Below are 41851 nucleotides of genomic sequence, written 5' to 3' on the forward strand. Positions count from 1 at the left end.
CGATCACGTCCATATGTTCGTTGAAATCCCACCGCATATCTCGGTCAGCGACTTCGTGCGCCGGGTCAAGGGGCGGTCCTCGCGCAAGATCCAGCAGGAGTTCGAGCATATCCGCAAGCGCTACTGGGGCCAGCGCTTCTGCAGCGTGGCTACTTCTCAACCACGTCCGGAAACATCACCGACGATATCATCATGCGCTATCTCGACCGCCATACCCACAAGCAAGGCTTCAGCCCTTCGCCATGAACCTACCGGCGTCAGCCGGTCAGTCATTCAGAGGTGGCGTCTGTCCAGCCATTTCGCCAGCGCTACTCCGCCCGTGATGAGGAAGGGCACGAGCACTATGCTGAGGGCGACCTTGGCGATTACCTGCCCGATGAGAAGCGGGGCGATGTCGAATTCGCCATAAAAGGCCAGTGTTACGAAAATCACCGAATCGATTGCCTGGCTCAGCGCGCTGGCAATCGCGCCGCGGGCCATGAGTCCGACAGTGTTACCGTCTCCAGATCCCCTCAGGCGGGAAAATATCCAGACGTTCAATAGTAGCGAGACAATATAGGCTGCAGGACCGGCCGCCATGATGCGGGGAGTTTGCGCAAGGACTGTCTCGAAGGCATTGAGGTCAGAGCCACGGTATTCAAGCATCTCGGAAGAAGCAGGTAACCACAAGACCAGGAATATGAGCGCGGCGGAAAAGGCGAGTGGGAGAAAGCCCCACCAGACCAGCCTCTGTGCGAGCTTTTCTCCGTAAAGCTGTGCGATCGTGCTGGAAATTACCACCAGGCCGAGAAAGGCGAAAATGCCGGACTCCACGGCAAGCCGGGTAGGCCACAGCTGCACCTGTTTGAATGCCAGCACGCCCGCGATCACGGTCAGGCCGCCATAAAGGACCAGGAATACGAACAGGCCCAGCGGCACGGTGGCTGCGGCGATGCGGGTTTGATTGGCCGGTTGCTCGATCATGGTTCTGGAAGCGCTGTCTCGTGACTGGTGATAGCCGAAGCTGGAAGTGCGACCGTAAATTGACTAAGCGGAGCCGCCGCGCAAGGTAGCGGCCGATTTCATCCGCAACTAGTCTTTGTTGCTCCAGTGCAATGCGAAGGGGTCCGCATGCCACCTGTCGTTATCAATATTCTCGGGATCGTCGCGATCCTGGCCATCGCCTTCCTTCTTTCCACGGGTAAAAGGCGGATCAAGCTGCGCGTGGTAGGCGCTGCGTTTGCGCTTCAGGCGATCATGGCGTTGCTCGTATTACGGACACCGTGGGGAGTAGAGGCGATCCAGGCGATGTCGAACGGCGTTATCGCATTGCTGGATTACTCCAAGGTGGGGATCGAATCCGTTTTTGGCCCGATGGATGCCAACCCCTTCGCCAATACCTTCGTCATCGCGGCACTGCCGGTGATCATCTTCTTTGCCGCTCTGGTTTCCATATTGTATCACTGGGGCATAATGCAGCGGCTGGTCCGTTGGGTCGGCGGGGCGATCGGCTGGATCACCGGGATCAGCAAGGTCGAGGCGCTCGGCAGTGCGGCGAACATTTTTGTGGGCCAGTCCGAAAGCCCGCTGGTGGTGCGCCCCTATCTGGCTGCGCTGACGCCGAGCCGTCTTTTCACCCTGATGGCAGTGGGGATGGCTGGCGTGGCCGGAACGATCCTTGCCGCCTATGCCAGCTTTATCGGCGAGGATGCCGTTCCTTTCCTGCTTGCGGCGGCCTTTATGTCGGCGCCCGGTGGCATATTGATGGCAAAGATCATTATGCCCGACGACGATAGCCCGCTGGCCCGCGATGCGGCGGAACTTTCCGGCGTCGAGCCCGAAGACGAGATCGTTCTGCCGAAGACCCGCATCAGCGCCGAGGGGCCGGCTGCCATTACCGAGAGCGGTAAGCCGCACGAGGTCACGGTTGCCGAAACTTTCGAGGAAGGTCACACGCCCGCCAACGTGATCGAAGCAGCCGCGCAGGGCACGCAGACCGGTGTTAAGCTGGCCGTGGCAGTTGGCGCGATGGTGCTGACCTTTGTTGCGCTGGTTGCACTCGCCAACGGCGTTCTCGGCGGGATCGGCGGATTGTTCGGCTATCCCGATCTGACTTTCCAGTTGATCCTTGGCTGGATCTTCGCACCTGTGATGTTCCTGATAGGCATCCCCTGGGATCAGGCTGGCGCCGCGGGCGGTTTGTTCGGCACCAAGATCGTGCTCAACGAATTCGTTGCTTTCATCCAGCTGGGCGGCATGGATGCCGGTATCCTGAGCGATCGCAGCCGCGCCATCGTCACTTTCGCGCTGTGCGGTTTTGCCAATTTCAGTTCGATCGCGATCCAGATGGCGGTGACGGGCGGCCTCGCGCCTAACCAGAGGCCGGTTATTGCTAAGCTGGGTATCAGAGCGCTGGCTGCCGGCAGTCTCGCCAACTTAATGAGCGCGGCGCTGGCGGGGCTCTTCCTTCCGTATTAAAGGGCGCAGACATTATGACCGATTCTAACACCGATATCGCGGTTGTGTCGCTGGTGCAGCCGTTGGACAGCATTGCCGAAGAACTCGGTCGGAGCTTCGAGGAATATGGATTTGCGGTAATCCGCGACCATGGCATTCCGCAGGGGCTGATCGACAGGGCCGAGGCTATGTCGAAGGAATTTTTCGCTCTGCCCGAACATGTGAAAAAGGCTTACCACATTGTCGGTGGGGGCGGGGCACGCGGTTATACGCCCTTCGGTACCGAGAAGGCGAAAGACGCGAACGTTCACGACTTGAAGGAATTCTGGCATGTCGGTCGCGAACTGCCCGAAGGTCATCCGCTGTCCGAATATATGGCGGACAATGTCTGGCCCGACGAGGTCGAAGGATTTCGCGAGACCTTCACGAAACTATACGCCGCTTTCGAAGAGGCCGGGGGTCGCGTGCTCGAGGCGATCGCCATCCACCTCGGCCTGCCGCGTGAATTCTTCGCGCCGACGGTAGAAGACGGCAATTCGGTCATGCGTCTTCTGCGCTATCCTCCGCTGGAGGGGGAGGAGGCCGAAGGGGCAATCCGGGCCGCCGCCCATGGCGACATCAACACCATCACTCTGCTCCTAGGCGCAGAAGAGGCGGGCCTCGAGCTGCTGACCCGGCAGGGACAGTGGAAAGCCGTCGAGGTGCCGGAAGGTGCGCTGGTCATCAACGTGGGCGACATGCTCGACCGTTTGACCAACGGAAAACTGCGCTCGACCACGCATCGCGTCGTGAACCCGCGCGGCGAAGCGGCATACCGGGCACGCTACTCGATGCCGTTTTTCCTGCACTTCCGGCCGGATTACGTGATCGAAACCTTACCCTCGTGCATCGACCCGGAAAACCCGTCGGATCATCCAGCTCCGATTTCGAGTCACGACTACCTGATGCAACGCTTGCGCGAGATCAATCTCGCCTGATGCACGGTCTGTCGACAGGCGCAGGCAAACTTTTCTAAAGCTGTGTGCTTTTTGCAACAGCAGTAAACCTCTGAAATACAAGGGGAGTTTTGTGGTCCGCGAGGTATTGTCCACATTACTGTCACGGTTGTCTTGACTCTGTCATAAAACGATAGCTTTGCCGAAACATCGTCAGCCTAGCGGGGCGGCGCATCTCCAGTGCTACCATGTTTTCAATCCGAAGAGACGAAGGGGTCTTCTCCGATGAAGTTCAAGTATCTTTTGGCCACCTCTGTGGTTGGTCTATCTGCAGTGGCAGCGACGCCTGCTTTCGCCCAGTCGACGGGTTCCGTCGATTTCGAAGAAGACGATGAAGTCATCGTTGTCACCGGCGCACGCTTCGACGGCGTGGGCGGGGTCGAGGTTCCCGACACGTCGAAGGCAAAGCAAGTTCTGAATGAAGAGGTCATCCGTCGCCAGCGCCCTGGGCAAACCGTAAATGACATCGTCAACTTGGTGCCTGGCGTCAGTTTCCAGAACAACGATCCTTGGGGTTCTTCTGGCGGTGGCTTCACCATTCGCGGCTTTGGCTCCGACCGCGTTTCGCAGACACTTGACGGTCTTCCGCTGAACGATTCGGGCAACTACGCACTTTACACTAACCAGCAGGTGGACCCGGAAGTACTCGAAGAGGTTAACGTCAACCTCGGTACCACCGACGTCGACAGCCCGACCGCTTCGGCGACCGGGGGCACGATCAACATTCGCACACGTGAGCCGGGCGACGCACCGGGCATCACTGCTACGATGACCTATGGCGACGTTCTTGCCGAAGGCGCAGAAGACACCCTCTACGTTCGCGGTTTCGGCATGATCGACACCGGCGACTTCACCGGAATGGGCACTAAGGCTTTCGTTTCGGCCAGCTACACCACCTATGGCGTTCCGTACAATCCGTATGGTCGTGTCAACAAGACGCAGGTAAACGGCCGTATCTGGCAGGATATCGGTACGAATGGCGACTTCATCTCTATTTCTGGCCACTTCAACCAAAACCGCAATAATTTCGCTGGTTCGGAATTCATTGGCGATCTGCTCGGCTACTACGAGGGCGATTTCAGCAAAGAAGACCGTTTCAGCGCTTATGAAGGCGCTGGCGAATATCCTTGCTCGGTCGACCCACGGGTTCTGGCTGTCGAGGCTGGCGGCGTGGGTAGCCCTGGTGAAGGCCTCGACTACAGCGATCGCGAGCCGAGCTGTGGCGCAGCCTTTTATCGCCGCTACAACCCCTCGGACACCGGCAACATCCGCGGTTCGTCGCTCTTCTCGATCACTGACAATCTGACCTTCACGTTTGATCCGAGCTATCAGTACGTCAAGGCAAATGGCGGCGGTCCCGACGACCTGCGTGAATCGTTCTTCAATGTGGGCGACACGGACTACACCGGAGCCTTCAATGGCGGCTACTTCTTCGGCCGTGATCTCAATGGCGACGGTGATCTGGACGACGAGATTGCCGGAAACGACCCAAGTCAGACGCGAACCAATCGTTACGGCGTGGTCGCGAACCTTATCTATGATATCAACCCGGATCACCGCGTTCGTCTCGCTTACACCTGGGACCGCGCGCGTCACCGTCAGACGGGTCAGATCACTTACATGCTCGGCAATGGCGAAATCAGCGATCCGTTCGCCATCGACAATCCGTTGCTTGATGTGAACGGCAACGAAGTAAACAAGCGTGACCGCTTGTCTTTCGCGATCCTGCATCAGGTTTCGGGTGAGTACCGCGGCGAGTTTGGCGATCTCACCGCCATTCTCGGTCTTCGAGCACCGTTCTTCACGCGCGAACTGAACCAGAATTGCTACACGACGTCGGAGAATGGCTTCGTCGATTGCCCCAATCCGGGCTTCGACGTGACTGCCTACGAAGAAGCGAACCCAGATCACGTTGCGCCTCTGTCGCGCGAATACAAGTATGACGAACTGCTTCCGAACATCGGACTGATCTACGATTTCGGTGGCAGCGGTTTCTCGGTATTCGGCAATTATGCCAAGGGCCTTTCGGTCCCCGGTACCGACCCGCTTTACGACTCGCTGTACATCCCAGACGACGAGCGTGCACGCCCGGTTCCGGAAACGACCGACAGCTTCGACCTCGGCCTGCGTTACACCATGGGCCGCATCGAAGCTCAGATCGGCACGTACTTCACTCGTTATAACAACCGTCTGGCTTCGGCGTTCGACCCGACGGCGAACAATGGTGAAGGCGCAACTGTTTTCCGTAACCTCGGCGAGGTCGATAAATACGGCATTGACGGCTCGATCGCATGGCGTCCGACGAACAACACACTGTTGTATGTTTTCGGTTCCTACAACGACTCCGAAATCAAGGACGACGTACAGACTGAAGATGGCTTCCTCGCCACAGCAGGAAATGCCGAATCTGGCACTCCCCGTTTCTCCTTCGGTGGTCGTGGCCAGGTCTCGTTCGGAAACTTCGATCTGGGCGCGCAAGTCAAGCGTACCGGTCCGCGGTTTATCAACGACCTGAACACCGATGAAGCTCCTGGATATACGATCGTCGATCTCGACGCTCGCGTACTGCTCGGGGAATTCCCGACTGGTGGCGACGTTGCACTCCAGTTGAACCTGACCAACGTGTTCGATGAATACTATATCGGCTACTTCGGCGGTTCGCTCGACGGCTTCGGCTTCGCGCAGATCGGCGCTCCGCGCGCCGGCAGCATCTCGCTGGTAATCGGCTACTAAGCCGACTTTCAGATCATTACGCAGGAAAGGGCGGTCCTTCGGGGCCGCCCTTTTCGTTTGCAGGAACGCCTAAGGTTATTACCCTGTTCTTATACCATGGCGAAACCGGCGACCAATTTCAGTTCGAGTAAGAAACGGCCCAATCCTTGGACGATCCTCGTGATCGTCCTCTTCCACTTGCTTGTGCTCTACGGCCTTGCACGGGCATTGGCGCCCGAATCGGTCGCTAGCGTGGAGCGATCGGTCGTGTCGGCTTTTACCGTCACGGTCACCACACCGGAGGAAGAAATGCCGGTAGTTGAACCTCAGCCGGATGAGGGCGCACAAGGCGATCCGGGTGAGGAGGCAGTGCCGCAGCCCGTCACCGCCCCTACTCCCCGGCGGCAGGTGCGCGAAGACCGTCCCGTTCCCCGTGCCTCTTCGACCGGTGCTGCAAGCACCTCGGGGGCTACACAGTCGGGCGAGGGCACCGGGGCCGCAGGAAGCGGCCAGGGAACCGGTGCAGGACGGGGTGGCGGTGGCCAAGGCGGCGTCGCGGCGACCAAGCCGGTCCTGACCCGTACGATCACCGATGTTCGTGCCTTTCCGATTCCACCTGGTGGCCGGCAGGCGCGCATTGGGGAGTCGGTTATCGTCAGGCTGGCGGTTTCGGCTGAAGGACGGGTGACTGCCTGTTCGGTTCATCGTCCGAGCCCCTTTCCCGAGACGGATGCCGTTGTCTGCCGACTATCCTACGATCAGATCCGCTTCGAACCTGCGCGCGATACGCAAGGAAATCCGGTGCCCGCGATCTTCTATTACCAGCAACGCTTCTTCAACTGACAGCGCGCCTCTGCACAGCTATCTAGCCCGTAACGCCAATCATGGGGACACGTCGCAAGTGATACAGCCGGTTATCCTGTGCGGCGGTTATGGAACGCGGCTGTGGCCGCTTAGTCGGCCGAACCGGCCCAAGGCGTTCCTCAAACTCCTTGGGGAGCGTACCCTGTTCCAGCAGGCGCTGGATCGTGTCGCCGATCCTGCACATTTCGCGCAACCGATTGTGGTTGCGGGTAGGGATCACGCGAATCTCGTTGCAGAACAGGCCGTTCTCCATTCGCTGATCCTGGAACCCGAGGCGCGTGATACGGCACCCGCAATAGCATTGGCCGCCGCGCGTCTTTCGCCCGAAAGTGTCATGCTCGTCTGCCCCAGCGATCATTATATCGCCGATAGGGAGGCCTTCCTGCGGGGGGTTGCGAGCGCGGAAACTCTGGTGGCCGAGGGGTGGCTGGTTTGTTTTGGCGTCAACCCCGACCGGGCCGAAACCGGTTATGGCTATATCGAATTGGGTGACAGCTTAGGGCATGGAAACCGGATTGCGCGGTTCGTCGAGAAACCCGATGCCAATACTGCACGCAGCTATGTCGCGCGGGGCGACTTTGTCTGGAACGCGGGGATCTTCGTGCTGCGGGCCGGAGATTATTTAAGCGAACTGGAGAAGCAGCGTCCGGAGATGGCGCGCTGGGTCAGGCTGGCGGTGGACGGTGGGCATGAAGACCGCGGTGCATTTCATCCAGCAGTGCAGGAATTTTGCGCCATCGAAGGAGAAAGCGTTGATTACGCAGTGATGGAGAATACGCAGCGTGCCGCCGTTGTTTCTGCCGATATGGGCTGGACCGACGTGGGCAACTGGGACGCCCTGCGGACTGCACGAACGGCCGACGGGAAGCGCAATGTGGTTTCGGTCGGCAATGCCGAGCTGATCGATTGCCGCGGCGTCATGATCGAAAGTGATGGGCCCAGGGTTTCGGCAGTCGGTCTGAGGGATGTCACAATCGTGGTCGATGGAGACGAGGTGTTGGTTGTCGCACACGGATCGGCCTCGAACGTCGCGAAGCTCAGAGGAATCAAGGGGGAGTGACCCGATGCGGAATTCTCTCGACGACCCGACTGGCCAAGCCTTGGGGGCGCTGCAATCTACCTGCCGTGTTCGCGGACCCAGGCAACGAACCGGTTGGCGAAATCTGGTTCGAAAGCCCCCCGCCACTCGCAACAATTCTGGCCAAATACCTCTTCACAGAGGAGCGTCTATCGGTTCAGGTCCATCCTTTTGCCGCGAACTCTCAGACAGGCTCAGGCAAGGACGAATGCTGGCTCGTGACCGACGCGCGGCCGGATGCGAGACTGGCGGTCGGGTTTCGTGAAACTGCTGACGCGGATGCCGTCCGCGATGGTGCTATTGATGGGTCGATCCTGTCCATGCTCAACTGGATCGACGTGAAAAAGAACGATTTCATTTATGTCCCTGCAGGAACGGTACATTCGATGGGGGCGGGGCTCACGCTGATCGAAATCCAGCAGAACACCGACATTACATACCGGCTGTACGATTACGGGCGCGATCGTACTTTGCATCTAGACCAAGCCATGGCCTCGATCTGCCTTGATCCGCATCCGCCCGAATTGCGGAGACGTATAGACGCAAGCGCCGAACAGCTCCTCGTCGAAGGGCCTTACTTTGCTGTCGCACAAAGTATCGGCAAACCATCGCAAGGTTTGCTGGCGCGTCTTCCGGGGCCGGTGCAGATATTGCCCGTGGATGGCAACTGCAGCATCGATGGAGTTGCTATCGAGCCGGGCGCATCGGGTTGGAGTGAACGACTCGACCGCATCGACTTCTTGGATCACGGACGCTGCCTCATCGTCGCTAATCCGTTGCCGACCTAGCCGACTGGTTTACGCATGATCGTGAAAATTTGGCAGCATCCGATCGGTTCGCCGCGGGTTGCAATCTATTCTGCTGCCAACAGCTTCTGACCCTTCTTGCGGATTGCCCCGGCAATGATTGGCTCGACGAACGAGAGGGCAGGTGGCAGGTTGACCTCGAAAACCACTTGCGTCTCCTCGATCAATACCTGTGCCCGCGTTACATTTCCCATGGCATCGATATCCAGCGCCATGCGGTCCTCGTCGGGCCAGCTGGTAGTCACATTCGCCATCCCGCCCGGAATAGCATCGCCGATTTCATGGCTGCGTGCATGGAGGCGGCGACGTACCTCTTCCTTGCCGAGAGTATGCTGCAACGGAACTCGCATCAGTCCTTGTTCTCCAGCTGCGGCGAGGTTTGCACGCCTTCCCCGAATTTGTAGTCGAGATAGCGGTGCTTGATCGCCAGATCGTCAAGCGAGCCTTCTGCCAGCTGACGGGTGATACTGTCGATTTCTCCGCTGATCTTGCCAAGGCTGTCAGCCAGTTGTTGGTCGGGGGTGGTTCCCGCACGCTTTTCGGCGCGTAAATGAGCGGGAATCTTCCGATAGCTGTCGATCATTTCCGGCAACTGCTCGCCTATCAGGCTGCGTACTTCACGCGCCTTGGGATGGTTTTGATCGACGCCCTGGAGTTGCAGGCCGAGCGCATCGAGCTGGACGCCCATATCACTGACGATTTTGGCAGCCGGGGCAGGCAGCGCGGGGCGCTGATTTTCCAGCCAGAGCTCGGTCCGCGCGACCATATCCTTCACATTCCCCTTGTTGAGGCTCTCTCTCTTAGGGGTGCGTAGTTTTGGATAATTGCCCAATACCGCAATGGCGATGACGCTGGCGACGAGCACGGCCATCACTCCGGCGAAACCTATCCCGTCGATCACCATGCCCGCTACACCGGCAGCTACCCAAATCCCGAACAGGGCAATCAGGACGTTGCGAATTCGGCGGGTCCACAGGTCCCGCTTGATCTTCGCAGAGCCCGCGCCGATCGAAGGTACGCGGCGGTGCCGCCCGCCCGAGCGGTTGTCGTCGCGCACAGTGCGTGCGTCCTGAATGATCCGTTCGCTGTCACGGGTAAGATCGCCCATAGTCAGCCTTCGATGCTCAAGAGGCCGCTTTCGGCCACTTGCTTCTGCGCCTGGGATTGCCCCTCGGCACGCGCAATATAACCCTTCGACTTCTCGACCTCGTCGGACAGGACGGTGACCGTCTGCTTCATGCTTTCGAGTGCACGGATCTTGAACTCGTCCACTTCGTCCATCGTGTCGTAGATGTTCTGGAAGGCACGCTGCAGGGTCTCCAGCGGAATGGTGCTGGCAGCAGCCTGCTCGTGAATCTTGCCGGTCTGATCGCGGAGCATGGTCGACGTACTGTCGATGATGCCCGCAGTCGTATCGTTGAGCGCGGTGATCTGGTTGAGGACGAGGCGCTGGTTGGTCATTGCCTCGGCTACAGTCACTGCCGTGCGCAATGCTCCGACGGTCGTAGTGCTGGCGCGGTCGACCCCCTTTACCAGCTCGATATTGTTTTTCTTGACCAGGTCCAGCGCGAGATAGCCCTGCACGCTGACCGCCATCTGCGTAAGCAAATCCTGAGTGCGCTGGCGGACATAGAAGAGCGCGGTTTCCCGTATCGCCTTGGCCTTGGCCGGATCGGTCGCGTCGAGCTCGGCTGCCTTATCCTCCAGCTTTGCATCGAGCGTGTTGGAGATATGGATCATCTGTTCCAGATTGCCCATGGCTTCCCACAGCTTCTGCCGTTCGACGTCGATCGCGGCATTGTCCATGATCAGCTCGTCTTTCCCGCTGGCGAGATTGGAGAGGATCGACTGGATGTGCGTTTGCGCGCTCTGGTAGCTTCGAAAGTAATTGGTCAGTTTGTTACCGAAAGGGATAATGCCCAGGATCTTGCGCGTACCCGAAAGCTTCCCGCGCTTGCCCGGATCGAGATCTTCTACGACGCGGCGCAATTCGGCGAGATTGGCGCCGACGCCCTCGTCCTTGTCCATCGCGCGTACCGGGCGGTCCAGAAAGCGGTTGGACATACCCGCCGCAGCCATGATTTCCTTGCGGCCCATATTGGTGAGCTGATCGACCTTCTTTCCGAATTCGGGAGAATTGGCATCCTGCGCTATCAGATCTTCGATGAAACCGTCGACCTTGGTTTCGAGCTTGCTCTTCACATCTTCCGATACGGGCACCAGGCCGGCCGCTTTTTCCGCGGAGACTGCCGGCACGGGATCTGGCGGTGTCAGGTCGAACTCGGGCGGAGCCGCCGTCGTAGCGGGGGCGGACTTGGTCGCGCGGGCGGTTTCTGCCTGCGATTTTGCGTCACTCATGACTGGCGATAACCTCCGTATGAATCCTTTGCCTGTATTAGGTGCGTAAGACGCATTCTTCAAGGCGAACCGAGCCTAGAGGTCAAATGCCTCGGTACAAAGAACAATCCATAATATCGATGAATCGCCGATCTTCGGCGGATTGCAGCTAAATTACTCGATGCGAATCCCCCAAGGCATCCGCGCAGGGTTCGCCACCGGCCCGGCAGCTGCACTCTGTCGGCACACTGCAATGTAGGCGCGAAATCTCCGCCAGGATATTTCCGGCAGCGCGGGGATCCATCGCCTGCCGGGTCAGGCGGCGAGGTCGAGCGGTTGAATCTCACCCGCAAGATAGAGGCGTTTGGCTTTTGCGCGGCTCAGCTTACCCGAACTCGTGCGCGGCAGCGTGCGGGGTGGGACGAGTTCCACGACGCAGCTCATTCCAGTAACCCCGCGGACCTTATCGGCGATCTGGTCACGCAGCCTGATCCGTTCCTCGGGCTCGGACACACGGCAGTGGACCAGTACTGCCGGGGCTTCCTCGCCATTTTCGGTATCGATGCTGAAGGCAGCGATATCGCCATGGTTGAAGCCGGGCAATTGTTCGACCGCCCATTCGATATCCTGCGGCCAGAGGTTCTTGCCGTTGATGATGATCATATCCTTCGCGCGGCCGACGACGAACAGATAGCCATCCCCAAGATAGCCCATGTCGCCGGTGTCGAGCCAGCCGCCGACGAGACAGTCCCGGGTCGCCTCCTCGTTGCGGAAATATGAGTGCATCACGCTTTTGCCGCGGCACCATATCTTGCCGATCTGGTGATCGCCCTTGACCATGCCCTGCTCGTCGCGGATCTCGACCTCCATGCCCGGAAGCGCCTTGCCGCAATTGACGATGGCACGATAGCGCGCCGGTTTGGACAGGTCGCGGGGACGACCGGACAATCGCTCCTCCTCGACCAGTTCCACACGGATACCCTCGCCAGGCGGCATGACGGTCACCGCCAGGGTTGCTTCGGCAAGGCCGTAGCTCGGAGTGAAGGCACTTGCTTTGAAGCCTGCTTCCGCGAAGGCATTGACGAAATTCTGCATCACGTCGGGGCGGATCATATCTGCACCATTGCCTGCAGTTCGCCAGCGTGAGAGATCGAAACGCTCTGACACGCTGCTCTGACTGGAGATGCGGCGAGCGCAGATGTCGTAACCGAAAGTCGGCGAATAACTCAGCGTGTTACCTTTGTTGCGGCTGATGAGATCGAGCCAGGCCAGGGGGCGGCGGGCGAAATGTTCGGTACGAATATAGTCTACCGACGCCTGGTTCGCGATCGGCGACAAAAAGCAACCGACCAACCCCATGTCGTGGTACCAGGGCAGCCAGCTGACTACCCGATCGTTCTCGCCGAGATCTACGCCGGTTGCGTGGCCGAAAAGATTGTGAAGCAGTGCCTCGTGGGTCACTGCAACCCCGGTCGGGAAACGGGTCGATCCGCTGGAATATTGCAGATAGCTGATGTCGTCCGGGCTTGCCTTGGGCAAATCGCATTTCGGCCCTTCGCGCTGGGCGAACACATCCCAGCTTTCGCCGTCGCAGCCCTGCTTGTCAGCGGCTGCCTTGGCCATTTCCGCGATTTCGGGAGGATAAAGGAGAATCTTCGGATCGCTGCTTTCAAGTTGCACCGAGAGCTGGTCTATATAGCTATCCTTGCCGCCGAATGTCGTCGGCAAGGGTAGCGGCACCGGCCACGCGCCGGCATAGATGCAGGCGCAGAACAGTGCGGCAAATTCGGCGCTGGTTTCGGCGACAAGCGCCACGCGATCTTCCTTGCCGATCCCCGCGGCGACCATCTTGTAGGCGAGCGAGAGGGCGTCCTCGCGCATTTCGGAATAGGGGTACACCTTTTCGAGAGCGCCCCGCATATCGTGAAAATTAAGGCCCTTTGCGCTGCGCGCAGCGTAATCGATAGCGTCGTTGAACGTAGCGAAATCGCTCCGGCGACGGGGCAGATCGCAATCGTTCGGCGTCGGCGTCAAAACGGCGTCGGTCATATTTTCTCTTGTATACCTTTTGAAAACAATGCCTTGCGGCGACCCTCACGCAGTTGGCTGCCGAACTCCCACACACGGCAGCCAATCGAACTTTCCCATTCGATAAGGTTTATGGCACGAATATGGCCGATGCCCGACCGTCATGCAACTCCAAGGCGCACCCGTCGCACTCCAAAACCGCTCGACCGCACCCGGTTGAACGACCTCGCGCTACATTATGTCGCCCGCTTCGCCACCTCTTCGGGCAAGCTCGAGAACTACCTAAAGCGTAAGCTGCGTGAGCGTGGTTGGGAAGGTGAGGGTGAGCCCGATATCAAGGGGCTCGTGACCCGATTTGCCGAAAAGAACTACGTCGATGACGAAGCCTATGCACGCATGAAGGCGGGTGGTTTGCTTTCCCGAGGCTATGGCGCGCGGAGGGTGGAGGAAAGACTGCGCGTCGACGGGCTGGACGATGACGTTCGGCAAGCGAATGCTCCGGACGAGAAGGAGGCACGCGAGGCCTTGGTCGCGTATCTACGCCGACGGCGTTTCGGCCCCTTTGCTGTCCCGGCGCAGGATCAAGGCCCGGAAACCGCACGCAAAGCACGCGAAAAGCAGCTTGCTGCAATCTTGCGGGCAGGCCATTCGTTCGAACATGCCCGGCGCGCAGTCGAGGCGAAGACACAGGTGGAGCTAGAGGAATGGGTCGCGGAAGCACTGGATTAATAGCCGGGTTATGCGCTGCTCTCGCAATTGCCTGCTCACCGCAGCCCGGTGCAGATAATGCTATAGCAGAGCAGGCGCGACCAGCCGTACACCCGGTTTCCGGACTTGAGATCATTCCCGTGACGGTTTCGTCCGACGAGGCTTCGCACGAATTCCACGCAGAGCTGGCAGACACACCCGAGCTTCAGAAAAAGGGGCTGATGTTCCGCACGGAGTTGGGGCCGGACGAAGCCATGCTTTTCCCTAACGAGGAGCCCACTGCACGCAGCTTCTGGATGAAGAATACGCCGATCCCGCTCGATATCATTTTTGTCGGGCTGGATGGGCGGATTGCCAATATCGCCGTAATGGCTGAACCTTATTCGGAGGAGCCGGTCTATTCGATCGGCTCGACAAGTGCTGTGCTGGAGATTTCCGGCGGCCGGGCCGAAGAACTCGGGATTGAGCCGGGCGATCGGGTATCGTGGTAAGCGCTTGGCGCGCGCGCACGAATCGGCTAGGCGCGGCCTCATGAATTTCCTCGGCAAGATCTTCACCTGGTGGGAAGGTGCGACCCTCGGCACGCTTCTCTGGAGCTGGCGCAATGGCGAACATGTCGGCACCGATGCACAGGGCAACAGCTACTATCGCTCGAAGCCCAAGAAGGGACAGCGCGAGCGCCGTTGGGTAATCTACGAAGGGTCGAACGATGCCAGCCGGGTGCCGAGCGAATGGCATGGCTGGTTGCACGGCGCTTTCGACGACGTACCCGAAAGCAACCTGCCGCCACCACATATCTGGGAAGCCGATTATTCGCCCAACGCGACTGGTACCGCGACGGCATATCGGCCTCAGGGCGCACTCGAACGGGGTGGCAAGCGCGCCCGTGCAGTGGGCGATTACGAAGCCTGGTCGCCGGACGCCTGAGGATGGTCCGCGCAGTCGCGCTTCTCGCTCCGCTGGCCATGCTTGCGGCCTGTACGGAAGATTCTCCGGAACCCGAAGCGGTCGAAACCGAAATTCCGGAGAGCCTGCAGGACGTCGAACTGCCGGAGGACGTTTCCGAAGAGGCCGCTATCGGGACGCCCATGGAAGAACGGGTCGCTACTATCGGCCTGCTCAACAAGCGCAACAATCTAAGCCAGGAATTGGAACTGAGCCCCGGCGATCAGCAACGCGTCGGAGACGTCATCATCCGCCTGCGCGCCTGTGAGCGGACCGCCCCCTGGGAATTCGACAAGGACGAAGGCGCATTCGTTCAGGTGCTGGTGCGTGAGCGCGGTTCGCAAAGCGATTTCCGTCGGATATTTTCCGGCTGGCTGTTCAAGAACAAGCCCTCGATCAACGTCGTCGAGCATCCGATTTACGATGTCTGGGTCAAATCCTGCGCAATGGAATTTCCCGGCGAAGAGTGAGCGTTGGCTGCCGCAATTGCAGCCGGGATAGTGGATGATGGCTGCCCTCGCGCAGTGAACAACCGTTCCACATACGCGGCCTGCGGCATTTCCACCGCACCGAGTGTGCCCAGGTGCTCCGTCATGAACTGGCAGTCCAGCAGCACATAGCCTGCGTTCCGCATGGCCGCGACAAGCCAGGCGAGCGCAACCTTGCTGGCATTGTCTGCGCGGCTGAACATGCTCTCACCGCAGAACACCCTGTCGAAGGCGACCCCATAGAGGCCGCCTATGAGAGCTTCGCCTCGCCAGACTTCCACCGAGTGGGCATGACCTGCTCGCTGAAGAGCGATGTAACTCGCTTCGATCTGGTGGCTGATCCAGCTCTCGGCATGTTCCTCCCGCGGTTCGGCGCAGGCGGCAATGACAGCGGGGAAATCCTCGTCGCAGCTGACGCGGTATCGATCCTGGCGGATGACCTTGCGAAGACTTTTCGACAAGTGGAAGCCGTCGAGCGGAATGACAGCCCGTTCGCGCGGTTCGACCCAATAGACTTCGCGGTCGCTGCGATGGTCGGCCATGGGAAAGACCCCACTGCGATAGGCACGCAGCAGCAACTCTACGGGGATCGTCTCGGGCACGGGGGCATGCATCCTCGCATCCTAGCACTTTGCGCTTCGCCGCGATACGCGTCTTGCCAAGCGCGCGCGGCTCTACTAATGCGCGCGCTCCAAGCTGCAGGGGTGTAGCTCAGCTGGTAGAGCATCGGTCTCCAAAACCGAGGGCCACGGGTTCGAATCCTGTCACCCCTGCCATTTTCCTCTTCGATGACTTGTCGATGAGACGTGCCCGCAGTATCGGGCGCGCCATGACAGAAGAAGAAAAGCAAAAGCGCGATCTCAAGGACCGCAAGTTTTATCCCGCCGAAAAAGAGGCCGAGTTCGAGAAAAAGGGCCTCGCGAAGCACACTCCGCAGACGGCGCATCCTTCCTACAAGCTGGCATTCCAGGATACGGAATTCCTCCTTCGCGAGGAATTGCGGCCGGTTCGCTTCCAGCTCGAACTGCTCAAACCGGAAATGATTCTCGACGAGGCCGGCGTCGGTTCGACCATGGTCATGTACGGCAGTGCGCGTATTCCCCCGCCGGAATCGGTGGAAACGGCGCTCGAAGGAGCGAAAGACCTGCCCGACGACGAACGCAAGGTCGTCGAAAGCCTCGTGGCCAAGAGCAAGTATTACGGTGAGGCCCGCAAGCTCGCCCGGATGGTTACCGAAAAGTCGATAATCGAGGATGGCAAGCGGCAGTTTGTCGTTTGCTCGGGCGGCGGGCCCTCGATCATGGAAGCGGCCAACAGAGGTGCCAGCGACGCTGGCGGCGAGAGCATCGGCCTTAACATCATCCTGCCACACGAGCAGGCGCCCAACCAGTATGTGACTCCCTATCTCTCGCTCAACTTCCACTACTTCGCCCTGCGCAAGATGCACTTCCTGCTTCGCGCCAAGGCGGTGGCCGTGTTCCCTGGCGGTTTCGGCACTTTCGACGAATTCTTCGAGCTGCTTACACTGATCCAGACCGGCAAGATGAAGCCCATGCCGATCCTGCTTTTCGGCAAGGATTTCTGGACCCGCGTGGTGAATTTCGAAGCTCTGGCCGAAGAGGGCACGATCTCGAAAAAGGACCTCGACCTGTTTCGCTGGTGTGAAACCGCCGACGAGGCATGGGAGCATATCGCTGGCTTCTACGAACTCGAACGCTAGTCTTCCTCGTCCCTCTTTAACTTGCGGACCGCTTGATGACCGAGCGGGCCGTTGCTGCTGCCGAAGCCCGGTGCCTGTTCGATTGCAGCGCGGGTGAAGGCACGTGAAATGCGGATGGCATGGGTGAGCGGCTGGCCGTGGGCGAGCATGGTTGCGAGCGCAGAGGACAATGTGCAGCCCGTGCCATGCGTGTGGCGTGTCTCGATCCGCTGATGGCCGAAGCTCGCGATCTTGCCGCTCGAGGAAACGACATAGTCGATGACCTGGTCGCCATCGCCATGTCCTCCCTTGGCCAGAACGATGGTGTCCTGTTCCTCGGCTAATTCGCGCGCTGCTTCGAATACTTCGTCCGGCCTGATTTCCTCGCGCCCAGTAAGCGCGGCCAGTTCGGGAAGGTTGGGCGTGACGACGGTCGCGATCTGCATCAGTGCGCTAAAGGCACCGATGGTGGCGTTGTCGGCCAGTGTCGATCCGCTGGTGGCCACCATCACCGGGTCGAAAACGATTGCACCCGCAAAAGTATCGAGCCGCTCGGCGAGGCGCATGGCGATCTCGGGCGAACCAAGCATGCCGATCTTGATCGCATCGGCACCGATATCGGACAGGCAGCTGTCTACCTGGCCCATGACCAGGTCGGGGTTCAACGCCTCGACTGCCTGCACACCACGCGTGTTCTGCGCGGTAACGGCGGTGATCGCGCTCATGGCATAGCCGCCGAGCATGGTGATGGTCTTGATGTCGGCCTGAATTCCCGCTCCTCCGGAAGAATCCGAGCCGGCAATGGACAGCACGCGGGGCGGCGCGGGTGTGACGCTCATCCCTTGTGCTTTCGCTGGGCGCTGGGCGGATATTTGGCCTGGAGCTGCTTCGACCTGGTCGGACGATCCATCAGTTCGCCACCGCAATTCGGACAGAGATCGTCGAGTTGGTCCGCGCAATCGGCGCAAAACGTACACTCGAAACTGCAGATGAACGCGCCGGGATTATCAGCCGGCAGGTCTGTGCCGCAGCGCTCGCAATCGGGACGCATTTCCAGCATCAGACAGCCTCTGTCACGGCAGCGCAGATGCGATCCACAACAGCCTTCACCTGCGCCTCATCGTCGCCTTCCGCCATTACCCGAATTACCGGTTCAGTCCCCGATGGACGGATGACAAGGCGCCCCCTGCCCTCAAGTTCCGTCTCGACGTCGGCGATGACCGATTTCACGGTCTCATCTTCGAGCGGCTTTCCGCCAGAATAGCGCACGTTCTTGAGCAGTTGCGGGACGGGCTCGAAAATATGAAGCAACTCGCTGGCTGGCTTGCCAGAGCGAACCAGACTGGCGAGGACGCGTAGCGCAGCCACGGTACCGTCGCCTGTGGTGCCGTAGTCGGACAGGATCATGTGGCCCGACTGTTCTCCGCCCAAATTGAAGCCTCCCTCGCGCATCCGCTCGAGCACGTAGCGATCCCCCACTTTAGTCCGCTCCAGTGTCAGGCCGATGCTTTCAAGATAGCGTTCGAGGCCGAGGTTGCTCATCACGGTGGCCACCACGCCGCCGCCCTTCAAATTGCCTCGTTCGAGCAGGCGCGAGGCAATGAGCGCCATGATCTGGTCGCCATCGACGGCCCTGCCTTTCTCGTCGATCACAATCAGCCGATCGGCGTCGCCATCGAGCGCTATGCCGATATGTGCGCCTGCTTCGATCACTTTCGCCCTGATCGCGTCGAGGGAGGTGGACCCGACACCCCGATTTATGTTGGTCCCGTTGGGTGCGACGCCCATCGCTATGACATCCGCGCCCAGTTCCCAGATGGCGGAAGGCGCAACGTGATAGGCAGCTCCATTGGCGCAATCGACCACCACCTTCAGCCCATCGAAGCGAATGTCGCTCGCCACCGATTGCTTTACCGCGTGGATGTAGCGCCCACGGGCATCTTCGATCCGCTCTGCACGGCCGATCCTGTCCGGGCTGACCAGCTGTGGTTTCTGCTCCATGAGCGATTCGATCGCGCTTTCGGCCTGGTCCGACAGCTTATAGCCATCGGGCCCGAACAGCTTGATGCCGTTGTCCTCGAATGGATTATGGCTTGCCGAGATCATCACGCCGAGATCGGCACGCATCTCGCGTGTCAGCAGGGCGATGGCAGGTGTGGGGAGGGGGCCGGTCATCGTAACGTCCATGCCCACGCTGGTGAAGCCGGCGACCAGCGCGCTTTCGATCATATAGCCCGACAGGCGGGTATCCTTGCCGATGACCACGCGGTGACGATGTTCGCCACGCAGGAAATGCGTGCCGGCCGCCTGGCCGACTTTCATCGCGATCTCAGCGGTCATGATACCGCCATTGGTGCGTCCGCGAATGCCGTCGGTGCCGAAGAACTTGCGAGCCATGAATACCTTTCGTTTTTGCCGGTTGCCTTGTGACGCGATTGGCGCCCCAAGAAAAGACCGCTCAACCCCCTTTCCGTTCCGGTTGTCGCAGCCTAGTGCAACCTCGCACGCTTCCGTGCGTTAGGGTCGCGAGTACGGAATTTTTCACACGAACCTACAAGGGGACCACTCAATGGCTTTCGAGCTGATCGACCTTCCTTACGAAGATACCGCACTAGAGCCTGCCGTTTCGGCCAAGACGCTGAGCTACCATCACGGCAAGCACCACAAGGCCTATATCGACAAGACCAATGCAGCCGTTGAAGGCGGCGACCTTGCCGACAAGAGTCTGGAAGAGGTTATTGCGGCTGCGCGCGGCAGCGACCAGGGCCTGTTCAACAACGCTGCGCAGAGCTGGAACCACGGCTTCTACTGGCACTCTCTGGCGGCAAAGGAGACTTCCGCTTCGGACGAGCTGAAGAGCATGATCGACGAAGCATTCGGTTCGATCGACGGTCTGAAGGACAAGCTGAAAGAACGCGGCGCCGGCCATTTTGCAAGCGGCTGGGTCTGGCTTGCGGTCAAGGACGGCAAGCTTTCTATCGAGGAAACGCATGATGGCGATACGCTGGCGGATCAGGACGGCGTAACTCCGCTGCTGGTCATCGACCTGTGGGAACACGCCTATTATCTCGATCACCAGAACGCGCGTCCGTCCTACCTTGAAGCAGTGAGTTCCAAACTGGACTGGAGCTTCGCCAGTGAGAATCTGGCCCGCGGTACTACCTGGCAGTATCCCGGCTGATCACCAGACTGGTGAAATGCGAAAAGCCCGCTGCGCTTTCAGGCGTAGCGGGCTTTTTCATGACCGTTCTTCTTCCTGCGACATATCTAGGATATTGTTGGCGAACAGCGGCTCTCCGAAGATGAATCCCACCAGGTTCGGCCGGCCGACATGGTCGAAAAGTGCTGTGAGCATCAGCAGGATCGGGACCGACAGGAGAGCCCCGAACACACCCCAGATCCATGTAAAGTACGATAGGGCGATAAGAATCATGACAGGGTTCATGGTGAATCGCGCTCCGAGCACGGATGGGGTGACGACATTGGCCTCGACAGTATGGAGTGCGAGGTAGGCTGCGGCGGGGATCAGGCCGACAAACACCGTTTCCGCCGTGCCGATTCCGAACAGGGCCAGCAATCCGACCATGATCGTCGGTCCGATATAGGGCAGGAAATTCAGGATCGCGGCAAGCCCGCCCCACATGATCGGCGCCTCGACGCCGAGCGCCCAGGCGCCGAGCGCAACGAATATCCCGACGAAGGCGTTTATGAGACCGACAGTAAGAATATAGGCGGCCACGCGATCCTGCACTTCACGCAGGACCCGGGCGGCTTTGATGCTGGTGCCGAAGCTGCTGCGGCCGAATAGAAGGCGCTGTCGCAGCCGGACGCGCGCCTCGATCATAAAGAAGGCCATGAGAAGGGTCAGGATCGTCTCGATCACGAAGCTCGGCGTTGCGAAGGCGAGTTCCTCAAGCAGGCTCGGGGTGGCGACAACCACCTCCTGCGACCCCTCGCTTTCGACCAGCTCGGCCAGCTGCTCGTTGATCTGGGCTATCCAGGCAAACTGGTTGCGCAATTGGGTGAACCGCTCGCCCACCTGTTGCAACAAGTCGGGCAGTTCCTCGAACAGCACGATGGCAGGCTGTAGTATGAGCGCCAGCGCCAAGAGCAGAATCGCGAAGAACACCAGCAGGGAGATCAGCGATGCGAGCGCGTTGGGTAGCCCGAAGCCGGTAAGTTTGTCTGCCAAAGGCGAAAGGATCACCGTCAGGATAATGGCGGTGACAACCGGTAGGAATACGACCGAGCCGATGGAAAGGACGAAGGGAAGGGCCAGGAATAGGCCGAGGCCGATCAGGACGACCAATGCCGAAATCAGCCGCAATTCCTGTTCGGCAAACGTAAAGCGCCGTCCATGTGCACCCGCCGCGGGCGGAGTGGCGACCTTTGGCTCGGGATCGACCTCGCTCATCCCCATCCTATCTGTCGTGAAGACATGACCGGAGCAAGCTGGTCATGGTCTCCATCAGTTGCGCGCTGTGACACCTTGTCCTGCAGCGACATCGTCAAGCTCTTCGAGAATGGCCCGGTGAGCAGTGTCATCGTCAAGCGAACGGCGGGGGATAGCCCCCTCTGCCAGCATAGTGTTGAGCGCGGCACGGGCGCGCCCGACACGGCTTTTTATCGTGCCGACGGCGCAGCCGCAGATATTCGCGGCTTCCTCGTAAGAGAATCCGCCGGCCCCGACGAGAAGCAGCGCCTCGCGCCTTTCGGGGGGGAGGGTCAGAAGTGCGCGGTGCATGTCCGAAAGGTGGATCGGCTCTTCCTGCCCCGCAGGGGCGGTGAGAATCCGCTCGGCAACCGTTTCGTCATATTCGCCGCGAAAGCGATTGCGCCGCATGTCGGTAAGGTAGGCATTGCGCAGGATGACAAACGTCCATGCGCGCATGCTCGTGCCGGGCTGGAAGCGCTCCTGCGCCGCCCAGGCCTTGAGCAAGGTTTCCTGAACGAGGTCATCTGCCATATCTGCGCGCCCGCACAGCCCGCGTGCAAAAGCGCGCAGGTGCGGAACCACGTCCGTGAGCTCTCGCTTGAAATCGGCCTTTTCCGAGGCCGTACGTTTTTCGACCCCCATCAGTCCTTCGTATCCAGTTGCGAGAGAAGATCCTTGAAGCTGTCGGGGAGTTCTTCCTCCACGACGGAATCGTACAGACGGCGAAGACCGTTGGTCCAATCGGGCCGGTCCTTGCCTTCGTGTTTCGCTTCCTTGCCAGAACCCGGAACGGGCTTGTGTCCGGAAGATGAATCTACGGTCATTGTTTGAAGAATATGTCCTTGCCTCGGCGAACGCAACGGCGCTTGACGCGCGTAGCCTCGCCATTCGATCCCAGTGGTTCACGCAAAACGTGACTTTTGCGGATTGGTTCCACCCAATTTCGGAAATAGCGTGGAAAACTGCGGTGAACCGTGGAACTTTCGATGTTTCGGCGGATAGTAGGCACGACTGGGGCAGAACGTATAGAGGCAACCACTGGCACAAAACGATCTCATGCGCAGGGGGAGGCGGAGACGGTGGCTGGTGGACTTTCCGCGTGCGGTGCCGCTCGCCATTTTCCTGCTTGTTGCAGCTGTAACCGTCCTCAGCGTTTTTTCGATCGAGCGCGGTGAACGGGTCCGGGCCAGCGCGGAACTCCAGCGTCAGGCACAGCTGATGGTTTCTGCGGTAGAGCGGCGTGCCTATTCGAACTCTTCCTTCCTCAGAGCCGGCGCGGCACTGTTCGGGGCGCAGAACGATATAACTGCCGATCTCTTTCGGCAGTTCGTTTCCGAATTGCGCCTCGATGCGGATTACCGGGGGGCCGAAGGTATCGGGTGGGCCCCGGCCATTTCCTCCGACCAGATCGAGCGGTTCGAGCAGCAACTGAACCGCGGGAAAATCGGCCTTACGCACGTTCAGCCCACACTTGCAGAGCAATATCGTCAGCAGCTTGTGCCGATCCTGTATCTCCAGCCCGACACACTGCGCAATCGCCGCGCGCTCGGATATGACATGTATTCGGAACCGACCCGCAGAGCGGCGATGGATCAGGCGACCCGAACCGTTCGTCCAACGGCCAGCGGGCGGGTTACCCTTATGCAGGAAGGCGGCAACGACGAGAGCGGCTTTCTCATCTACATGCCCGTTTTCGATGGTGCAGGAGCGAACCGCTCGTTGAAGGGATTTGTCTACAGTCCGTTCAACGCGTCGCAATTCCTCGATTCTGCTGCGGAGCTCAGCACTTCCGGGCAGGCCAGCGTCCGGCTGTACGACATCGATGGCGATGAGCGTTTGCTGATGGCCGAGACAGGTGGATGGAGCGCCGAAGGTGAAACCGTCGAGCGTGAGATAGATCTTGCCAATCGCCCAATGCTGCTGGTCGTCCAATCCACGCGCGATGCGGCACTTTCTTCCCTGTCAATGATCACACTTCTCTTCGGACTTGCCGTTGCGAGCCTGCTACTGGTCGTCGCCCGATTGCTGACGCAGCAGGCGCAGGAGGACAGCCGCTCGCTCGAATGGTTCGCGCTGCAGAATTCCATCAGGAATTCCCTGACGCGCGAGCTGAACCACCGTGTGAAGAATACTCTCGCCAATGTCCTCTCGATCGTCTCGCTGACGCGCCGCCGCGCGACTTCGCTCGACGAATTTGCGGAAGGCATCGACAACCGCATTCGCGCTCTGTCGGCGACCCATGATCTGCTGACCCAGTCGGAGTGGGGAACGACGCCCGTCCGTTCGGTCATCTCGGTCGAGCTGGCGCCCTATACGAACGAGCGGGATCACGAAGTCGTGACAGAAGGGCCGGAGGTGGAACTCGCCCCGAACGATGCATTGTCGCTTGGGCTGGCGGTTCACGAACTCGCTACCAATGCTGCAAAGTTTGGCGCTCTGTCGATGCCGGGCGGCAAGGTCTCGATCACTTGGGAACTCGTCAACGAGAGCCTCGCGCGGATCGAGTGGATCGAAAGCAACGGGCCGAAAGTGAACCTGCCTCAAAAGCGCGGGTTTGGGACCGACTTGATCGAAAAAATCGTGGCACATGAGTTGCGCCACCCCGTCGAACTGGAGTTCCACCCCGAAGGTGTTCGCTGCACCCTGCTCGTTCCCGTACGCGAGCCGAGCGAGTTCGCACTGAGAAGCAATCGCCGAACGGCTACGCGCGGCCATTGAAGCGTAGCAGCAAGCGTAGTCTATGCGGCCTGATTTCACATAAGCAGAGCTATAGTGCTTCAGCTGCCCCTTCGGTGAACGCTCAGGCTGGCCGACTTGACCGGAAACACAAAGAAGGGCCGCCCGGATATTTCCAGACGGCCCTTTCCCTTTTTATTTCGGTGGAGTTCAGCCCAGTGGGCGACTGGAGCCGAAGAACAATGCCTGGCTGATAGCCGCGCGAACGGTCTGTTCCTGGAACGGCTTCGTCACGAGGTAGGTGGGCTCGGGACGGTCGCCGGTAAGCAGACGCTCCGGATAGGCGGTGATAAAGATCACCGGCACGCTGTCGATGGCGAGAATATCGTCGACCGCGTCGAGCCCCGATGAACCGTCGGCCAACTGGATATCGGCGAGTACGAGCCCGGGCGTCTTCTGCGCCACGACTTCCTGCGCCTGGGTGCGGGTGGCGGCGGTGCCGCAAACTTCGTGGCCGAGCGACGTTACGAGGTCCTCGAGCTGCATCGAGATCAGCGGTTCGTCCTCGATGATGAGTACGCTGGTCGCGCTTTCGCGGTCGATTTCGCCGACTGCTTCCTGGACGAGATTTTCTATTTTGTTCGGTTCCAGCTCCATGATCTCGCCTGCCTGTTCGATCGAGAAATCTTCCAGTGTGGTCAGCAGCAGAGCTTGACGGTTGAGCGGCGTGATCGATTTCAGGCGATCCTGTGCCGCACCTTCGTGACCGGTATCGCCTTCGCTTTCGGGCACGTCCATATATGCGCTCGACCACACCTTGTTGAAGGCGCGATACAACGGCACACGACCGCCCTCGAGCGAGGATTTGAGCTGCTCGTCCGCGAGTGCCGCTTCGAGGGTGGCGCGGACAAAGGCATCTCCGGTTGCCTGCGATCCGGTCAGAGCACGGGCATAACGGCGGAGATAAGGTAAGTTTTTAGCAATCTGGTCACCAAGCGACATATAACCCCTTCCGTGGTTTGCGCGTGGAGAACGCCCCGCATCGGGTTCGGTTCCGGTCGGATCCGCTAAAACGTTCGAATTGACAATGGACTGAATTGCGACAACGAATTGCAGGCTCGGTGGTAGCCATCGGAGAGGTCAGGGGGCGCAAATTGACCGAAGTAACCAATCCATATGATTGCATGAATTGTCCGCTGCAGGATTGCCGCGAATTGCGTCCTCTCGAGCCGGGGCAACGCGCCTATATGAATTCCATCAAGCAGGGTGAGAAGCTGTTCGGGCGGGGGGATACCATCCTTCGCGAAGAGGAAGATGCCGGATTTCTTTATACCGTGCTGGAAGGTGTATTGATCCGCTACCTTTCGCTGGAAGACGGACGCCGTCAGATTGTCAATTTCATGTTCCCCGGCGATCTGGTGGGTTTGCAAGGAGCGTTCGACCAGCCTTCCAGCCACTCGGTAGAAGCGCTGACCGATGCGCGTCTGTGTGTATTCAAGCGGAGCGATTTCGTTCACCTGATCACGGAGAATCCGCGTCTCGGCTATGATGTCACCTGGCTGGCCGCAAAGGAAGAGACGGCGCTTGAGAGCCATATCGTCTCGCTCGGTCAGCGAAGCGCCAAAGAGCGCGTGGTATTTCTTGCCGTCTGGTTGCTCGATCGCGCGATTTCGACCGACATAGTGCAGGAGGGCAACGTCCTCCAGATTCCCGTCACGCAGTCGCAGATCGCGGATATGCTCGGGCTGTCCCTGGTTCACACCAACCGCACGATGCGGGCCCTGGATCGGGAGAATCTGGTCCAATGGGATAAGCGTGAAATCTGTGTGCCGGACATGAAGAAAGCCTCCGATTTCGCCAGTTTCGAGCTATCGCGCAATGGGCGGCGGCCCTTCATCTAGAGCGCAGCGAGAACGCAAGCGGCGAGAGCGAAAATTTTTCGACCGGGGCGGGAACCCGTACCGAGCTGGCTCATTTAGGCTATGTCACCGCCGAGACCCCCCTCCCGTCCAAGCGGCTGGTGATACGATCCCGAAAGGCCTTCGCTTCAAGAGAGCGAAGGCCTTTTTTTAGGCTGGGACTCAATCCTGTTAACCCAACGAGGCCGCCATTGCCGAGAGGCGATGCAAAGGTCAGTGTGGAGTGATTGTCAATCCGTGCTGAGCGCGCCGCGCAGTCGCGAGATGATGCCCCTGCGTTTCGGTTCGTGCAGAAGCGCAATCAGGATCTCGGGTTCATAGGGCTTTTCGAGTATGCAACCCATGGCCGCGACATCTTCCGGAATATCGCGGGGCATGCCGGTCGAGAAGATAATTCTCGGGCTGTCCGGGCCGAGTGTACGGACTAGCTCTGCTATCGCCCAGCCATCGTCACGGTCGGCAAGATGAACATCCAGAACGATCACGTCAGGCTGCTTGCGGCGTAGCGCATCTAGCGCCGTCTCGGTTGACGGACAGATCTCCACCAAGGGAACGCCTGCGTCGAGCAAGGCCTGTTCGATGGTAAGGCCGATTATCGCATCATCTTCAACTACCAGAACATGGCCGGGGAAGGCTGAGGATGTTTTCGGCTTTTTCACGCGGTCCCTATCGATCCGTAAGGTGTCGGCCCCTAACGCTGGAGCTTCCTCATCATCGGAACGGCAGCGAAGACCGAGGAGTTCCCGCAGCGATCAATCTGCAACCGGTGCGTGTCCATGTCGCAACACCGTCAGGCCGGACTTATCGCCTTTTCGTAAATCGCGTATTCGCGATTGATCTTGCTTTCGATCGTATCGGCGATCGCTATCATTCCCTTGTTGTCGTCTAGGATCCATCCGATTTCGCCGCGCTTGCTGCCGTAATCGGCCACTGCGTTGCGGCGGATGTGCTCGATCATCATGAAAGCCAACTGACTGGCGAGCCGTGAGTTCTGGAATTCCCTGAGCACGCCCATCAACGGGACGCGCATTCCCGCACCCATCGGTTTGCGGAGCCAGCGCAGCAGGTGGAACCATCCAAAGGGAAACAGCCTCCCGTTCACTTTCTTCAACGTCTCGTTCATGTCTGGCAGGACCATCATGAAGGCAACCGGACGGCCGTCGAGTTCGGCGATCATGTTCAGGCGCGGCTTGATGATCGGCTTCATCTTTTTTGCGGCGTGATCGATTTCGGCCTCTGTAAACGGGACAAATCCCCAATTGCCTGACCAGGCATCGTTGAGGATGTGGAGCACGACGCGGATTTCTTCGTCCCATCGCTTCATCTCGATGGGCCGGATACGAATACGCTCGTTGCGTTCCCCAGAGGCGACGATGCGCTGCACGAGTTTGGGGAAGCCCGAGGTGATGTCGAGATCGTAGGTCAGCAGACGCTTGGTTTCGGTGAAGCCTTTTTTCTCGATCCAGCCTGCGTAATGGGCGGGATGGTGGCCCATCATGATCATTGGTGAATGGTCATGCCCTTTCACAAGCAGGCCGGGCTCTTCCCAGATGGAGAGGGAGATGGGGCCGATCATGCGCGTCATCCGTCTTTCGCGCAGCCATTCCTCGGCGCGGGTGAGCAGGGCGCCTGCCACGGTTTCGTCCTCGGCATCGAAATATCCGAACATGCCTGTGCCGGGCCCCATGCCCTGTTCGACCGGCAGTTCGAGCGCGAGATGGTCGATATGTGCGGCGATGCGACCGACCGGCCGGCCATCCCGGTAGGCGATGAAAAACCCAACGGTGGCGTGTCCGAAAAACGGGTTCTTGTCCGGATCGACCAGCTCAAGCTGTTCGGAACGTAACTGCGGGATCGAATGCTCTTCCCGCGCGGCGAATTGGCGTCCGAGATCGACGAAGGCTGCACGGCCCTGCTTGCCTTCGACCGGTTCGATAACAATATTTGCGTCCGACACCTGTATTCCTTCATTCAGCCGCGGTTAGCCCTGTGTTGGGCAATTGATCTTTGTCAAGGAATCGCGCGAACGCGATCACTATGATCGACAGCGGACACTGTATTTTCTCGCGTATCTGACCTAAAGGCACCCTCAGGAAAATCGACCATGAATGCCGAACAGCCCATCATTGCCTCCAGCGACGCGAGCGCACCGCGCGAGCGCGGCTGGCATTCGCAGATCGCAGACGACAAGGCGATGCTGCGTGCTGCCCGCGACCTGACCAAGGATATCGCGGAGGCGCGGGCCGCCATCTACTGGCCGGACATGTTGGGATCGGCGCTGGTCGGTTATGTCACGCTGGCAGCGGCAATCCTGATCGAAAATACTGCCTTGGCGGTTGTGCTGGGGATCGTTTCGGCGCTGACCTTATATCGCGCACTTCTGTTCATTCACGAGATTTCGCATCTTCACCGTGACGCGCTGCCCGGCTTTCGCACGGGCTGGAACCTGTTCGTGGGCATACCGATGCTGACGCCCTCCTTCATGTATGAAGGCGTGCACACGCTGCATCACAAGCGCACCCAATACGGCACCGTGGAAGATCCGGAGTACCTCCCACTCGCACTGATGAAACCATGGAGCCTGCCGCTCTTCGTGTTGATCGCGCTGCTGGCGCCGGTCGCGCTGCTATTTCGATTTGCCGTGCTGGTGCCGCTTGGTGCGGTCATCCCCCGGATCCGTCAGGTGACCTGGCAGCGCTTCTCGGCGCTCGCTATCAATCCGGAATTTCGCCGGCGTCCGCCCGAAGGTAATCTGAAGCGCCGCGTGTTCTGGCAGGAAGCAGGCGGTTTTATCTGGTCCTGGGTCTTGATCGGTAGCGTTTTCGCGTTTGGCTGGCGGCCGTTGCTGATCGCTCTGGCCGTTGTCTCCGTAACGGCAACGCTTAACCAGTTGCGCACGCTGGTAGCCCATTTATGGGAAAACGAGGGCGAGGCGATGACCGTGACTGCCCAGTTTCTCGACAGCGTCAACGTACCGCCGCCCGGCATGATCGCTGAGATTTGGGCACCGGTCGGCCTGAGGTATCACGCGCTGCATCACCTGATGCCGTCAATGCCCTACCACTCCCTGCCCGAAGCGCACCGCCGACTGGTTGGCGAACTGGGCGAAGATTCGACCTATCACGGGGCCAACCATGCCGGAATGGGCGTGCTCGTCGCCAGAATTGCCCGCAGCACCATGGGCCGTATGCGTTAAATACGAAAAAAGAGCCGCTCCACTCGGTGATTGGAAGCGGCTCTTTCCGAACACGGGCCATGCGACCCAGTGGCCTAACTTTATCTGTCGGCGTCGACCTCTGCCTGAACGCCGTCTTCGCTGATCGTGGCGTCGACATCGGCGCCATCGATGGTCACGCTCGATCCTTCTTCGTCTTCAACCTGCGCAGGCTCGGTAACGACGGTGGTTTCGGTAGGCGCGGGTTCGGTCACCACGGTGGTGTCGGTGCCGTCGGTGCCTTCGTCGGCCGGCGCATTGGCTTCGGCGCAGGCGCCAAGGCTGATCGCAGCGGCGAGGGCGGGAATAGCAAACTTCTTCATGCCAAACCTCCTTTGTGGCAGCATTGTGGCAGTAATGCGCCGCAAATGAGGCGGTTCCCGAGAATGTGTCAGTCGAGAAACTTGATCATTGCGCAGCGGCGTTCGCGCGGAAGCCCTGCATCGGCTGCCGCTTCGAGCGATCGCAACAGATGAGGGCGGTCTTCGAGGTTCTCTATCTCGACGAATCCATGGCGTGCGTAGAAGGGTCCGTTCCAGGGGATGTCGCGATAGGTATCGAGCGTTATTGCGCTCACCCCGCAATTGCGCGCATCGATTATCAGTGCCCGGAGCAATGTTCCGCCGATCCCGCGCCCTTGTTGCTTCCGGGCGACACTGAGTTCGTGCAGGTGGAGTTCGCGTCCGACCCTACCCGCAGCAGCAAAGCCTGCAACCTGGCCTTCGATGGTGGCAGCAAGGCAATTGCCCCTGGCAATCACCCCCCGGTAGTGTTCTGCGCTCTTCGACTGCGGCACCGGAATTCCTTCCAGTGAGGGCTCCTCACGCAAGAGGCTGGCCGCATCTTCTTCGACCCGCTGGAACGCATCGGCATCATCCGGCCGCGCCAGCCTGATCGAGAATTCGTTCATTCTTCCGTGCGGATAAGCACGGTTTCACCGATCAGCGCAAACAGGAAGAAGGGTCCCCAGGCTGCCAGCAATGGAGGATAGCCGCCGAAATTGCCCATGGCGAGTGCGGCATTGTCGACCACGAAATAAGCGAAGCCCAGAGCCATGCCGATCAGTGCGCGCACGAAGAGCTGGCCCGACCGGGCGAGACCGAATGCGGCGACAGCGCCCAGCAACGGCATCAGAAAGGACGACAGCGGGCCGGACAGCTTGTGCCACCATTTCGCGCGCATTTCGCCGGTGCGGCGCCCGGCCTCCTCGAATGCGTCGATCTGCGCACCCAGCGTCCAGAAGGGAACTGCGTCGGGATCGATCTGCGCAAGGTCGATCTGATCAGGTGTCAGACCTTCGCCCACCACGATGCTGCTGGCTTCGTTCGATGATGCGCTGGCGACATCGAAACGCGTGATATCATCGAGCCTCCAGCCCGGACCTGCATAGGTCGCTCGCGCTGCATCCACCTGTTCGATGATCGCACCATCCGGGCTGCGTCGATACCACGTCACGTCGGTCATGCGGATGTCTGCCCCGCTACCCGCCAGCTGGGCTGCGGTCAGCACGTTGGTCCCATCTGCCAGGTACACATTGGCGCGGACGCTTGATTCTTCCGGTATCGGGCCCCATTCCGCCGCCTCCCACGCCTTGAGGGTTGCTGTGGAGCGCGTTACGACGCGTTCGTTGAATGCGAAGCTTGCTCCGCCCACGACAAGCGCGGTGAGCAATAGCGGGGCAAGCACCTGGTGTGCGGATAGTCCCGCCGCCTTCATCGCGACGACTTCGCTGTTCTGATTCAGGGTCACCAGGGTGATCAATGTGGCCAACAGCACCGAATACGGCAGGAAGCGTTGCACCAGCTGCGGTGCGCGCATGCCGGCATAGGTGAGCAGTTCGCCCTGACCGTTACCCGGTACCGCCAGGATTTTTCCGCTGTTGGACAGCAGGTCGAGCATCAGCAGCACCAGCACGAGCATGACCAGCACTGCCAGAATGCGAAGAACGAACATCTTGGCGAGATATTTGGTCAGGGTGGCCGATGGAAAAAAGTCCAGCTGCATCAGGCTTCTGCCTCATCTTGGACGACACGCTGCCGACGGCGAAACAATCGGCCCAGGCGTTTCGTCATTTTGGCAAGCCAGTTTTCGAGCGCCCCGATCGCCTGCCCGCCGGGCACAAATGCCACGCGGTGATACATCCACAGGATCAGGGCTGCGAAAATGAAGAAGGGCAGCCACAGGGCGACCAGCGGGTCGACTATACCTAGCGCGCCGACATCCTCCCCGTACTGGTTCACCTTGTGATAGGCTACGACCATCACGATGGAAAGAAACACGCCAAGTGCGCTGGTACTTCGTTTGGGCGGTATGCCGAGCGCCACTGCCAGCAGCGGCATCAGGGCCATCATCACCACTTCCACGAGCCGGAAGTTGAAGCTTGCCTGGGAGGCATCGCGCTTCGTTTCGCTGGCCTCGTCCGCCCAGCCGATACGCAGGAGTTCGGGCAGGATATACTCGCGCTCGTCTTCGCCGCGGGCGCGGAATTCCTCGATCGCGGGAAGGTCGATCGGGAGGTCGTGCCGGGTGAAGGTCAACACACGGGGCGTCTGGCTGCCGGTATCCTGCACGATCGTGCCGTCGGTCAGGCGCAGGATGATCGTGTCCGGATCATCGGTCGTCGCCAGGAAGGAGCCTTCCCTTGCACTGATCGAAAGCACCTGGCCCCGGTCGTTGGCGACGCGGGCGAAAATCCCCATTAATCGACGACCGTCGTTCTCGCTCTCCTCGATACGCAGCGCCATGCGATCGGCGATGGTATTGAATTCGCCTACCTTGATGGAAGCGCCCAGCGCGCCGGAACGCAGGTCGTATTCCAATCTTTCATAGGTGAAGCGACTGACCGGCTGGACGAAGAACACCAGCGCCACATTGACCGCCATCAGCACGGCAGTAATCGCGAAGGGCACCCGCAGGAGCCGTCCGTAGCTCATGCCGACGGCGCGCAGGACGTCGAGTTCGCTGGTGGTGGCGAGTTTGCGGAAGGCGAGCAATATGCCCAGCAACAGTCCCAGCGGGATGGCGAGACTGGCATATTCGGGCAGGAGCGTGGCCAGCATCTTGAATACCACGCCTACCGGGCCGCCTTCGACGGCTACGAAATCGAGGAGCCGCAGCATCTTGTCCAGCACCAGCAGCGAGGCCGCCAGCGCGAACACGCCCAGCATGGGTACGATCACCAGCCGGAAGATGTAGCGGTCGATTGCGGGAAGGAAATTAAGCACTCGGTTTCCGGACTTTGGGTCGCTTGGCCAAAGGCCCTAGCGCGAAAATCCCAATGCGTCATGCCCTAGCTGCGCTGATGGCTTTACGCCTTCTCCAGTGTGCACTGGAGCGGGTGCTGGTTCTGGCGGGCGAAATCCATCACCTGGTTGACCTTGGTTTCGGCGACTTCGTAGGGGAAGATTCCGCAGACGCCGACGCCCTTCTGGTGAACGTGGAGCATCACGCGCGTGGCCTCTTCCATATCCATGCGGAAAAAGCGCTTCAGCACGATGACGACGAACTCCATCGGAGTGTAATCGTCGTTCAGCAGCAGCACCTTGTACTGGCTGGGTTTCTTGGGTTTGGCGCGCGTCTTGGTGGCGATGCCGACCTGGCCGTCGCCTTCGCGAGTATCGTCATCGCCTTTCCCGGCGCGGATCGATTGGAGACGTGTGGGGTGGGTCATCGCAGGCGCCAATATCGTAAGCCTGTCCAAAATCGCAAGCGGTGAGCGACAGGCAATGGCTGATCAGGGTCAAGAAAACGTCAAGAGACGATCGAGCGCCCCCTAAAAGCAAACGGGCCGGACGACACGATTGTGCCATCCGACCCGCCGTTTCCAACTGCCGGGCAAGGGAGAGAGGAGAGAGATGCCCGGCGGGTTGAAGTTCGTATTGGTTATGCGGCCTTGCGGATCTTTTCTGCGGCGAGGCTCATGCGGCTCGACAGCGGAGCGAAGGCTTCGTTGGCCAGTTTGAGCATGGCTTCGGTGTTCTTCGAGGTGGTCGAAACCATGGCGTCGAAGTTGCGGCGCGCGATTTCGCCCTGCAGCTGGAAGAGCTCGGTCGGCGACTTGATCGCGGCGAACTTCTTCACATCGCCCTGGACGGTTTCGGCGGCCGACTTGGCTTCTTCGACATAGGTGCGGCCCATGTCCTGCACGCCCGAGGCGAGAATCTTGCCCGATTCGATCAGAGCTTCGATGTTGCCCTTCTGGAATTCGACTGCGTCCTGGGTGATTTCGCTGCCCTTGTCGTAAGCTGCCTTGGCGCGGGTCTGCAGGTCTGCAGCCATTTCCTTCGCCTTGGCGGTGTAATCGGTGGTCTTGGCGTTCTTGGCGGTGGCCATGATGGTATCCTTCAATTTGATGATCGGGGTCTTCGAGGTCTTGGTGGCGGCCTTTTTGGCCGGAACAGCCTTCTTCGCGGCAATTTTTTTCGGGGCTGTCTTCTTGGCAACCGGCTTCTTCTTTGCCGGCGCTTTCTTGGCGGCGACCTTCTTCGCCTTAACCGGAGCCGCCTTGGCGGCGGGCTTTTCGGCAGGAGCGGCAACCGCCTTGGCGACCGCGTCCGTCTTCACGGGTGCAGTCTTATCAGCGTCCACGGCCTTCTCGACAGCCTTGGCGCTAACCTCGGACGTCTTCTTGGCGGCAGCCTCGGCATAAGCCTTCTCTGCAGCGGCATCGATTTTGGTCTGGCTCTCGGCCATGGGAAACCTCGCTTTTGTTGCAGTGCACAAAATAGGCATTGCAGGTGCGAAGTCAAGGATTTTTTGTGCGCTGCAACATAAACGACAAATGTGCCGAATTCCAGAGTATTACCTGGCTTTACCGGGTCGCCACATAGCGCCCGGGTGCATCCTCTATCACCTTGTCACCCTTGCCGCCGGGCTTCCGCTTGCCACTGGCGGCGACGGTCTCGCCGTCCTGTTCACGCAGCCAGTCGATCCAGTCGGGCCACCAGCTACCGGGATGTTCTTCGGCACCTTCGCGGAATTCGGCAAGGCTGCGAGGCTCGCCGTCATTGGTCCAGTACTGATACTTGCCGGAGGAAGGCGGGTTCACGACGCCTGCGATATGACCCGACCCGGCGAGTACGAATCTTATCGGCCCGGTGAAATGGTCCTTGAGGCGCCACACGCTTTCGGCGGGGGCGATATGGTCTTCCTTGCCCGCCTGCACATAGGTGGGCGTTTTCACCAGCCCCAGGTCGATCGGCGTATTGTCGATGCTCAGCGCATCGGCCTCCACCAGGCGATTGTCCCTGTAAAGATCGCGCAGATACTGCTCGTGCCATTTGGCAGGCAGGTTGGTGACATCGCCGTTCCAGTGGAGCAGGTCGAAAGCCGGATAGTCTTCACCCAACAAGTAGTTGTTGACGACGTAGTTCCAGATCAGGTCCGTCCCGCGCAGCAGGTTGAACGTCGCCGCCATATAGCGTCCGTCCAGATAGCCATCGGGGGACAATGCCTTGATGGCACCCAATTGCTGGTCGTCGACGAAGTTGAGCAGTTCGCCCGCCTTCTCGAAGTCGACCTGCGCGGTGAAAAAGGTCGCGCTCTTGACTTTATCCTCTTCGCCCCGCCGGTGAAGCAGTGCCAGCGTGGCGGCCAGCGTAGTGCCAGCGACACAATATCCGATCGTATGAACGTTCGGCACGTCGAGACGCACGCGGATATGGTCGATCGCATCTATCTGCGCGCGGACATAATCGTCCCACACCACATCCTTCATGCTTGCATCGGCCGATTTCCAGCTGACCATGAACACGGTCACGCCCTGTTCGACAGCCCATTTCACGAAGCTCTTCTTCTCGTTAAGGTCGAGAATGTAGAACCGGTTGATCCAGGGCGGGAAGATCACGAGCGGGGTCGCCAGCACCTTCTCGGTGGTCGGGGTGTACTGGATCAGCTGGTACAGCGGCGTTTCATGCACAACCTTGCCCGGCGTGGTGGCGATATTCTCGCCCAGCGTGAAAGCCGATGCATCGGTGTGCGAAAGCTGCCCGCGCCGCATATCGGCCAGGAGATGCTCCATGCCTTTCACCAGGTTCCGGCCCCGCGTCTCCATCGTGCGTTCCATCACCACCGGATTCAGGAGGGGAAAATTCGCCGGGCTTGCCGCCTCGGTGATGGCCTTGGTGGTAAAGCGCAGCTGGTCGCGCTGGTGAGGGCTTAGCCCTTCCATCCTGTCGACCATCTCGCCGACGCGCTCGGCAAGGAAAAGATAGGTCTGGTGGATCAATGCATAGGCGGGATGCGCGCGCCATTTCTCGTCGGCGAACCGCCGGTCCTTCCGCGGCAGTTCGATATCGTCACCGGACTTGTCCGAGGCTTTGGGACCCAGGCCGTACTGACCCAGCACGTCCTGCCACAGCTTCATGCCTTCTTCCCACAGTGCCTGCTGCTGTTCCGTCTGCGCGAGTGGCATCTGCCGGTACCAGTCGGTAGCAAGCGCCATCCAGCGCGCCGGATCGAAATAGGGCACCAGCGCCTGCGGATTGCTCATCTGCTCTGCCTGATATTCGGCCCACAGCGCCTGCAGCCTGGTGTTCGTCTCCGCCCATGCCTGCACATCTTCCGGCGTCATGGCGGCGCCCGTCATCGCGGAAGGATCGATCGCCCCGGTCATCGGCGCGAACATCGCACGCACCAGTTTGGCCGGGTGCTCGTAGAGATTGGTGAATGGATCGGGCGTTTCGGTCATCATCGTTCCTTCGCGCGTGGGCCAAGCGCTGTTTGTCACGGACCTAGAAGAATCCGCAAGCCCGCGCATCTATCCCGTTTGCGCCTGCCGCCTGAATAGGTAATCAGTATGACCTAACCAATGCGCCACGGAGCCTAAATGTCCGACGAATTCTACCGCATCAAACGCCTGCCTCCCTATGTGATTGCAGAGGTCAACGCGATGCGGCACGCAGCGCGGCGGGCAGGGCGCGACATAATCGACCTGGGCATGGGCAATCCCGACCAGCCCCCGCCGCAGCATGTGATCGACAAATTGTGCGAAGTGGCCGCCAAGCCCAGCGCGCATGGATATTCGCAGTCCAAGGGCATTCCGGGCCTGCGCAAGGCCCAGGCGAAGTATTACCAGACCCGTTTCGGCGTCGATCTCGATCCGGAAAGCGAAGTTGTCGTGACCATGGGGTCGAAAGAGGGGTTGTCCTCGATGGCCACGGCGATCACCGCACCGGGCGACGTGGTGCTGGCGCCGAGCCCGAGCTACCCGATCCACACCTTCGGCTTCATCATTGCCGGCGCCACGATCCGCAGCGTGCCGACGACGCCCGACGAGCGCTACTGGCGCGCGCTCGACAGCGCCATGGCCTATACCGTGCCGCGCCCCACCGTGCTGGTGGTGAATTACCCTAGCAACCCCACCGCAGAGGTGGTCGATGCCGAATTCTATCAGCGGCTGGTCGACTGGGCGCGCGAGAACAAGGTCTGGATCATGTCCGACCTAGCCTATTCGGAACTCTATTATGACGGCAGGCCGACGCCCTCGATCCTGCAGGCCGAGGGGGCGAAGGAGGTCGCGGTCGAGTTTACCTCCATGTCAAAGACATACTCGATGGCCGGCTGGCGCATGGGCTTCGCCGTCGGCAACCGGCAACTGATCTCGGCGCTTACGCGGGTGAAGTCCTATCTTGATTACGGCGCTTTTACCCCGATCCAGGCCGCAGCCTGCGCCGCGCTCAACGGCCCCCAGGACGTGGTCGAGCAGAACCGGCAGCGCTACCAGCACCGGCGTGACGTAATGGTCGAAAGCTTTGGCCGCGCGGGCTGGGACATTCCCGTTCCGGCCGCCAGCATGTTCGCGTGGGCGCCCCTCCCGCCGGGGTTCGAAGACATGGGCAGCCTCGAATTTTCCAAGCAATTGCTCGAGCACGCCGGTGTCGCCGTGGCGGCGGGCGTCGGCTATGGCGAAGAGGGCGAAGGCTATGTCCGCATCGCCATGGTCGAGAACGAGCAACGCATCCGCCAGGCGGCGCGCAATGTGAAGAAATTCCTCGCCGAGCATGCACGGTAACTGGAGAAAGCGATGAGCACCGACCGCGTCACGATCGACCTTGCCGACAACGGTGTCGCACAGGTTCGCTTCAACCGCCCCGACAAGATGAATGCGCTCGATCCGGCGCAGTTCGAGGCGATTATCGCCGCGGGCGAGGAGCTAAGGACGATGAAGGGCCTGCGCGCCGTGGTGCTGGCGGGCGAAGGGCGGGCCTTCTGCGCCGGGCTCGACCTGTCGAACTTCACCGCCGCGCCCGATGATGAGCGCAAGCCGCTGACCGAGCGCACCCACGGCAATGCCAACCTGTTCCAGGAAGTCGCCATGACCTGGCGCAAATGCCCCGTGCCGGTGATCGCGGCGGTCCACGGCGTGTGCTTCGGTGGCGGGCTGCAGATCGCCAGCGGGGCCGACATTCGCGTGGTCCACCCTGCAACGCGCATGGCGATTATGGAAATGAAGTGGGGGCTGGTGCCCGACATGGGTGGTTATGCGCTGTGGCGCGGGTTGGTGCGCGACGATCACTTGCGCGAACTGGTCTATACCAACCGTGAATTCTCCGGGCAGGAGGCGCTCAGCCTCGGCCTCGCCACGCACGTCACCGAAGATCCGCTGGGTATGGCAAACGAGATCGCTAACGAAATCGCCAACCGAAATCCCGAAGCGATCCGCGGAGCGAAACGCCTTTCCGAAGCGATGCTCGAACAATCGGGCGACGACATCCTGATGGCCGAAAGCGTCGAACAGGCGGCGGTGATCCGCACGCCGAACCAGATCGAGGCGGTGATGGCGGGAATGCAGAAACGGGCGGCGAACTTCACCGACGGGTAAGCGGCGGGAATGTCGGCTATCGACGCCATTTCGGTCATTCCCCGCATCCGCTCAGCCTGAGCCTGTCGAAGGCCACGGGCAGGGAGCCGGCAACGAGAGCCTCAACGCTGGCGGTTTCTGGCGAGGTTTGAAACTCTGTCCCAATCGCCAGCAATAAGAGCCTCCTTCTTCGCTCTACTCCAGCCCTTGAGTTGGCGCTCCGCGTTGAAGGCTTCTTCTCGCGTCGGAAAATCCTGAGACCATACCATCTCCACGGGCAGGCGTTTGGCTGAGTAACCTCCGAATGCTCCGTTCCGATGCTGGGCCAAGCGCAGATCCAGATCCTCCGTATGGCCTGCATAATAGCTGCCATCGTTGCATCGGAGCAGGTAAGTGAAGAAGGCCATTCCAAGGGTTTAACCTCGGCGAGTGGCCTTCGACAAGCTCAGGCTGAGCGGGTGTGGTGTGAAGGCGAGTTGGGTAGATCACCACCCCAAAGTCGGACGTTCCAGCCTGATTTCCCGGGACAGTATACCTAATTCAGTTCCATGATACTGGCGTGGGATGTTGGCTGACAACGATCGCAGCTTGCGCTGGGATGACGAAGTCGGGCGGAGTGATTCCGGTGGGCGTTGTTGGCTTTCTCCATGCCAACGCCATCACGTCCAACCTATTGTGAAAAAATCACTTTCCTACACACGCCGGATTTGTCTTGACCTCGTGGATGACCATACATCCACTCCCCAGCTCGCTCGAGCGGCCCGGCGTTTCCGCTGCCCCGCTTGCTCCTGAAACCAATAGCGAAGCCGTTGAAGCAGACTCTAAGGAAGTGCTTCCCGCGCCCGCCGATCCGCTGCGCCATGACGGCTGGACCCCCGCCCGGCAGGCGGCGTTCCTGCGCGAGCTGGCGGCGACGCATAATGTCGCCGCGGCGGCACGGGCGGTGGGGATGAGCCGGCAGTCGGCCTACAAGCTGCGCGCCCGGCTGCACGGCACGCCGTTCGACAAGGGCTGGGAGGCAGCCTTCGTCACCCGTTTCGATGTGCTGGCCGAAGCCGCTCTCGATCGCGCGCTCAACGGGGTCGAGGTGCCGCATTATTACAATGGCGAACTGATCGGCACATCGCGCCGCTATGACGAGCGGCTGACGCTGGCGCTGCTGGCCATGCGCGGCAATCTTGTTCGCAAACCAATCAGCGACTTCGATCCCTCCAGTGCCTTCGAAAGCGACGATCTGGCCGCGCTGAGCGATCGCGTCGAACAAGGGGCCGGAGGCATGGCGGGTGGCCCCCGACGAGGAACTCGATGTGCGCTACGGGGTAGTCCGGAACGAAGAGACGGACGAAACGGACGAGACGGAAGAAACAAACGAGGCAGACGAAGCAGAAGAGACGGGAGAGATAGACGCGGCAGACGAAGCTGGTGTGGCGGATGAAACCGGCGCGGAGAGCAGCGACGCAAATGCGGCCGGGGGCGGGGCCAATATACGATCTGTCACCTGCAGAATATTATAAAAAATGCTATATTTCAATGCACTGCTGGCGATATGCCTGGTTGACACACTGTCGCTTTCGTCACCCGAACACCGCCACGCATTGCATGCCGTCCATCACCTGTTGCCCGTCCGCATTCCACAGCCGCAGCCGCTCGCTGGAATAGCCCTCCGCCGCGTGCTGGCTGGCGTTTTCGGACAGCCACCAGCCGTCGCGGGTGGCAGGCCGGGTGTCGAGCAGGTTGAAGCTCCAGTTGATCGAACTGATCGGGCCCTGGCGCTGCATCGCGCGCATAGCACCGGGCGGCATGACATCGCCCAGCAGGATAAGTTCGCTTACCGGATCGAGGCCCTCGCGATCGGCAAGGCGTGCCCAGCGGCGAACCACAGGCTCGCCGGGTCCGCGCAGGTCCTGTGCGCGGCGTAGCTCGAAATTGTTCTGGATGAAGGCGGGGCCCATGCCTTCCATCACTTGTTCCGCATTTTCGGGCGGACCCGGCCAGTCGGCAATCTCCGCTGCTTCATGCTCGGCGTTCGGTTCGCGCTCCGTGCCGAATAGCCAGAAGGCGGTGAGTGTGCAGCGGCCCTCGCACCAGAGCTCGCTACGGACCTGCGTCACATTGCGTCCCTGCCTTACGATTTCGCGCTTCAGTTCGACCTCCGGCCCGGTTGGAGCGACGAATGCCACCTGGCCTGCGCGCAGCGGCGGCAGATCGGGGAAGGCCCGCACGGCGGCAGTATAGGCGATCAGCGCCGAAGCGCCGCCATATAGCGTGCGGCCCTGCAGCCAATGGTCGAGATTGTCGAAGCGGACGGAGCCGCCCTCGGCGGTGATCGGATTGGTAAGGCTGGCGATACTCATGCCTCTCCATTGCGCCTGCAGCGCAAGACGTCCAGACTGACGTTACGTAAGCCGGTGCGCAAGGCGATTGCATTGCTCCGGCAGAATCGCTAGTGGGCCGCTTCCCGTCCGAGAGGCCGGGCGAGGCCCGATGGCGGAGTGGTTACGCAGAGGACTGCAAATCCTTGCACGCCGGTTCGATTCCGGCTCGGGCCTCCACTTCTCTGAATAGAGAATGTGCCGCTTTAGCTCAGTTGGTAGAGCACATCATTCGTAATGATGGGGTCACGTGTTCGAGTCACGTAAGCGGCACCACCCCCGGTCAAAAATGGGCACTTCGCCCATTTCGGGGTTTGCGTTGGCGATCAGCGCCTTCTCTAGGGCATCCTTTGTGCCAAAGATCCGCACTTCATCGTTGGTCAGTTCGACCTTCCCAACGAACAGGCGAACGTATGCGACTTGAAATTTTGGGTCTCCCTCCCGCAAGGCTTTTGAAATGCGTTTTGCGAAGCCTTCAATCATCTTTTCATCAATGCGAGCTTTCGATCTCGAAAGCTGAAGCTCAAGACTTTTCTCCTCTGCCCTGAGTGTAGATTTTCGTGATTGGTTGTGCGCCATTCTTTGGACGAAAATCGGATCGGCAGCCTGCATGGCTCCAGACTCGATCATTGTGTGCAAGTTGCTGATAGCCTTGTCCACCTTGGTAAGTTCCGATCTGGTCATCGCCAGATCTTTGCGACGGTTCTTCTCCAAGCTTTCGGATCGAGCCAGCAGATGCTCAAGGAGTTCAATGAAACGATCGCGACGGAAGATGCGCTTGATGAGCTGATCGATTACAATTTTATCGAGGTCCTCACGGCGGATGGCTTTCAGACTACAGGTGTGTGCGCCCATATTCACGCGGGCCCGGCAAGTGTAGTAATGGTACTGTCCGCCCCTATGCCCTTCCTGCTCGAAGACGTGGTGAAGGAACAGGGAGGCAAATTTTCGAAAGGCTGCACCTTTGAAATCCATGTCGTCCAAGACGGTTTGCTGATCACAAGTCAGAATCCGCCTTCGAGCGAGCAGGCGGCGAAAAAACTGCTCAAAGCTCTCGCCAGCCTGGATTAGCGGCGTCCGACGTTTCTCGCCGAGCCTATATCATCCGGACGGGCTCGGCAAGTTCTTCGACCTGCTTTGATGTGGTCGTGCTAATAGGGCCCTTTACACTAAACCTAGCCAAAAGCAGTCCGTCAGCAACCGGCCCTATTCTGTTGAAAAACTCCTCTTGCGAAGAGAGCGAGCCGCTGATTCAGTGTTCTTCGTAATCAGGAGATTTGCTGATGATGGGCGAGCGAACGGTGATGCAGGAGGCGCTGTTCTACAGCTTCCGCATCGA

At 59.9% G+C, this 41851-nt stretch carries 44 protein-coding genes, 3 tRNA genes and 1 pseudogene; 23 read left to right on the forward strand and 25 right to left on the reverse strand.

Features of this window, described 5'->3' with window-relative positions; genetic code table 11:
• Positions 1-246 (forward strand): annotated as a pseudogene (gene tnpA, locus AC13CE_RS05195) (IS200/IS605 family transposase); the annotation flags it as partial.
• A 27-nt stretch (positions 247-273) separates the two neighbouring features.
• Here tnpA and AC13CE_RS05200 read toward each other — a convergent pair.
• Entirely contained in the window at positions 274-963 is a 690-nt protein-coding gene (locus AC13CE_RS05200; protein WP_482971744.1) for a queuosine precursor transporter, read from the reverse strand.
• Between the two features lie 147 nt (positions 964-1110).
• Between AC13CE_RS05200 and AC13CE_RS05205 the strand changes: the two genes are divergently transcribed.
• From AC13CE_RS05205 to AC13CE_RS05230, 6 genes are all read left to right on the forward strand, one after another.
• Entirely contained in the window at positions 1111-2457 is a 1347-nt protein-coding gene (locus tag AC13CE_RS05205; protein ID WP_473820772.1) for a NupC/NupG family nucleoside CNT transporter, read from the forward strand.
• Between the two features lie 14 nt (positions 2458-2471).
• Entirely contained in the window at positions 2472-3413 is a 942-nt protein-coding gene (locus AC13CE_RS05210; RefSeq protein ID WP_482971745.1) for an isopenicillin N synthase family dioxygenase, read from the forward strand.
• 243 nt (positions 3414-3656) lie between these two features.
• Positions 3657-6164, forward strand: coding sequence for a TonB-dependent receptor (locus AC13CE_RS05215; RefSeq protein WP_482971746.1), 2508 nt, complete (start codon positions 3657-3659; stop codon positions 6162-6164).
• Positions 6165-6260: 96 nt separating this feature from the next.
• On the forward strand, positions 6261-6986 hold the full coding sequence (locus tag AC13CE_RS05220; RefSeq protein ID WP_221541069.1) for an energy transducer TonB: 726 nt from the start codon (positions 6261-6263) through the stop codon (positions 6984-6986).
• A 58-nt stretch (positions 6987-7044) separates the two neighbouring features.
• Positions 7045-8067, forward strand: a complete 1023-nt coding sequence (locus tag AC13CE_RS05225) for a mannose-1-phosphate guanylyltransferase (RefSeq protein WP_482971747.1) — start codon at positions 7045-7047, stop codon at positions 8065-8067.
• Between the two features lie 236 nt (positions 8068-8303).
• The gene (locus AC13CE_RS05230) at positions 8304-8873 is read left to right on the forward strand and encodes a class I mannose-6-phosphate isomerase (RefSeq protein WP_482971748.1); all 570 of its coding nucleotides are present in this window, start codon (positions 8304-8306) and stop codon (positions 8871-8873) included.
• Positions 8874-8938: 65 nt separating this feature from the next.
• Here the strand turns inward: AC13CE_RS05230 and AC13CE_RS05235 are convergent, their stop codons facing one another.
• From AC13CE_RS05235 to AC13CE_RS05250, 4 genes are all read right to left on the reverse strand, one after another.
• Positions 8939-9241, reverse strand: coding sequence for a polyhydroxyalkanoic acid system family protein (locus AC13CE_RS05235; protein ID WP_482971749.1), 303 nt, complete (start codon positions 9239-9241; stop codon positions 8939-8941).
• The gene (locus tag AC13CE_RS05240; protein ID WP_482971750.1) at positions 9241-9999 is read right to left on the reverse strand and encodes a hypothetical protein; all 759 of its coding nucleotides are present in this window, start codon (positions 9997-9999) and stop codon (positions 9241-9243) included. Before AC13CE_RS05240 ends, AC13CE_RS05235 begins: the two co-directional genes overlap by 1 nt.
• 2 nt (positions 10000-10001) lie before the next feature.
• A complete protein-coding gene (locus AC13CE_RS05245) occupies positions 10002-11249 on the reverse strand; it encodes a toxic anion resistance protein (protein WP_482971751.1) in 1248 nt (415 codons plus the stop codon).
• Positions 11250-11543: 294 nt separating this feature from the next.
• Positions 11544-13277, reverse strand: coding sequence for a fatty acyl-AMP ligase (locus tag AC13CE_RS05250; protein WP_482971752.1), 1734 nt, complete (start codon positions 13275-13277; stop codon positions 11544-11546).
• A gap of 129 nt (positions 13278-13406) precedes the next feature.
• On the opposite strand from AC13CE_RS05250, the gene AC13CE_RS05255 reads away from it, so the two are divergent.
• From AC13CE_RS05255 to AC13CE_RS05270, 4 genes are all read left to right on the forward strand, one after another.
• Positions 13407-13985: a regulatory protein RecX gene (locus AC13CE_RS05255; RefSeq protein WP_482971753.1), complete on the forward strand. Its 579-nt coding sequence runs from the start codon at positions 13407-13409 to the stop codon at positions 13983-13985.
• A gap of 119 nt (positions 13986-14104) precedes the next feature.
• Positions 14105-14455: a DUF192 domain-containing protein gene (locus tag AC13CE_RS05260; RefSeq protein WP_482971754.1), complete on the forward strand. Its 351-nt coding sequence runs from the start codon at positions 14105-14107 to the stop codon at positions 14453-14455.
• Positions 14456-14495: 40 nt separating this feature from the next.
• Entirely contained in the window at positions 14496-14891 is a 396-nt protein-coding gene (locus AC13CE_RS05265; RefSeq protein ID WP_473822824.1) for an NADH:ubiquinone oxidoreductase subunit NDUFA12, read from the forward strand.
• Positions 14892-14893: 2 nt separating this feature from the next.
• Positions 14894-15379 carry a DUF2155 domain-containing protein gene (locus AC13CE_RS05270; RefSeq protein WP_221541050.1) on the forward strand — a complete coding sequence of 162 codons (486 nt, stop codon included), beginning with the start codon at positions 14894-14896 and terminating at the stop codon, positions 15377-15379.
• Here the strand turns inward: AC13CE_RS05270 and aat are convergent.
• Positions 15328-16011 carry a leucyl/phenylalanyl-tRNA--protein transferase gene (aat, locus tag AC13CE_RS05275; protein ID WP_482971755.1) on the reverse strand — a complete coding sequence of 228 codons (684 nt, stop codon included), beginning with the start codon at positions 16009-16011 and terminating at the stop codon, positions 15328-15330. The genes AC13CE_RS05270 and aat overlap by 52 nt on opposite strands.
• Before the next feature lie 86 nt (positions 16012-16097).
• Here aat and AC13CE_RS05280 point away from each other — a divergent pair.
• A tRNA-Trp gene (locus AC13CE_RS05280) sits at positions 16098-16173 on the forward strand.
• A 53-nt stretch (positions 16174-16226) separates the two neighbouring features.
• Positions 16227-17117: an LOG family protein gene (locus AC13CE_RS05285; protein ID WP_221541046.1), complete on the forward strand. Its 891-nt coding sequence runs from the start codon at positions 16227-16229 to the stop codon at positions 17115-17117.
• Here AC13CE_RS05285 and thiD read toward each other — a convergent pair.
• From thiD to glmM, 3 genes are read right to left on the reverse strand one after another with little or no spacing between them, the layout of a single operon-like run.
• On the reverse strand, positions 17114-17935 hold the full coding sequence (thiD, locus tag AC13CE_RS05290; protein WP_482971756.1) for a bifunctional hydroxymethylpyrimidine kinase/phosphomethylpyrimidine kinase: 822 nt from the start codon (positions 17933-17935) through the stop codon (positions 17114-17116). The two genes, AC13CE_RS05285 and thiD, sit on opposite strands and share 4 nt — an antisense overlap.
• Positions 17932-18156 (reverse strand): DUF1272 domain-containing protein, encoded by a 225-nt coding sequence (locus tag AC13CE_RS05295; protein ID WP_221541043.1) that lies wholly within the window; start codon positions 18154-18156, stop codon positions 17932-17934. The genes thiD and AC13CE_RS05295 overlap by 4 nt, the downstream gene beginning before the upstream one ends.
• Positions 18156-19493 (reverse strand): phosphoglucosamine mutase, encoded by a 1338-nt coding sequence (gene glmM / locus AC13CE_RS05300; RefSeq protein WP_482971757.1) that lies wholly within the window; start codon positions 19491-19493, stop codon positions 18156-18158. The genes AC13CE_RS05295 and glmM overlap by 1 nt, the downstream gene beginning before the upstream one ends.
• Before the next feature lie 172 nt (positions 19494-19665).
• Here glmM and AC13CE_RS05305 point away from each other — a divergent pair, with 172 nt between their 5' ends.
• On the forward strand, positions 19666-20277 hold the full coding sequence (locus AC13CE_RS05305) for a superoxide dismutase (RefSeq protein WP_482971758.1): 612 nt from the start codon (positions 19666-19668) through the stop codon (positions 20275-20277).
• Between the two features lie 57 nt (positions 20278-20334).
• Here AC13CE_RS05305 and AC13CE_RS05310 read toward each other — a convergent pair whose 3' ends face one another.
• The 3 genes from AC13CE_RS05310 to AC13CE_RS05320 are packed head-to-tail and all read right to left on the reverse strand — an operon-like array spanning position 20335 to position 22355.
• Positions 20335-21510: an AI-2E family transporter gene (locus AC13CE_RS05310; RefSeq protein WP_482971759.1), complete on the reverse strand. Its 1176-nt coding sequence runs from the start codon at positions 21508-21510 to the stop codon at positions 20335-20337.
• A gap of 54 nt (positions 21511-21564) precedes the next feature.
• Positions 21565-22173, reverse strand: a complete 609-nt coding sequence (locus AC13CE_RS05315) for a sigma-70 family RNA polymerase sigma factor (protein ID WP_221541036.1) — start codon at positions 22171-22173, stop codon at positions 21565-21567.
• The gene (locus tag AC13CE_RS05320) at positions 22173-22355 is read right to left on the reverse strand and encodes a NepR family anti-sigma factor (protein ID WP_221541035.1); all 183 of its coding nucleotides are present in this window, start codon (positions 22353-22355) and stop codon (positions 22173-22175) included. The genes AC13CE_RS05315 and AC13CE_RS05320 overlap by 1 nt, the downstream gene beginning before the upstream one ends.
• 262 nt (positions 22356-22617) lie before the next feature.
• Here AC13CE_RS05320 and AC13CE_RS05325 point away from each other — a divergent pair, with 262 nt between their 5' ends.
• Positions 22618-24249 carry a CHASE domain-containing protein gene (locus tag AC13CE_RS05325; RefSeq protein ID WP_482971760.1) on the forward strand — a complete coding sequence of 544 codons (1632 nt, stop codon included), beginning with the start codon at positions 22618-22620 and terminating at the stop codon, positions 24247-24249.
• Between the two features lie 168 nt (positions 24250-24417).
• Here AC13CE_RS05325 and AC13CE_RS05330 read toward each other — a convergent pair whose 3' ends face one another.
• A complete protein-coding gene (locus AC13CE_RS05330; protein ID WP_482971761.1) occupies positions 24418-25209 on the reverse strand; it encodes a response regulator in 792 nt (263 codons plus the stop codon).
• A 182-nt stretch (positions 25210-25391) separates the two neighbouring features.
• Between AC13CE_RS05330 and AC13CE_RS05335 the strand changes: the two genes are divergently transcribed.
• Positions 25392-26108: a Crp/Fnr family transcriptional regulator gene (locus AC13CE_RS05335; protein ID WP_482971762.1), complete on the forward strand. Its 717-nt coding sequence runs from the start codon at positions 25392-25394 to the stop codon at positions 26106-26108.
• 248 nt (positions 26109-26356) lie between these two features.
• On the opposite strand, the gene AC13CE_RS05340 is transcribed toward AC13CE_RS05335, so the two are convergent.
• Together AC13CE_RS05340 and AC13CE_RS05345 are read right to left on the reverse strand one after the other, a co-directional pair.
• Positions 26357-26785, reverse strand: coding sequence for a response regulator (locus tag AC13CE_RS05340; RefSeq protein WP_482971763.1), 429 nt, complete (start codon positions 26783-26785; stop codon positions 26357-26359).
• A gap of 131 nt (positions 26786-26916) precedes the next feature.
• Complete coding sequence (locus tag AC13CE_RS05345) at positions 26917-28083, reverse strand: N-acetyltransferase (RefSeq protein WP_482971764.1); 1167 nt, start codon at positions 28081-28083, stop codon at positions 26917-26919.
• 147 nt (positions 28084-28230) lie between these two features.
• Between AC13CE_RS05345 and AC13CE_RS05350 the strand changes: the two genes are divergently transcribed.
• Positions 28231-29322 (forward strand): fatty acid desaturase family protein, encoded by a 1092-nt coding sequence (locus AC13CE_RS05350; RefSeq protein WP_482971765.1) that lies wholly within the window; start codon positions 28231-28233, stop codon positions 29320-29322.
• Between the two features lie 80 nt (positions 29323-29402).
• Here the strand turns inward: AC13CE_RS05350 and AC13CE_RS05355 are convergent, their stop codons facing one another.
• From AC13CE_RS05355 to AC13CE_RS05385, 7 genes are all read right to left on the reverse strand, one after another.
• Complete coding sequence (locus AC13CE_RS05355) at positions 29403-29663, reverse strand: hypothetical protein (protein ID WP_482971766.1); 261 nt, start codon at positions 29661-29663, stop codon at positions 29403-29405.
• Between the two features lie 68 nt (positions 29664-29731).
• Complete coding sequence (locus AC13CE_RS05360; RefSeq protein ID WP_482971767.1) at positions 29732-30250, reverse strand: GNAT family N-acetyltransferase; 519 nt, start codon at positions 30248-30250, stop codon at positions 29732-29734.
• Complete coding sequence (lptG, locus tag AC13CE_RS05365) at positions 30247-31344, reverse strand: LPS export ABC transporter permease LptG (RefSeq protein ID WP_221541019.1); 1098 nt, start codon at positions 31342-31344, stop codon at positions 30247-30249. Before lptG ends, AC13CE_RS05360 begins: the two co-directional genes overlap by 4 nt.
• Entirely contained in the window at positions 31344-32564 is a 1221-nt protein-coding gene (locus AC13CE_RS05370; RefSeq protein WP_482971768.1) for an LptF/LptG family permease, read from the reverse strand. Before AC13CE_RS05370 ends, lptG begins: the two co-directional genes overlap by 1 nt.
• A gap of 83 nt (positions 32565-32647) precedes the next feature.
• The gene (gene clpS / locus AC13CE_RS05375) at positions 32648-33010 is read right to left on the reverse strand and encodes an ATP-dependent Clp protease adapter ClpS (protein ID WP_247710514.1); all 363 of its coding nucleotides are present in this window, start codon (positions 33008-33010) and stop codon (positions 32648-32650) included.
• Between the two features lie 212 nt (positions 33011-33222).
• Positions 33223-34032, reverse strand: a complete 810-nt coding sequence (locus AC13CE_RS05380; protein ID WP_482971769.1) for a phasin family protein — start codon at positions 34030-34032, stop codon at positions 33223-33225.
• A 118-nt stretch (positions 34033-34150) separates the two neighbouring features.
• Positions 34151-36028: a PHA/PHB synthase family protein gene (locus AC13CE_RS05385; RefSeq protein ID WP_482971775.1), complete on the reverse strand. Its 1878-nt coding sequence runs from the start codon at positions 36026-36028 to the stop codon at positions 34151-34153.
• A 138-nt stretch (positions 36029-36166) separates the two neighbouring features.
• On the opposite strand from AC13CE_RS05385, the gene AC13CE_RS05390 reads away from it, so the two are divergent.
• Entirely contained in the window at positions 36167-37351 is a 1185-nt protein-coding gene (locus tag AC13CE_RS05390) for an LL-diaminopimelate aminotransferase (protein ID WP_482971770.1), read from the forward strand.
• Positions 37352-37363: 12 nt separating this feature from the next.
• The gene (locus AC13CE_RS05395) at positions 37364-38161 is read left to right on the forward strand and encodes a crotonase/enoyl-CoA hydratase family protein (protein ID WP_482971771.1); all 798 of its coding nucleotides are present in this window, start codon (positions 37364-37366) and stop codon (positions 38159-38161) included.
• A 101-nt stretch (positions 38162-38262) separates the two neighbouring features.
• Here AC13CE_RS05395 and AC13CE_RS05400 read toward each other — a convergent pair whose 3' ends face one another.
• Positions 38263-38547 (reverse strand): GIY-YIG nuclease family protein, encoded by a 285-nt coding sequence (locus tag AC13CE_RS05400; RefSeq protein WP_482971772.1) that lies wholly within the window; start codon positions 38545-38547, stop codon positions 38263-38265.
• Between the two features lie 317 nt (positions 38548-38864).
• On the opposite strand from AC13CE_RS05400, the gene AC13CE_RS05405 reads away from it, so the two are divergent.
• The gene (locus AC13CE_RS05405) at positions 38865-39575 is read left to right on the forward strand and encodes a hypothetical protein (protein ID WP_482971773.1); all 711 of its coding nucleotides are present in this window, start codon (positions 38865-38867) and stop codon (positions 39573-39575) included.
• A 139-nt stretch (positions 39576-39714) separates the two neighbouring features.
• Here the strand turns inward: AC13CE_RS05405 and AC13CE_RS05410 are convergent, their stop codons facing one another.
• On the reverse strand, positions 39715-40494 hold the full coding sequence (locus AC13CE_RS05410) for an acyl-CoA thioesterase (RefSeq protein WP_482971774.1): 780 nt from the start codon (positions 40492-40494) through the stop codon (positions 39715-39717).
• A 124-nt stretch (positions 40495-40618) separates the two neighbouring features.
• On the opposite strand from AC13CE_RS05410, the gene AC13CE_RS05415 reads away from it, so the two are divergent.
• Positions 40619-40692 (forward strand) — tRNA-Cys (locus AC13CE_RS05415).
• Positions 40693-40712: 20 nt separating this feature from the next.
• A tRNA-Thr gene (locus tag AC13CE_RS05420) sits at positions 40713-40788 on the forward strand.
• On the opposite strand, the gene AC13CE_RS05425 is transcribed toward AC13CE_RS05420, so the two are convergent.
• Positions 40759-41367: a hypothetical protein gene (locus tag AC13CE_RS05425; RefSeq protein WP_482971776.1), complete on the reverse strand. Its 609-nt coding sequence runs from the start codon at positions 41365-41367 to the stop codon at positions 40759-40761. The genes AC13CE_RS05420 and AC13CE_RS05425 overlap by 30 nt on opposite strands.
• Between AC13CE_RS05425 and AC13CE_RS05430 the strand changes: the two genes are divergently transcribed.
• Positions 41248-41583, forward strand: a complete 336-nt coding sequence (locus AC13CE_RS05430) for a hypothetical protein (protein WP_482971777.1) — start codon at positions 41248-41250, stop codon at positions 41581-41583. The two genes, AC13CE_RS05425 and AC13CE_RS05430, sit on opposite strands and share 120 nt — an antisense overlap.
• Positions 41584-41851: the final 268 nt, after the last annotated feature.

The organism is Qipengyuania sp. B-5 (genome assembly GCF_056857815.1).

Coding starts and splice junctions, on each gene's coding strand:
- AC13CE_RS05200 (WP_482971744.1), bottom strand. CDS start 963: ATGATCGAGCAACCGGCCAATCAAACCCGCATCGCCGCAGCCACCGTG.
- AC13CE_RS05205 (WP_473820772.1), top strand. CDS start 1,111: ATGCCACCTGTCGTTATCAATATTCTCGGGATCGTCGCGATCCTGGCC.
- AC13CE_RS05210 (WP_482971745.1), top strand. CDS start 2,472: ATGACCGATTCTAACACCGATATCGCGGTTGTGTCGCTGGTGCAGCCG.
- AC13CE_RS05215 (WP_482971746.1), top strand. CDS start 3,657: ATGAAGTTCAAGTATCTTTTGGCCACCTCTGTGGTTGGTCTATCTGCA.
- AC13CE_RS05220 (WP_221541069.1), top strand. CDS start 6,261: ATGGCGAAACCGGCGACCAATTTCAGTTCGAGTAAGAAACGGCCCAAT.
- AC13CE_RS05235 (WP_482971749.1), bottom strand. CDS start 9,241: ATGCGAGTTCCGTTGCAGCATACTCTCGGCAAGGAAGAGGTACGTCGC.
- AC13CE_RS05240 (WP_482971750.1), bottom strand. CDS start 9,999: ATGGGCGATCTTACCCGTGACAGCGAACGGATCATTCAGGACGCACGC.
- AC13CE_RS05245 (WP_482971751.1), bottom strand. CDS start 11,249: ATGAGTGACGCAAAATCGCAGGCAGAAACCGCCCGCGCGACCAAGTCC.
- AC13CE_RS05250 (WP_482971752.1), bottom strand. CDS start 13,277: ATGACCGACGCCGTTTTGACGCCGACGCCGAACGATTGCGATCTGCCC.
- AC13CE_RS05255 (WP_482971753.1), top strand. CDS start 13,407: ATGCCCGACCGTCATGCAACTCCAAGGCGCACCCGTCGCACTCCAAAA.
- AC13CE_RS05265 (WP_473822824.1), top strand. CDS start 14,496: ATGAATTTCCTCGGCAAGATCTTCACCTGGTGGGAAGGTGCGACCCTC.
- AC13CE_RS05270 (WP_221541050.1), top strand. CDS start 14,894: ATGGTCCGCGCAGTCGCGCTTCTCGCTCCGCTGGCCATGCTTGCGGCC.
- aat (WP_482971755.1), bottom strand. CDS start 16,011: ATGCATGCCCCCGTGCCCGAGACGATCCCCGTAGAGTTGCTGCTGCGT.
- AC13CE_RS05285 (WP_221541046.1), top strand. CDS start 16,227: ATGACAGAAGAAGAAAAGCAAAAGCGCGATCTCAAGGACCGCAAGTTT.
- thiD (WP_482971756.1), bottom strand. CDS start 17,935: ATGAGCGTCACACCCGCGCCGCCCCGCGTGCTGTCCATTGCCGGCTCG.
- AC13CE_RS05295 (WP_221541043.1), bottom strand. CDS start 18,156: ATGCTGGAAATGCGTCCCGATTGCGAGCGCTGCGGCACAGACCTGCCG.
- glmM (WP_482971757.1), bottom strand. CDS start 19,493: ATGGCTCGCAAGTTCTTCGGCACCGACGGCATTCGCGGACGCACCAAT.
- AC13CE_RS05305 (WP_482971758.1), top strand. CDS start 19,666: ATGGCTTTCGAGCTGATCGACCTTCCTTACGAAGATACCGCACTAGAG.
- AC13CE_RS05310 (WP_482971759.1), bottom strand. CDS start 21,510: ATGAGCGAGGTCGATCCCGAGCCAAAGGTCGCCACTCCGCCCGCGGCG.
- AC13CE_RS05315 (WP_221541036.1), bottom strand. CDS start 22,173: ATGGGGGTCGAAAAACGTACGGCCTCGGAAAAGGCCGATTTCAAGCGA.
- AC13CE_RS05320 (WP_221541035.1), bottom strand. CDS start 22,355: ATGACCGTAGATTCATCTTCCGGACACAAGCCCGTTCCGGGTTCTGGC.
- AC13CE_RS05330 (WP_482971761.1), bottom strand. CDS start 25,209: ATGTCGCTTGGTGACCAGATTGCTAAAAACTTACCTTATCTCCGCCGT.
- AC13CE_RS05335 (WP_482971762.1), top strand. CDS start 25,392: ATGAATTGTCCGCTGCAGGATTGCCGCGAATTGCGTCCTCTCGAGCCG.
- AC13CE_RS05350 (WP_482971765.1), top strand. CDS start 28,231: ATGAATGCCGAACAGCCCATCATTGCCTCCAGCGACGCGAGCGCACCG.
- AC13CE_RS05355 (WP_482971766.1), bottom strand. CDS start 29,663: ATGAAGAAGTTTGCTATTCCCGCCCTCGCCGCTGCGATCAGCCTTGGC.
- AC13CE_RS05360 (WP_482971767.1), bottom strand. CDS start 30,250: ATGAACGAATTCTCGATCAGGCTGGCGCGGCCGGATGATGCCGATGCG.
- lptG (WP_221541019.1), bottom strand. CDS start 31,344: ATGCAGCTGGACTTTTTTCCATCGGCCACCCTGACCAAATATCTCGCC.
- clpS (WP_247710514.1), bottom strand. CDS start 33,010: ATGACCCACCCCACACGTCTCCAATCGATCCGCGCCGGGAAAGGCGAT.
- AC13CE_RS05380 (WP_482971769.1), bottom strand. CDS start 34,032: ATGGCCGAGAGCCAGACCAAAATCGATGCCGCTGCAGAGAAGGCTTAT.
- AC13CE_RS05385 (WP_482971775.1), bottom strand. CDS start 36,028: ATGACCGAAACGCCCGATCCATTCACCAATCTCTACGAGCACCCGGCC.
- AC13CE_RS05390 (WP_482971770.1), top strand. CDS start 36,167: ATGTCCGACGAATTCTACCGCATCAAACGCCTGCCTCCCTATGTGATT.
- AC13CE_RS05395 (WP_482971771.1), top strand. CDS start 37,364: ATGAGCACCGACCGCGTCACGATCGACCTTGCCGACAACGGTGTCGCA.
- AC13CE_RS05400 (WP_482971772.1), bottom strand. CDS start 38,547: ATGGCCTTCTTCACTTACCTGCTCCGATGCAACGATGGCAGCTATTAT.
- AC13CE_RS05405 (WP_482971773.1), top strand. CDS start 38,865: ATGACCATACATCCACTCCCCAGCTCGCTCGAGCGGCCCGGCGTTTCC.
- AC13CE_RS05410 (WP_482971774.1), bottom strand. CDS start 40,494: ATGAGTATCGCCAGCCTTACCAATCCGATCACCGCCGAGGGCGGCTCC.
- AC13CE_RS05430 (WP_482971777.1), top strand. CDS start 41,248: ATGCTCAAGGAGTTCAATGAAACGATCGCGACGGAAGATGCGCTTGAT.
- AC13CE_RS05425 (WP_482971776.1), bottom strand. CDS start 41,367: ATGGGCGCACACACCTGTAGTCTGAAAGCCATCCGCCGTGAGGACCTC.